The sequence below is a fragment of the Gillisia sp. JM1 genome, from assembly GCF_000424645.1.
In the GTDB taxonomy this organism is placed as follows: domain Bacteria; phylum Bacteroidota; class Bacteroidia; order Flavobacteriales; family Flavobacteriaceae; genus Gillisia.
This window is the reverse complement of the sequence record NZ_KE384218.1, coordinates 2,170,453-2,228,123: the sequence shown is the minus strand read 5'-3', so window position 1 is coordinate 2,228,123 and position 57,671 is coordinate 2,170,453. Positions and strand designations below refer to the sequence as shown.

Below are 57,671 nucleotides of genomic sequence, written 5' to 3'. Positions count from 1 at the left end.
GTCTCTAAAATGGGATGCTATTCCAGAAATAAAATGATGTCCATCAAATCCATTAGATAAAATAGTATTGAAATCTACCAGCAACTGTGGAATATCATTATCCAATATTAACTGAGTAATATTTAGATAGGTTTCATAATCCAGTACATTTAAATTCTCTGTAACTGCTTGTCTGGTTAATTTAGCGCCGCTATAACTAACTACTCTATCATAAATAGAAAGGGCATCTCGCATTGCGCCATCGGCTTTTTGAGCAATAATGTGCAAAGCTTCTTCTTCAGCTTCAATTCCTTGCTGCTCTGCAATATATCCCAAATATTTTCTTGCATCGGTAACCGTGATCCGTTTAAAGTCGAATATCTGGCAACGAGAAAGAATGGTTGGAATTATTTTATGTTTCTCTGTAGTAGCAAGAATGAAAATGGCATGTTTTGGTGGTTCTTCCAAAGTCTTCAAAAAAGCATTGAAAGCAGAGGTAGATAACATATGTACCTCATCTATAATATACACCTTGTATTTTCCAACCTGTGGTGGGATCCGAACCTGATCTATGAGATTCCGAATATCGTCTACAGAGTTATTGGAAGCTGCATCGAGTTCAAAAATATTGAAAGCAAAATCCTCATCTGGTTGTTGGGTGCCATCATGATTGATCATTTTGGCAAGTATACGCGCACAAGTAGTTTTTCCTACTCCTCGTGGCCCGGTAAAAAGTAATGCTTGTGCTAAGTGATTATGTTCTATAGCATTTAAAAGCGTGTTAGTAATGGCTTGCTGTCCCACAACGTCTTTAAAAGTTTGTGGGCGATATTTACGTGCCGATACAACAAAATGCTCCATAGATAAATTTTGAAAAACAAATATAGAAATACCATCCCGAAGATGTAAATCTATTTCTTGTTTTTTATCAAGAATATTAATCTAAAATTCTGTGGTGCTTAATAATGCTAGATTTAAAATGCTGCTGTATATTTGCGTGAAAGTAGGCCACCTTATCGCCACACCCCCGGTGTGGAGGAAAGTCCGGACACCATAGAGCAGCATAGTGGATAACACCCACCAGTTGTGAGATTAGGACAAGTGCAACAGAAAGTATGTACAGGTTAAGCTGTAGTGAAACCAGGTAAACTCTATGCGGTGCAATGCCATGTATACCGGCATTTAAGGGTTGCTCGCCCGTTGCTGGAGGGTAGGCAGCTAAAGATTCTTGGTAACAAGAATATGAGATAAATGATAAGGATCACTTTCTCTTTTGAGATTGGGAGACAGAATCCGGCTTATCGGCCTACTTTTTTAATCAAGAACCTCGAGGCAAATCCACGAGGGTTCGGCAATAAAATACTTTTAAAGATTCGAGGCAAGCCTAAGGGAATTAAACCCTCAATGAGGGAATAAATTTTCGGCCCATTCTGCGGCCTCATCTAATTCTAAAAAGATCTTGAAGTCTACTTTTGAAAAAGTTTTTTCGAACCCAGCCATGTTGATTGAAGAAACCTTATTGCTTACTATGGCAATGCCAATTAAATTTTTTCTAATCTCTTCGAGTTTTAAATAGACTGTTGGATCTACACTATAATTATTTATCCTCTTTGAGATATAAACAAACTTTTTTTCAACATAAAACTCCCTACATCTATTAACCACTTCCATAAATTGGGAATGACTAAAAACAGCCTCTTCATTTACCTCAGAAATCACATAATTTTTGTAGAAGTCTAAGGTTGTAAAACCTAATTTAACAGATTTGATTAAATCACTCATTCTTCTAGATTAATTTTGAAAAAGCTGAAAACTGAGTTTCCATATCTTCTACCCACATCAAAATGTTCTACCTTATCCATCTTGGTATGCTTGGAATGTTCAATTATAAGAACTCCATCCTCGTTAAGTAATTGTTTCTCGAAAACAAGAACTACAATTTTTTTAAATTGTGCATCATCAAAATCATAAGGAGGATCTGCAAAAATGATATCTGCTTTTATCGGGGCTCTTTCCAAATATTTAAAAACATCACTTTTAATTGGAGTAATATCCATCTCCAATTCTAGGCTTGTTTTTTTGATGAATTTAATACAGTCTATATTTTCATCTACAGAAGTTACGGAGACAGCGCCTCTAGATGCAAACTCGTAAGATATATTTCCAGAACCTGAAAATAATTCTAATACATGTAAGTTATTAAAATGAAAGCTATTGTTCAGAATATTAAACAAACCTTCTTTAGCCATATCGGTGGTTGGTCTTACGGGCAGTTTTTTAGGAGCCGTAATTCTTCTCCCTTTATGTTGGCCAGATATTATTCGCATTTAAGGGTTTTTAAAAGAGAAAAAGCTTCTCTATGAAATGTTTCAGATTGTTCCAATTTAGATGTAAAATTAAAAGCGGGGGTTAAGAAATCTATATATTTAACATAAGTATAAGCTATGTTGAAGTTATCTGAGTCTTTTGAAATATCTCCTAATAACCAAAGATTAAATTCTGAAGGATCTATTTGCAATTGTTCTGCAGTAAACAACAAATAGTAAATAAAATCTTCTTTAGTATCGTACTGAAAAGTATTGGCGAGTAGTAATTTATTTTGCTTAACGATGACAAGATCATAATAACTGGAATAGTCATTTAAATAAACTTGAGCATTTTTACTCTCAGTATTTTTTGCTAATACAGCTTCAATTAGAACAGAAATGTTGTTTCTAAATTCGAATTCCCCATATTTATCAAAAAAGTAATTATTGATATTGGTATATGGAATATAAACATTTACTAGCCCGTGAGCTAACATATCATGTGCTACAACATCTGTTTTTAAAATCTTGGTGTTGAATTTCAAATAAGTAGAGGCTTCTTCTTCAATAAAAAAGGATTCTGGAACTACGGTGTATAAATTGTTCGAGAAAAGAACAATTACCTCTTGAAACTCAGTTTGAAGATTAGTTTCTTCAGCATATAGCTTTTCAATTTCCTTTAAAATTTCGACAGGGCTTTGTTCTTTGCCTAGATCGATCTTTTTGTACCAAGTAATTTCGTTGTTGCTACAATTTAGGATACAAAAAGAAAATCCATTCAGGCGAACCTGAATGGACATCTTAAATATATCTTGTTTCTCGTTCTTAGTTATTATCATAAGCTGTTGGCCAGTTACCTTCAGTCTTAATCTCTGTCATAGAACCTAGACTGATGAATCGTCCATTTACACCTTCTACAGAAATCACTTGATTCTCTGCCATAAGAAGATCTTCATCTAGATCATGTAATACCACTTTTTTCGCAACCTTTGCTTCGAAAACAGGGATTTTATTGTCATTTTTAAGAACAGTACCAGCATCCATACTGAATTTGGCATCTACACCATCTACAGGTACATTCATCATTTCTTTATACCTTGTAGAATTCTTAAATAAAGAATCTTTTACTGAGGCTGTTCCCAAGGTATCTATGATTACAATATCCTTAAGTTTATCTACTCCGAAAGTTTTTCTGTACTCTTCATCCATAATGGTAGAATCTCTTCTTTGTGTAAGAGTAAATTCTGCAGTATCAATAAATCTTATCAATTTATCGAAATCTTTTTCGAAATTTCCAGTAATTTCCTGATGCGCTAATTGTGCAGCACGAATATCTTTAAGTCGATCAACTACTTTGGCGTAACGTTTCTCTTTAACTTTATTAAATTGAATTGGCTCATACACTGCGTTAAACACCATGTATCCCAAGAAGATGATCACAATCCAAAGGACTAATTGAATGACAAGTTTCATGCGGTTGACTTTTTTAGTTATTAGAGTTCCTCGCAAATCTACAATTTTTTTTTATTCGTAAAAGTTTCTGCCCTAAAAATCCATTGTTATCTTTGAGATTTGCAAGATAGCCTATGGAAACCATTACAGCCGATAAATTTTATAAACTGCTAATCAAGGAGTTAGGATTTCAGGCAAAAATAAAACAAGATATTGCATTACAACAATTAGCTTCTTATGTGGTGAATCCCAAGCCAAATTCGCTGTTTTTACTCAAAGGATTCGCCGGAACTGGTAAAACTACCATCATAAGTTCCCTTGTAAAGAACCTTTGGAAGATAAAAAGAGCGGGTATTTTATTAGCTCCAACCGGAAGAGCTGCAAAGGTGATCTCTTTATATTCAAACCAAGAAGCTCAGACTATTCACAAAAAGATATATTTTCCGAAGAAGACCGGTGGAGCAGGAGTCACATTCGTATTACAACCAAATAAGCATAAGAATGCAGTATTTATCGTAGATGAAGCTTCTATGATCCCAGATGAGGATCAGGATTCCAAGTTGTTCGAGAATAAAGGATTGCTCTCAGATCTTATTCAATATGTAGATTCAGGTCAAAATTGTCAGTTGATCTTTATTGGAGATACTGCGCAATTACCTCCAGTAAAGTTAGATCTAAGTCCTGCGCTTATGGAGCAATCTTTAGGTCGGGATTATGACAAGGAAGTGATACATATAGAACTGAATGAAGTGGTGAGGCAGAGCGAAGAAAGTGATATCCTTTTAAATGCTACTAGAATTAGGGAAGCTCTGGCTGAAGAGTTTTATGAATCCTTCAAATTTAAACTTACAGAAAAAGCAGATCTGGTTAGATTAATAGATGGAGATGAGATCTTGGATGCAATTCAGGATTCGTATGATAATTTAGGGCATGAAGATACCAGTATCATTGTTCGTTCTAATAAACGTGCTAATCAATACAACCAGCAAATTAGATCCAGAATTTTATTTCAGGAAGAAGAAATTTCCTCTGGAGATTATTTAATGGTGGTCAAGAATAACTATTTTTGGGTAAAACCCACTTCCGAAGCTGGTTTTATAGCCAATGGGGATATTGTGAAGGTGTTAGAGATATTTGCTATTAAAGAATTGTACGGATTTCGTTTTGCTGAAGTCAAAGTGCAAATGGTAGATTATCCAAAAATGGCCGCTTTTGAAACTGTTGTAATCTTGGATACTTTAGAAAGCAATACGCCTTCTTTAACCTATGACGACAGCAATAGATTATATCAAGAAGTGATGAAGGACTATGAAGAAGAAACGTCCAAATACAAGAAGTTTTTGAAGGTGAAGAATAATAAGTTCTTTAATGCGCTTCAAATTAAGTTCTCTTATGCGATGACCTGTCATAAATCTCAGGGTGGGCAATGGCATACCGTCTTTATAGAGCAACCATATTTGCCAAATGGAATAGATAAAGAGTATCTTAGATGGCTTTATACTGCGGTAACCCGAGCAACTGATAAACTCTACTTAATAGGGTTTAAGGATGATTTTTTTACTGATAATTAGAATTGAAACGAATTCATAAAAAGAATGGAAAATAAAGACTCACTACGAATAATAGCAATGATCCCAGCAAGATTTGAAGCCTCTCGGTTTCCGGGCAAGTTAATGGAAGATCTTAATGGAAAAACGGTCATTAGAAGAACCTATGAAGCAGCACTAAATACGAATTTGTTTGATGAAGTGTATGTGGTTACAGATAGCGATATTATTCACAATGAAATTGTAAGTAATCATGGCAAAAGTATAAAAAGCACTAAAGAACATGAATGTGGAAGTGATAGAATTGCCGAAGCTGTAATGAATATGGATGTGGATATTGTGGTTAATGTACAAGGAGATGAGCCGCTTATAGATGAAGAAAGTTTACGCAAATTATTAGAGGTTTTTAGGAACGATCCTGAAAAAACCATCGATCTGGCATCTCTAAAAACTCCGATGATGGATAGCGATGAGATCTCCAATCCTAATAATGTGAAGGTGATTACCAATAAAGATAATCTTGCACTTTACTTTTCAAGGTTCCCGCTCCCATATCCAAGAGAGACTACCTCTGGAGTCACCTATTTTAAACATATTGGAATATATGCCTTCAGGAAAGAGGCACTTATGGATTTTTATAGTTTTCCAATGCTTGAATTAGAAGCTACAGAAAAGATTGAATGTATCAGATATTTGGAATATGGGAAAAGCATAAAAATGGTGGAAACTAACTTTAAAGGGATTGGGATAGATACTCCTGAAGATCTTGAAAAAGCACGTAAATTATTTGATACCAATTAATTGCTTTCATATAAATATCAACCCTAAGTTGTTAATTGAAGTGTTTTATTGGGTTAAAATGAGATGCCTGTCTAGGTCTAAAGAAAAATGATAAAATGAGAAAAAAATCTGCGTAAATCTACGAAATCTTCGGGAAAAAAACAAAACCAGATTTCTTAAGAAGTCTCATTTAAAAAGCAGTACGAAAAGAATAATTCAATATAAAAGATCCTTCGACAGGCTCAGGATGACACTCACAAACTTGTCATACTGAGCAGTCAAAATTTGAGGATATACTAATTACTTCAATTATCCCATTTGTAATTTGTTTCAGGGTTAGATAATATCTTTTTTAAATATTTTTTAAAAAATCTAAGCCTTTAATTTTTAACTTATCGGGATAGTGTCTTTATAGTTAACTTAACTACTAACTATTAACTACTCACTACTCACTACTCCCTGCAAACTACGCTGAAACAGCCTTTTTATATACGCTAAGCGCTCTTTCCCTTGCTTCTTTATGATCTACCATTTTTTCTGGATAATCGAATGATTCATACTCTGGAATCCATTTTCTAATATATTCTAAATCTTTATCGTAATCCTTTATTTGTGTAGTAGGGTTGAAAATTCTAAAATAGGGAGTAGCATCTACACCACTCCCAGCAATCCATTGCCAATTTCCTACGTTAGAAGACATTTCATAATCCAGGAGTTTTTCAGCAAAATAAGCTTCTCCCCAGCGCCAATCTATTAAAAGGTGTTTACAAAGAAAACTGCCAACCAGCATTCTTACTCTATTATGCATAAAGCCAGATTTATTTAATTGTCTCATTCCTGCATCTACCATTGGATAGCCGGTGGTTCCGGTTTTCCATTTCTTAAACTCTTCTTTATTATTTCTCCACTCTATACGATCGTATTTTTTTTTGAAGGCGTCTGTTGGTGTATCTGGAAAGTGATATAATATCTGCATAAAAAATTCACGCCATATGAGTTCCTGCCAAAAGATCTCATTCTTTTCAGAAATCGCCTTCTTCATAATTTTCCGGATCCCGACAGTTCCAAATCGTAGATGTGGCCCAAGATGGGAGGTAGCATCTTTAGCAGGGTAATTTCTCTTTGCTTCATAGTCTTGAATCAGGCTAGGAGTGACCTCATAATCTGGCACTTTCTGGGTGGAGGCTTTAAAACCAATATCACCCAGACTTAAGTTTGGCAGCCTTGAATTTTGGATTAAATTATCTAAATATTGAGAGGTGTAATGAACTTCAAGCTCTATTTTTTTAAATTCGGCCTTCCATAATTTCATATAAGGAGTATAGACCACATATGGATCTCCGTTAGCTTTTACAACTTCATCTTTTTCGAAGATCACCTGATCCTTAAAAGTTAGAAATTCAACATTATTATCACTTGCTAATTTCTCGATCTTTTCATCGCGTTGTTTTGCATAGGGCTCATAGTCTCTATTGGTGTAGATCTTCTGAATGTCATACTGGTCAAATAATTCCTTGAAAATAGCCGCTGGCTTCCCAAAATACATAGCAAGAGAGCTTCCTTTTGTCTGAAGTTCTTTTCGCATTTTTTGCAGGGTATCGAATATAAAATTGAGTCGCGCATCATTTTTAGGAAGATCATCCAATATTTCGGAATCAAAAATAAATATGGGCAGCACAGGAAATTCTCCTTTTAAAGCTTGAAGAAATCCAACATTATCATCTAGCCTAAGATCTCTTCGAAACCAAAATACAGCTGTTTTTTTATTCATTAATTTACATTTATAGTAGAGAGACCACCGTCTATTCCTATGATTTGCCCTGTCATCCAGCTACTTTTTTCAGAAATCAAGAAATCAACTGCATTCGCAATGTCTTCTGGTGTCCCAACTCTTTTTAGAGGGTGACGATCTCCCATTTTCTCTCGTTTTGCATCGTTTGACAATAATTTTTCAGACAATTGTGTATCCGTCAAAGAAGGGGAAATTACATTCACTCTAAATGATGGAGCGTATTCTGCTGCCAGAGATTTTGCAAAGCCTTCAATAGCTCCTTTAGCTGCTGCGATGCTAGTATGAAATGGCATCCCCACTTTAACCGCTACAGTACTAAAAAATACCAGACTTGCTTGTTCAGATTTTTTCAGTTTAGGAAGTAAGCCTTGAACCACTTTTACCAAAGAGAAAAAATTAAGATTCATTTCCTCCTGAAAGCTTTCAGGAGATAACATTTTAAACGGCTTTAGGTTAATGCTTCCCGGGAAATAAACCAAAGCATCTAGAGTTTCCGGAAGTTCTAAATCTTTAATATCGTCTTTGGAAGCATCAAAGGTTAAATGTGTGGCATCTATATCTTTTAATTCCTCTGATGTTCTTGAGGCAATAATTAGGTTATTGTCTTTGGCCAATAATTTAGCCGCTTCAAGTCCAATTCCGTAAGAGCCGCCAATAAATAATATATTTTTCTTCATGATTTCTAATTTAGTATATCTTGTTTAAGAGTTCCTTTATTTTGAGATGGATTTTTATATTCACCATATAGCTCCGTTAACTTTTGTTTTCTATAATCGAATATTTCCTTCAATTTTGGTGCAACTAAAAAGGGCTGCACAAGTTGCCCAAGAAAACCAAAAGGTAATTTATAATCTATTATATCTTCCATTTCTACTCCACCTTCAATCTCTTTAATGAAGTGTTTATGATGCCATAAGGCATATGGCCCAAATCGCTGCTCATCTACAAAATAATTTAGCTCACTCACATGAGTAATTTCTGTTACCCATTTTGTTTTTATACCTGCAATAGGAGTAACTATGTATTGGATGATCTGACCTGCGAACATTGGTCTATCTGCGCCGGAAAGTATATTAAACCCCATATAATCTGGAGTAATGATCTTTAGATTCTTAGGATCTGACAGGAAATTCCAAGCTTCTTTTAATGTAATAGGCAATTTTTGCTTGGTATGCATTGTGTAAATTTTCATGGCTTATAATTTCAGGATAAAATTACGCTATTTATTGTTTAAGATAAAAGTTATACTGTTAAACAAAATTTAATTTATGGAATTCCTATTCAGCTTATCAAACAGGGAAGTTTGCGTATATTTGAGGAATCAACAAACTGAAAAATTATGAAAAAAGTATTTTTATTTATGTGTGCCGGATTATTCGCACTGAGCGCTTCTGCACAAATTGAAGCCCCACAACCTAGTCCATCTGCAAAAGTTGAACAAAAAGTAGGTCTTACAGATGTGACTTTAGAATATTCTCGTCCAGCAGTTCGAGGTCGTGAGATCTTTGGTGGACTAGTTCCTTTTGGGGAAGTTTGGCGTACGGGTGCAAATGCAAATACAAAGATCACTTTTAGCGATAGTGTTGAAATAGGTGGGAAGAAGTTAGCAAAAGGTACTTATGCTATTTATACTATTCCAAATAAAGATTCTTGGGAAGTAATGTTCTATAATGATGCAAGCAACTGGGGAAATCCACAAGAATGGGATGATTCTAAGGTAGCTTTAAAAGCAACTGCTAAAGTGAAAACCATGCCTTCCTCTATGGAATCTTTTGGGATCTTCGTAAATGAAATATCCAATAATGGTGCAGTCTTAGACTTTGTATGGTCTAACACAGCAGCAACATTAGCATTTAAAGTGCCAACAGATGTTAAAACTATGGCAAGCATTGAAAAGGTAATGAATGGTCCTGGTGCTGGCGATTATTATGCAGCTGCGAGTTTTTACATAGAGAGCGGTAAAGATTTAAAGAAAGCTCATGAATGGATCATGAAAGCAACTGCAATGCAAGAAGATGCATTTTGGATGTGGAGAAGAAGATCATTAATAGAAGCTGAATTAGGTATGAAAAAAGAAGCGATTGCTAGTGCTCAAAAATCTATGCAACTTGCCGAAAAAGCTAAAAATGCAGATTATGTTAAGATGAATAAAGATTCCTTAAAAGAATGGGGAGCGATGTAAATCACTTAAAATCTTATAATAAAAAACCCACTCTTCAGTGGTTTTTTTTTATTTGCCTAATATTCTAGGTTTATTTCCTTTCTAATGCGATCGAGCATTGAAATTAACTGTTTACTTTTTTCAAACGTCATTGAGTCACTTTCTGTTCTATTTTCTTCCAGCATTTTTTGAACATGAGCAGCTTCAAAATTATAACCATGAGTAGTTACCGGAAATTCTTTGGTTTCAAGCTCTCCATTAGTTTGAATACTCACAGAGGAGGGTTCATGGAACCTACCATTAATAATCACCGAAGCTTTTTCAAAACTTAAGGTTGCAGTTGTTGGTGTAGTTTCATTTATGGCGCTGTATAGTTTAGCTTTAACACCATTAGAATAGGAGAGCTGTATAGTACAATTTTCATCTACTCCAGTGCTGCCAATAGTTGCCTCGGCAACAATATTTTCAGGATTTCCTAATAAAGACAATGATAGAAAAACTGGATAAATACCCACATCCATCAAACTACCTCCACCAAGTTCTTTATTGTAGATACGCTTTTCTGGATCGAAGGGAGCATTAAACCCGAAATCTGCTTTGAGCTCAAGTAATTCTCCATATTTTTTTGACTCCGTTATATCCAACACAAACTGGAAATGTGGGAGGAATTGAGTCCATAAGGCTTCCATAAGAAAGACATTCTTCTGTTTGGCCAGAGAGATCATAGTTTCTACCTGCCCTAAATTTATACCGAAGGGTTTTTCACAGAGAACGGCTTTTTTATGTTCTAAACAAAGTATAGAATGTTCAAAATGAAATGTATGTGGAGTTGCAACATAGATGATATCTATGTTTTTATCTTCAACTAATTCTAAATAACTGCCGTAAGAAACCTTCATTTCGTGTTTTGCAGCAAATTCTTCGGCCTTATCAATAGATCTGCTAGCAACTGCATATAGAATTGCTCCGGGGACTGTCGAGAGGTCTTGAGCAAATTTTGCAGCTATTTTTCCTGCACCTAATATTCCCCAATTAAATGTTTTATATCTCATAATTACCTGGTTTTTCTGGAGAGTGAATTATACTTTGTAGGATAAGTGCTAATATCATAACTAAAGCACATCCTAATAGATTAAGCCATAGATAAGGAAGCACTTCCAGATGATAAATTAATAATATTACGGCTTGGGTTATAAGGGCAGCTATAAATACAGCGTTACTATTTACATGTTTTATAAAAAATGCCAGCAGAAATATCCCTAAAACATTTCCGTAGAAAATAGAACCGATGATATTTACCAATTGTATAAGATTATCGAATAAATTTGCGAAACTTGCAAAAAGGATTGCCAACAGCCCCCATCCTAAAGTGAACCATTTAGACATTTTCACATAGTGTTCATCAGATTTCTCTTCAGAAACATTTCTCTTATAAAGATCTATTGTGGTGGTAGAGGCCAGCGCGTTTAATTCTGAAGCAGTGGATGACATGGCTGCTGATAATATTACAGCCAGCAATAAGCCAATAAGACCTCTTGGAAGATTGTTAAGTATAAAATGGATAAAGACATAATCTTTATCATTTGTTTCCAGATCTTCACTTACAGAGCTTATAAGAGTCTTTGCTTCCTCTCTGTTGGCTTCTTCTAAAGAATTAAGACTTAGCAGTTCAGATTTGTAAAGATCTCGTTCTTGTTTAGAAGCACTCGTTAAACTGTTACCGTATCTAATACTAGTTTCTTGTCTTTTCTGCTGAATCTCTTCATTTTTGACCATCAACTGTTGATATTCTTCGGAATATTCAGATTCCAATACAGCTCGCTGAGCGGACGGATTAAAATTAAGGGGAGCTGTATTGAATTGATAGAAGACAAATACCATAACCCCTACAAGAAGAATAAAGAATTGCATAGGCACTTTTAAAATCCCGTTAAAGATGAGTCCCAGTTGCATCTCCCGTACCGAGCTCCCTGTTAAATAACGCTGCACCTGACTTTGATCTGTCCCGAAATAGGATAGTGCTAAAAAGCTTCCTCCAATAACTCCACTCCAAACTGTATATCTATTATCCAGATCAAAGGAGAAATCTAAAATATCCAGTTTTCCACTAGCACCTGCGATGTCCAAAGCATTAGAGAAACTGATATCTGCAGGGAGGTATTGAATAATAAGAAAAAATGCAGCGAACATTCCGGCAAAGATTACTGCCATTTGTTGCTTCTGAGTTACATTTACAGCCTTTGTACCGCCGGAAACAGTATAGATAATAACTAACACTCCAATAATTATATTAAGTGTAGTAAGGTTCCATCCTAATACTGCCGATAAAATAATAGCTGGTGCGAAAATGGTAATTCCGGCAGATAATCCTCGCTGAATTAAAAATAGTAATGCCGTTAATGTTCTGGTTTTAAGATCGAATCTGGACTCCAGAAATTCATAAGCGGTATAAACCTTTAACCTATGATATATTGGAATAAATACCATACAGATAACCACCATGGCAATTGGAAGACCAAAATAGAATTGCACAAAGCCCATTCCATCATGATATGCCTGTCCTGGAGTTGAAAGAAATGTAATTGCACTGGCCTGTGTAGCCATAACGGAAAGTCCAATAGTCCACCATTGGGAATCCTTACCACCCCCAATATAATCTTTTACACTTTGACTTCCTCTTGTTTTGTAAACTCCATAAATTACTATAAAAGCAAGTGTTCCTATTAAAATGATCCAATCTATTAATTGCATATCAGGAGAAGAGATTCATTAGATAATAGAATAAAATAATATAGCCCAGATTGGCTAGAAGCACTATAGAATAAGATTTTTTCCAGATATATTTTTTTGGAGTTTCCATTTATTTTCCAATTGAGATAAGATTAGCAAATAATCTGAAAGCACCAGGAACAGCATCGGGAAATTGTCTAAAAAAGCTTAAACCTGTGTAGATATAATGCCCTTTTCCATATTTGGCAATAAGCAAGCTTCCTTTGCTATTTGCCTCGTTTTTATCATGCATTGCGAAGATAGGAGTAAATTCGGGAGCCCATGAATCTGAAAAATATAGACCACGCTCCTGTACCCAATTTTCAAAATCTTTCTGGGTGATCTTATTTGGACTATTTAAAACAGGGTGCTGTGGATCTAAAAACTCCACTTTTGCATCTTCTTCCGTAACTCTATCTCTGGAAAGTTCTAACTTATATGGTGCTAAATTATCTAAAACCAGTCCGCGATTTGTGTTATATTGTGAGATCAACGTTCCGCCATTCTCAACATATTTCATTAGTTCTTTTTGTTTGAATTTTAAAAGCTCTACCATGTTATATGCACGAATCCCTAATACGATCGCATCAAATTTTGCAAGGGAGGCAGCATTTATTTCATTTGGGTTTATCCTAATTACTTTGTACCCAATTTGCTCTAAACTTTCGGGAATCACATCTCCTGCGCCATCTATATAGCCAACCAATTCTCCTTTTTTCTTGATATCTAATTTTACCAGTTTTGTTTTAGCGGGTAGGACTAAGGTTTGTAAAGGGATATGCTCGTAATCTAATTTGATAATTTCATTCGAGTAAACCTGACCTTCAAAAGTGATCTCAGGAATTAAATTGGTCTCGCTTTGTTCTTTTGGGGGAGTTACCATGAAGCTTAATATGGCAGTACCACCATTATTCTTTATATCGAAATTTGTTTCCTTTGGTTCAATTTTCCATGTTTCCGGAGCCTTTAAGGTCACTTTTCCCTTGGTATCCTTTTGGTTTGCAGTTACTGTTAATTCAATTTTCTTAGCCTCGCCATTGGTGTAAATCAGTACTTTATCACTAAAAGAGGCTACTACTGGAGGAACTATTTCAAAAGGCTGATATACTTCACCTTTTACTGGATCTGTAGTTTTGTAAACCAACTCCTTTTCAAAAGAGATTATTTCATCGTAAAATTTAAGATTGAAGATCGCTTTAGTCAACCGTGGAGTCTCAGGTAATCCAACTATTTTTGGATCTTCTACAACATAAGTTCCCAAATTTGCTGTTTTATTAAGCCAATAAGGGGAGGTGTATTTTGCATCTTTTGGGATGGTATATGTTAGTTTTTCATTCCAATTCTCATTGTCGCTAAGAACTTTGTTAGGCTCTAGAGAAGAACCTCCCGGTAAGACCGATACAGATGAAAGTTCTACAGGAATATTACTCCTGTTTATTGCTTCAAAATTAACTTCAATAGATTGTTTGGTAGCTGAATAAGGAGTATTACTTAAAGCTTCAATATATAATCCACTACAAGCTAAAATAATATTTTTTATCTCTGAAGTTTTAATGTTTTTCCAGTAGCTATCTTCAAGATCTTGCATCAATTTATAAGCTTCAATCAATTTAGGTAAACTCTCTGAAGGATCTCTGAAATTATAATTTTCTTCTACTTCTTTTAAAATTTCGCCAATAGCTGCTCCGCCTTTTAACCGATTCCAAGAAGTGTCAATTCCTGCGAAAATATCACCTTTTGTTTCCGGTACTTTTCCATCTATTAATTCTACATATTCTATCTGGCTACCTCTGCTTCCGCTGCTACCAAAACCTTGAGATCTATGCTGACTTCGGCTTAGTGCTGCAATTTCAGGATTAGACAAACCATTCCACGGGAAATAAACTCCTGTGTCAAACTGAATGAAATTGGATTTATCTGCTTTATCAAATTCATCCTGACTTCCGTAGAACCATGGAGAGGTATTAAAATAGAGTCGGGTAGGAGAAAAAGTTTCGGTGTAATCTAATTGTTCAGGATATGCGTTTTTATTATCCGCAAGCTTAAAAGCTTCCACACCTAGTAAGGCTGACGCTGTATGCTGCCCATGAGTTTCACCAGAAGTACGGTGATTGAATCTATTAATGATCACATCTGGTTTAAAAGTACGGATTGCCCATACCACATCTCCTAAAACCACTTCTTTATCCCAAATTTCCATGGATTCTTCTGGAGTCTTTGTATAACCAAAATCTATAGCCCGGGTAAATCTTTGTTCGCCTCCATCTGTTCTTCTGGCAGCCAAAAGTTCCTGAGTTCTAATAACTCCTAAAAGTTCTTTTAGTTCAGGACCAATCAGGTTTTGTCCTCCATCACCGCGAGTGATAGAAAGATATTCTGTACGGGCATTAACCTCATTAGATAAGTAGGAGATAAGTCTTGTATTCTCATCATCTGGATGAGCAGCAAGATAAAGAACAGAGCCCAAAAAGTTCAACTTTTTAAGAGCTTGATCTATTTCTGCTGAATTTAAATTTTTGGGAGCTTGTCCTTGTAAAGAAATAATTACAAGAAAGAAAATAAACGGGAGAAATTTACGCATGAGAAAATATTGATTTCAATAGTTTCAAATATATAAATTTCTAAGGTGTTCTTAGCCTTTAATCCATCGCAATCTAGAGGCTGTCTTTCCCTTCATCCAGATAAACATCTTTCTTTATAAGGGATACTGCCTTTTGTAAAATCAGGTTGTTTGGATAGGTCACCAATTCACCTTCATCATTTATAATATGTAAATGAAAGGCCTTGATGTCGTCTATCACACCAATAATAGGAGCGTCCTTATCATGTATTCTTATCTTATCTCCAATTTTATAAGGGAAGGAAAAGAAAAGAATTATTCCTGATGTGACATTGCTAAGTATTGACCAAATAGCAAACAATGCCACTCCAATAACAGCAAAAACAGAGGAGAATATTAGTGAAAGATCTTTGTATCCAATTCCCCATGCGAACGCAAGTGAAAATACAGCTATTAAGGAGACTAGAATATTAATGTATTTGAGCATTAAGCGGGTGCGGCTAATGTGTATCTCACTTTGTTTCCCAACTCTGTGAGCTGCTTTTTTCATTGTGAATTGAATAATTAGCAGCGATACCACAATGATGGTGGTGTATATTATTTCGTTCTTGTATATTAAGAAAAGTTCTTTCATTAATTTAAATTCAGTTGCTCCCGCAAATGTAAATCTTTATTGGAATTTTTATTCCAGTAATCAGATTTTATCTCATTCATTTTTGTAGCAGTAGTAGTATATAGTTTTCCATTTACTTCTATTTCTTCCTGCCATTTTTCAATTTTAAAGGGTGCTATATTTGAATAATAGATTTTCAAATTTCTTTTAAGCTCAGGATAACTTATTTTATAAACACTCCAATCTCCATCTTGATAGAATTCGGCTAGCGCATTGTATGCCTTTATTTCCTGATGGGCCAGTCTCAAATATTCAAAAGATGGAATCATGCTGATGTCTCCCGTAGGTAAGAGCTCTGGGTCTATTCTTAGTTGAGTCCATACCTCATTTTCCAAATGTGTTTTGGACAACTCAAGATCTTGATCTGCTTCTCCTTCAAAATAAGAGTGAGAATTAATCTTAAAAACATCTCTGTTATTGAGTTGCATATATACATGACCACACCATTCTTGGATAGATGCAGAAATCTTTAACGCATGCGATTTCCCTTCCAGAGGATAAAAAGTGCTCTGCATAATTGAATATGGGTAGATCCCTGTGTTGAACTTCTTTGTACTGTTCAATTTAAGTATTGGGATCGTCTTATCGCTCTTGGCATTGGCTTTAACTTGAGCTTCTCTTAGGAATTCTTCTGTAACATATATTAGCACCGCAGTTCCTTCCCTAGATTCTCCATATCTGGACTGATCTAATTTGTAGGAAGTGATCTCTGCCTCACCATTGAACCAATACGATTTAAACTCTTCTGAAAGGTTTCGTTGGGGAAGTACAACTTCATCAGAAGAAGTATCTCTGCATCCAGATAAAAGGACCAGAAGGATAATTCCAGAAAAAAGCAGGTGATAATTAGATCTCATTATATAACTATTTATAGGAAAATCGTCTATTGACTAAATTTTTATAAAGCTAACCAATTCTTTAATATCGTTATAGTCCTTTTGTCAATTCGCTCGCAGTCGGGAACTCCTTCAGCAAAATGATTAGATTTCGACTATAGTTTATTCTGAGCTTGACTAAGGTCTACCTGACATTCGTTTGGCTAACAATTTTTTAATATGAAACTAAATATTGAATTCAAACAAGTTTTATTTATTATAAGCTAGCTATTTCCAATAAGGTTTCATAAACTAAATGCGTAGGCAGTCCAACTACATTGAAGTAACTTCCTTCTACCTTTGTTATTCCAATTAAACCAATCCATTCCTGAATTCCATAAGAGCCAGCTTTGTCCAAGGGATGGTAATTCAAAATATAGAAATCGATCTCTTCTTTAGTTAATTCCTTAAATGTTACCATAGTAGAAGCGTTCACTGTTTTCTGAAACTCAGTTGTTGTAAAGCTTACAGAAGTAATTACCTCATGTTTTTTACCGGACATAGACTTTAACATTTCAAAGGCTTCCGTTGTGGTTTCGGCCTTTCCTAAAGCTTTGTTTTCATGCCAAACTATGGTGTCGCTTGTGATTAAGATGTCTTCTTTTTTTAATTCTCGCTTAAAAACCTCTGCTTTAAGTTCAGATAGGTAGTCGGTTATTTCTGAGCCTTTTAGGTTTTCAGGATATATCTCTTCTATATTTTTTACATCTATTATAAATGGGATCTTTAGATCTTTGAGGAACTGATGTCTTCTGGGAGATCCTGATGCTAATATGATGTGATGATTCTTTAGTTTTTCCTTCAGCATAATTTAAAGTAATATGAATTTATAAAGCCCAAGTGATACTATCCCAAGAAGCATGATTATTTTTAATAAGGAACTGAGTTTATAATAATCCTTTTTAGTTTCTGCAGTCCAGATATTTATCAAGAAGTAAAGTAAAGGAGCTACAATAAAGATTAAGGCATATAAAACCGCCCATAAATTCTCGAATAAATAATTATATAGGTAATAGATTACCGCAGATAAAGGTAATAATCCAACAAGGAAGATTGCCAAATTAGCTCGCTTTGATCCAATTGCTACGGGAAGTGTGTTTCTACCAGCCTTATAGTCCCCTTTAATATCTTCTTGGTCTTTCACCATTTCCCTAAGCCAATTCAGTAGAAAAGCAAATAGCGCATAATCTAAAATGATAGAGAAAATAGTGGATTGTGTTTGTTGATTTTCTGCAGTAATGGCTGGTAATAGGTCATAAAGTCCTACGATAATGATCGAAAAAGCTACCAAAGCGCTAATCACCAGATTCCCAACAACCATAATGTATTTTAAATAGGTAGCGTAGAGATAAAGTAGCGCAGAGATAATGATGAATATTGCGGAAAATTCCGGTTTGCCAATGACGTTGGAAAGATAAAAGCCTGAACCTACTCCTACAATGCTCAATACAATATACAGCGTATTAGCAGTATTGATTGAAATTTTTGTGCCTATAAGCACTTTCTCGGGTTTATTAATTCTATCTGTTTCCAGGTCGTAGATATCATTGATAATATTTCCTGCAGCAGCAATACAAATGCTTGCTAGAACTAATAAAGAAAAACCTAAGCCGCTAAGAGTAATGCTTATTCCAAAACTATTAAACAGACCATATTTAATTAGGACTTGTGTGAAAAGTATCATTAATAGATTTGGAGCTCTCACCAATTTCAAAAATGCTAATAGCATAGGATCATTTAAATTAAACCAATTTTAAATTGTAAAGTTTTATCTTCTAGCCTTTGGATGCGTCATGATTCTGAAGCCATTTTCCCTGCACTTTTAAAACTTGTTCTATTACATCACGAACACAACCTTTCCCACCTTTTTTGTGAGATATATAGCGACTAATATCTTTGATCTCTGCAGCAGCATCCTGAGGGCAGCAAGGCATTCCTACTAGTTTCATTACGTATAGATCTGGAATATCATCGCCCATATAAAGAACGTGCTCTGGGTTTACATCGTAGATATCCATAAATTCTTTTAACTGCTCCACCTTATCTGCTACTCCAAGAAAAATATTAGTGATACCAAGATCTCTCAGGCGTTTTCTAACTCCTTCATTTTTGCCTCCAGAGATTATACATACATTGTACCCAGCCATTTCAGCAGTTTTTAAAGCATAACCATCTTTAATGTTCATTGTCCGCAATAATTCGCCTGCAGTATTTACCTGAATGGTTCCGTCGGTGAGTACGCCATCTACGTCAAAAATGAACGTATTAACATGATTTAAATATTCTTTATAATTCTTTTCCATGGAGGTTTTGAATAGATTGGGTTAAAAGTGAGTATATTTTTTGTTGTTCCTCATTAAGTAATTCTAAATGAGAATTTATAACATCTTGATCTTTTCTTTTTGCGGGTCCTGTTTGCGATTCCATAGGACTCATTTTTGTTACCTTAGAAGCAGTTTCTAGAATTAATGGGTGCAATATTTCAAAAGGGATCAGATTATCTTGACATATTTTTTCTCCCTCTGTATAAAGGAAATTCACAAAATTGCTAACAAACACAGCAGCCACATGGAGGGATTTCCTTTGTTGAGAAGAGATCTCAAATATTTTTTCTGAAATTTCTGAACCTAATTCTTTGAGCGAATTTGTGTTTGCTTTAGTATTAGCTTCAATACAAATAGGGATGTTAGAAAAATCTACTTCCTTGTTTTTAGAAAATGTTTGAAGCGGATAAAACACCCCGTGATTCTTAAATTTATGGAATACTTCTTTAGAAACTGCACCAGAAGTGTGTAATACCAAAGCATCTGTCTCTTTTATTTTTTTACTTAGCTCAGCTAATACATCGTCCTTTAAAGCAAAAATATAAATATCTGCAGGAGCTAATTCATCAAGATTTGTAGTAATAGCTACCTGATCCTTGAAAGCTTGAAGTGTTTCTGAAGCATGATTATATACCTGAATGATCTTAAAATTATCGGAATTTTTATAGGCCTCAAATAAATGAGTTGCTACATTTCCAGTGCCAAAAAGTACAATTCGCTTCATTTTGCTAAAATACCAAAATTTCCGGGTTTAAAATTAACAATTGATCAGTGGAATTGCTTGTCTTTAAAGCTCGCAAACTCCTTAAAAATAGTTAAATTTGCATCGTTTTAAAGTAGTCCTAAATGCAAAATAAAATAGCCTCTGTTATATTCTCTACCCGAATTATGGCAGTCTTGTTCATTGTCTTCGCCATATCAATGGCTCTGGGAACATTCATAGAAAGTTGGTACACCATAGAGACCGCTCGAGTATTGATTTATAATACCTGGTGGTTTGAGGGAATCATGGTTTTCTTTGTTATCAATTTCTGCGGAAATATCATCCGATACGGGATGCATAAACGCGAAAAATGGTCTTCCCTTTTAATTCACCTGTCATTTATTTTAATTTTAGTTGGTGCTTTTGTTACCAGATATATCAGTTACGAAGGTATTATGCCAATTCGTGAAGGAGAAACCACCAGTTCATTTCTTTCAGAAAGAACCTATTTAACCGCTTATTTAGATGGAGAAATAGACGGAGAACCACGAAGAAGAGTAGTTGAAGAAGCAGTTCTATTAGCGCCGGAAACAGAAAATGATATAGCTATTAATACTGATTTCAACGGTCAGGAAGTAGATATCGAGGTGATCAACTATATCCATGGAGCAGAGGAAGGATTGGTTTTAGCCGAAAACGGGGATAATTATCTTAAGATTGTTGAAGCAGGAGATGGAGCTAGACACGATCATTATTTAAAAGAGGGTGAAATAGCTAATATTCATAATACACTATTTACGCTAAACAAACCTACTGAAGGTGCTATTAATATTGAAGTTGATGAAGAGGAGGGAACCTATCAATTAAGATCCCCATTTGAAGGAGATTTCATGAGAATGTCAGATCAATTTAAAGGAGAGGTAATAGCAGATAGTACACAAGCTTTAATGTTAAGGTCCTTGTACAATATTGGTGGGATGCAGTTTGTGATTCCAGAACCAATGGCAAGGGGGAATTATGATATTATTCCTACGGAAGTAAAAGCAAAAAATCAACTCAATGCAGTTAGCCTTAAAATCACCACTGGAGGTGAGTCTAAGAATATTAGCATGTTAGGAGGAAAAGGAGTTGTGAATCCTCCAAAGAATCTAAAAGTTGGTGGATTAGATATTTATCTAAATTATGGTTCTAAGGAAATGGAATTGCCATTTTCTATTAAGTTGAATGATTTTATAGCCGATAAATATCCCGGAACCGAGAATAATCCAACTCCAAGTTACGCAGCATTCAAGAGTAAGGTAGAAGTGATCGACGATAAAGGCACAGAACCCTACGAGATCTTTATGAACCATGTATTGGATAAAGAAGGCTATAGATTCTTTCAAGCCTCTTTTGATCCAGATGAAAAAGGGACCGTACTCTCTGTAAATCACGATTTTTGGGGAACATGGATTACTTACATTGGGTATTTTCTATTGTATCTAGGTCTTATGTTAATTCTATTTGATAAAGGAAGTAGATTCGGGAATTTGAAGGTCCTGTTAGATAAAGTGAAGGAAAAGAAGGCAGCACTAAGCTTAATAGCTGTATTGTTTTTGAGTTTTAGTTCTGGATTTGCTCAAAATACTCAAGAAGATGATCACGCCCATGTTACTTCTAATAAAGAAAGAGTAGACTCTATAATTCAGAGTACTGCTGTAGATGCAAAGCATGCGGCAAAGTTTGGGAAATTGGTAATTCAGGATGCAGGTGGAAGAATGAAGCCGGCTAATACTTTTTCTTCAGAATTATTAAGAAAACTTAGCAAGAAAGATTCTTACGAAGGGCTAAATGCAGATCAGATTTTGATCTCCATGACCGAGAATCCAGCGTTATGGTATAATGTTCCCTTAATTTACGTGAAACCTAATAATGATAGTATTAGACATATTGCAGGAGTAAATGTTGATGAGAAATATCTTGCGCTAACAAATTTCTTTGATGCTTCAGGAACCTATAAACTCTCTCCTTATTTAGAAGGTGCTTATAAGGCAAGTGTTCCTAATCAGTTTCAGAAAGATTTCATAGAAACAGACAGAAAAGTGAATCTACTTTACAATGCTTTACAAGGTAAAGTGTTGCGTATTTTCCCTATTCCAGAAGATGAGAATAACAAATGGATCTCTTTTCCAGAAGTATCAGAATCAAAATTAACCGGGATGGATTCTGTTTATGCAAGACAGATCTTACCAATCTATATGAATACCCTTCGGGAATCTAGAGTTTCAGGAGATTATACAAAGTCTGATGAGTTGCTTGGAAGTATAACAGGATATCAGAAAAAATTTGGAGCAGATGTTATGCCTTCAGAAGAAAAGATAAATGCAGAAGTGCTTTATAATAAATATGATATTTTTCGAAACCTCTATATGTGGTATATGTTCGCGGGTTTAATCATGCTAATTTTGGTGATTGCGCAGATCTTTAAAGATTCTAAGGTGATTAGAGTCTTGATTAAAACCAGTGCAATAGTGATTTTGGTATTATTTATTGTACATACCTTGGGACTTGCTGCAAGATGGTATATTTCTGGTCATGCACCATGGAGTGATGCTTATGAGTCTATGATCTACGTTGCCTGGGCCACGATGTTCTTTGGTTTGGCCTTCGGAAGAAAAAGCTTTTTGACAACCGCGTCCACTTCCTTTGTAACCGCTATGATCCTAATGATCGCTCACTGGAACTGGATGGATCCTGCAATTGCTAATTTACAACCTGTATTGGATTCATATTGGTTAATGATCCACGTATCTGTTATTGTGGGTAGTTATGGTCCTTTCACCTTAGGTATGATCTTAGGAGCAGTTTCTCTAATACTTATGATTCTTACAACCGATAAGAATAAGGCAAAAATGAATTTGAATATTAAAGAGATCACTATAATTACTGAAATGGCCTTAACCGTTGGATTGGTAATGCTAACCATTGGAAACTTTTTAGGTGGACAATGGGCCAATGAAAGTTGGGGGAGATATTGGGGCTGGGATCCAAAAGAGACTTGGGCGCTAGTGAGTATTATGGTATATGCCTTTGTGATACACATGCGTTTAGTACCGGGATTAAGAAGCAGATGGTTCTTTAATTTAATGGCTATTATTGCGTTCTCTAGTATTATGATGACCTATTTTGGAGTTAACTTTTATTTAGCAGGTTTGCATTCTTATGCGAGTGGAGATAAAGTGATCACCCCAACATTTATTTATTATGCAGTTGCCGGGGTAGCATTGTTAGGTGGTGTGTCTTATTGGAAATATAAAAAGTACTACGCTAAGTAGCATTTAGAATTTTTTATATTACTCATTGAGTTGAGAATTGAAAAGTATCGAAGAAATTCACTGAGATTCCTCCTCCGTCGGAATGACAAATCTCTCCTAGTGTCATTCTGAAAGGAGTGTAGCGGATTGAAGAATCTCAATGAAGTTCAAATTTTTTATTGAGATTCCTCCTCCGTCGGAATGACAAATCTCTTCTTGTGTCATTCTGAAAGGAGTGAAACGGATTGAAGAATCTCAATGAAGTTCAAATTTTTTATTGAGACTCCTACTCTCTTGAAATGAAAACAACTTAATACTTAACTGTCACACTGAGACCCGTGATAAAAAAAATTATCTAGCGTAGGTTTTTGACGTATAATTGTTTCTAGCTGATTTATCTTCTTAAGAACTTCTTTTTTGCAAGTGTAGTAGTTCCACGGCGTAAAATTTTCGAAGCCTTGGAGAAAATTTAGCCGTGGAAGTACGGTTCTAATTATGCGGTAGCATAATTGGAAACACCTACAAAAAAGTGTCCTTTTTTTGGTTCGTTTTTTTGGACACGCAAAAAAATGAACAATCTTAAAAATTAAACAGATCTTTACCGACCAGAGGGAGAGTATTCCAGATTCTTGAAATTACGTCAATGGTAGCCTATCGAAATGTGCTCAGCTCTAGAGCGGATTCGACAGGCTCAGCCTGACATATTGCTAAAAAATAAAAGCCACCTCTTTCAAGGCAGCTTTTTGTATTGTATCGAATTGAAAAATCAAATTACTTCAATCCTCCAACCATATCTTTTGGTTTAACCCATTCGTCAAACTCTTCTTCAGTAACATAACCTAAATTCACAGCTTCCTGTTTTAGTGTAGTTCCGTTAGCATGCGCTGTGTTTGCGATCTCTGCAGCTTTATAATATCCAATCTTAGTATTCAAAGCAGTTACTAACATTAGGGAATTATCCAAAAGTTCTTTGATCCTTTTCTTGTTAGGCTCAATACCTTGAGCACAATGCTCATCAAAAGAAGCACATGCGTCTCCAATTAATTGTGCACTTTGTAAAAAGTTAGCGGCCATAACTGGTTTAAAAACATTCAGCTCAAACTGACCTTGCATTCCACCCACGCTTATTGCAACATCGTTCCCCATAACTTGTGCACAAACCATAGTTAATGCCTCACATTGCGTTGGATTCACTTTTCCAGGCATAATAGAAGAGCCAGGTTCGTTTGCAGGGATACTTATTTCTCCAATTCCACTTCTAGGTCCGGAGGAAAGCATTCTAATATCATTTCCAATTTTATTCAAGGAAACTGCCAATTGTTTTAAAGCACCATGAGATTCTACGAAAGCGTCGTGTGCAGCTAAGGCTTCAAACTTATTCGGGGCAGAAACAAAAGGAAGTCCAGTAAATTTTGCTATAAATTCAGCAACTCTTTTAGAATATCCTTTTGGGGTATTCAATCCAGTTCCTACCGCAGTGCCACCTAGCGCAAGTTCGGCTAAATGAGGAAGTGTGTTTTCTAAAGCTTTAATTCCATGATCTAATTGCGCAACATACCCACTAAATTCCTGTCCCAGGGTTAGGGGAGTGGCATCCATAAAATGGGTACGTCCAATCTTAACTACATCCTTAAATTCTTCAGATTTCTTTTTTAAGGTATTTCTCAATTTCAGAATTCCTGGCAAAGTAACTTCACTCACTTTTTTATAGGCAGCAATGTGCATTCCGGTTGGAAAGGTATCGTTAGATGATTGTGATTTATTCACATCATCGTTTGGTTGAAGTGTTTTTTCACCTTCTCCAATAGTTTTCCCAGCAAGTTGATGCGCCCGATTAGCTATCACTTCATTTAAATTCATATTACTCTGAGTACCACTTCCAGTTTGCCAGATCACCAAAGGAAATTGATCGTCGTGTTTTCCGGCTAGGATCTCCTCACATACTTGTGCTATATAATCTCTTTTTTCTACAGGTAGAGCTCCAAGTTCGCAGTTAGTAAAGGCTGCTGCCTTTTTTAAATAGGCAAAACCATATACTATTTCTAAAGGCATACTGCCTGCTGCGCCAATTTTGAAATTATTTTTGGAACGTTCGGTTTGTGCTCCCCACAACTTATCTGAAGGGACTTTCACTTCCCCCATTGTATCTTTCTCTATTCTGTAGTCCATAATTTTTTTCGATTAGATTACAAATCTACAGTTTCAAGTTTTTTATTTCTTTAAATTTTATACAAAATTTTTAAGTTTTTATATAGAATCCTTTATTTAGGTTTGATTTATCAAAAAATTGATTTTTAATCTAAAAAATCAATTTTTATTTGGAAGACTGCAATAAGACTTACTATCTTTGCTTAGATTTAAAAATCTTTAGAAAATATGTTCGAATTTGATCAATACTTAGGCTTTATAGCATTTTTAACTATTTTAACCATGGGATTTTGGCTAATGATTTTTTTAGTAGCAATTGTTCCTTATTGGATAGGCGGATCTGTTATGGAAATGCTTAAGGAAATGAGAAACAAAAGAAAAAAGGAAAAAGAATTAAAGTCGTAAGATTTTTATTCTTTTCATTTTTACAGAGATAGTTATACTATAAATATATACCACAAAAAAGGTTGCCAATTTTGGCAACCTTTTTTTTTAATATGTTTTAGAGATTATCCTTCGAAGTCTCCTCCATCATCTTCTCCACCATTTTGTCTGTTTCTATTCTGATCTCTTTTCTTTTGATTGAACCTATAGATCAATGTAAGTGTAAATTGTCTTTCTCTCCATTGAAATTCGCTTTCCTGTATAAAACGATCTGTAGTAGTTAAAGAATTTCTCTTTCTCGAATTCAACAAATCTCTTACGTTAAAAGATAAAGTAGCACGTTCCTTGAATATTTCTTTACTTAACGCCAAGTCTAAAGAAAAGATACCATCAGATTGTGTTTGAGCGTTTTCTTGAGCGCCTCTATAAAAAGCATTTGTTTGAAAGTCTATATTTGCAGGCAAACTAACTTTAGAGCTAAATCTTCCAAACCAGCTGTTGTTTTTCGCACCATAATCTATTCCATTAAAATCTCCTTCAGTTTTAAATTGAAAGAAATTCACACTTCCATTAAGTCTTAGCCATTTTGCAGGATTGTATAATACTCCGGCTTCTGCTCCAATACGCTCATTGGTGGCAAGGTTAATTGGAATAGTTCTAATAATTTCTATTCCTTCAAAGAATTCTCCTGTTCCTTGTTGTACTCTTTCAAAGGCATCTGTTTCGTATTGATAGTATACAGAAGAAGTTAGAGTTATTTTGTCCCATCGTTTTAGATATCCAAGATCAAAAGCGCTTGCATAGGATGGATTTAGATTAGGATTTCCTTGAAAAACATTGGTTCTACTGGCACGTGATGGGAAAGGATTAATAAACCAACCTCTAGGTCTGTTTATCCTTCTGTTATAACCAAGCGTAACATTTTCGGTTTCAGCAAGTTCGTATATTAAATTTACTGTAGGAAAAAGCCCTAAGTAGTTATTATCAAAATCGGTATCTATTTCAAAACCAAATGTATTTACCAGATCTTCTTCAGAAAACTCGGTATCTATGGTTCCTTTTAGTTGTGTGTTTTCTAATCTTAATCCTAGTAAAAATGAAAAGTCACCAAATTTGGTTCCGTATTGGGTATAAAGGGCATTGACATTTTCTGTATAATCAAAAATATTTGAAACCGTATCATTTCTAACTAATCTACCAGTAGCTTCATCTTCAATATTTAAATTGTAATCTGTTTCTTCATTTTCAAAATTCCCACGGAAACCTGCTTCAAATTGTGAATCTTCACCAATTGGTAATACGTAATCTGCTTGAATTAAATATTCATTTTGCTTCTCCTTAGTGAAAACCTCTTCTGAAGCTAAAAAAGGGTTTTCCTCAGCAGTATTATTTATTCTAACATTTTCTGTAATAAAAGCAGGCTCCTCTTCTTCACCACGTTCGTATTGAAAATCCATAGTTAACTTATGCCCTTCCTCATTGAACCTATTTACATAATTCAATGAAAACTGAAAACTTTTATCTTCTTCCAATTCTACTTCACGTCTTAGTGTTTCTTGAGCTAAAGCGTTATTCTGAAATTTCTGTGTGAGGTTGGTGGTGATATCTTCTCCATCGCCGTATCTAAAAAAGGCACTCCCTGTAATAGAAGATTTATCGTTTAAATAATATTCCATTCCCAGATTGGTGTTGAAACCTTTGTTGGAACGATCATAATCTCTATTTTCTAAAACTCTACCGAAATCTCCTTGGAAATAACGAGTATCAAAATTTCCTCCTCCTGGGCCAGATCTATAATTATATCCGGTAGTATTAAAAAGATTGTATTTATCTGTTCTTAAATTAACATTGGCAGTAATTCCATAGCTTTCCGGGTAGCCAATATTAGTAGAAATAGAGCCATTAAAACCTAAAGTTTTGTCCTTTCTTAGGATGATGTTTATTATCCCCGCAGTTCCTTCAGCATCATATCTTGCCGATGGAGAAGTAATAACTTCCACACGGTCTATAGCCTCTGCTGGAAGTTGTCCTAATACATCTGTAGAGCCAAAACCAGCTAGGGCCGATGGTTTTCCATTAATCAAAACACGAACGTTTTCATTTCCTCGAAGACTAATTGATCCTTCCACATCTACCGCTACCGATGGTACATTGCTCAATGCATCGCTTACAGTCCCTCCTTTGGTAGTAAGATCTTTCCCTATGTTATAGATTTTTTTATCTAATCTAACCTCTACCTGAGTGGTTTCTGCACGAATAACCACTTCATCTAAACTAGAAGAACTTATCCCTAATTTGATATTTCCAAGATCTAGATCGGATTCTACAGTTTTATTTTTAAAACTTTTTGGAGTATAGGATATAAACTCAATTGTGATGTTATAAACTCCAGGTGGAACTTTTATTGAAAATTCTCCGTTTATATCTGTAACCCCACCATCTAAGAATTCGGGATCACTGGGACTGGTAATTGCAATTGTAGCATATTCTAAAGGAACATTTAAAGCATCATCCAACACTTTCCCTGAAATTGTATATTGTTTGGATTGAGAATAGCCCGAGTAAGGGCCGGAAATAAAAAAAATCAGCAAAAAGCTGAAAAGTATCATTCTTTTGAAGGTCATAACAATCTTTTCTTGTTAGACCTAATAAGAAAGAGAAGGTTTAAAAGACAATTGTTAAATAAGCCTTAAACTTTATAACGCATTTATGCATCCATTAATTCATTAGGAATTTTTTTGTTAACTCCTACATAAGCAGTGAATTGTGCACTGGTTAAGAATTTCCTTAATTTTTTATATTCTCTTTGCTGTATGTTTTTAAGATCTCTAATTATGAATTTTTGAGACCTATTTGAATTTATAATCCCATTTTTATGGATTGTATATTCAATAATAGTAGCCTCTAACTTTTTTGTTTGTTCTGGAGTAAGACCTAATTTTTCCTTCCATTCGGAAGCAATTTCAGATGCGATCTCCCTAATCTCCTTAGAATTTTTATCGTGGAAATACATTTGTGCAAAAACAAAGCCTCCGACCAAAATAGTAGAAACCCCTAATAGTTGTATTCTATTTTTTAATTTCATGTTCAGCATTTTAAATAATTATATAAAATCCCAATTAGGATAATAGTTCACTTATTTTTGAGGAAGGCCTTCCTACAACTGCTTTTTCTTTATCTTCAACAATAGGCCTTTCAATTAATTTAGGATATTTGATTAATGCCAGCATAATATCCTCACTACTTAATTCTTTATGTTTAAATTCTTTTTTCCAAATTTCTTCGTTAGCTCTTACCAATTCAAGGGGAGACATACCAAGTTTTGCAATTAATTTCTCCAACTCTTCTTCAGATAATGGAGTTTTTAAATATTCCCTTACATAGAAATCTTTTCCTGAACTTTGAACTAATGCTAATCCTTCTCTAGATTTACTGCATCGGGGGTTATGATAAACTGTGATCATACGTTGAGCTTAAAATACGCAATTAAAATTAATTTTTCAATAATAGGGAACAGAATATCAATCTTCATGCCGTTGTCCCATCATCATAAGATAGGCCTTTAAAAATGGGTCTATCGCACCATCCATGACTGCATCTACATTTCCTGTCTCTTCTGCCGTGCGAACATCTTTCACTAATTTATAGGGATGCATCACATAATTTCTTATTTGTGATCCCCATTCTATTTTCATTTTGGAGTCTTCTATTTCCCTACGTTGCGCCTGTTGCTTTTGAAGCTCGATCTCGTACAGCTGACTCTTTAAAAGTTGCATCGCTTTTGTTTTGTTCTCTAATTGAGAACGAGTTTCAGAATTTTCTATAACGATCCCGGTAGGAGCGTGGCGCAACCTAACTGCAGTTTCCACCTTATTTACGTTTTGTCCACCAGCACCAGAAGAGCGCATTGTTTCCCAAGAGATCTCCGAAGGATTTACATCTATTTCTATACTATCATCTACAAGAGGATACACATATACCGAAGCAAAAGAAGTGTGTCTTTTCGCATTACTATCAAATGGGGAGATTCTTACCAATCTATGCACGCCATTCTCACCTTTTAACCAACCAAAAGCATATTCACCTTCAATTTCTATTGTTACTGTTTTAATCCCGGCAGATTCACCACTTTGATAATTCAGCTCCTTAAGCTTAAAACCTTTAGATTCAGCCCAACGAAGGTACATTCTCATGAGCATTTCTGCCCAATCGCAACTTTCTGTTCCTCCTGCACCCGCAGTAATTTGTAGCACTGCGCTTAAGTTATCACCTTCCTCAGAAAGCATATTTTTAAACTCGAGATCTTCAATTAATCCCAGCGCTTTTTCATGTCGGTTTTCTACATCCTCTGCACTGGCTTCTTTCTCCTTATAGAACTCGTAGATAACCTCGAGATCTTCAACAAGCGTTTCACCAGCTAAATAATCGTCTACCCATTTTTTTTCAGCGTTAAGATCACGCATTAGGGTTTCTGCTTTTTTAGGATTGTCCCAAAAATCCGGGGCATATGTCTTCTCCTCTAAATTGGAGATTTCTATCTGTTTGGCATCAACGTCAAAGATACCTCCTTAACGCTACCAGGCGATCTTTAAGATCTTTTATATGTTCTGAAGTGATCATATCTGTTATTAATTTCAGTAAAAATAGAATTAAACATAGGTTCTTGAAACTATTTTACAATAATTTTATAGTTTTAGACAACTTTTAAAATCACTCTATGAAGCCATTTTTAGCTATTTTCCTGTTCCTCAGTATTACAAGCTCTTTTTACAGTCAAACATCATCAGATAAAGAAAATCTTCAGAAACATAAAGGTTTTTTCAACTTTGAATATTCTGAGAAAGAGGATAAGATCTTTTTAGAGGTAAAGGATCTGGATACTGAATTTTTATATGTCCATTCTTTAACCACAGGAATTGGATCTAATGATGTAGGATTGGATAGAGGGCAGTTAGGTAATGAAGCTGTTGTTAAATTTATTAAGGCAGGAAATAAATTGCTTTTAATACAGCCAAATCTAAAATATAGAGCGATCACAGAAAATGCTTTAGAGAAAAAGAGTGTAAAGGAAGCTTTCGCAACCTCTGTGTTATATGGATTCGAAATTAAGGAGATAAAAGGTGATAGTTACTTTATAGATCTTACTTCTTTCTTAATGGAGGATGCGCATGGTGTTACTAATAGTTTAAGAAGTGGGAACCATGGGAGTTTTAGTTTAAATAAATCTAAGAGTGCATTATCTCTAAACCGAACCAAGGCTTTTCCAGAAAATGTGGAATTTGAAGCATTATTAACTTTTGATGGAGAAGCAACAAGCCAGACCCTTAAAGAAGTGCTACCTAATAATAATTCTATAACTGTAACCCAACATCATTCCTTTGTAAAGTTACCTGATGATAAATATAAAAAACGTCCATTCGATCCCAGAAGCGGAGCAATCTATATTTCATATTTAGACTATTCTACACCTGTTTTTCAGCCTATAGAAAAGCGATATATTACAAGGCATCGTTTAGCAAAGAAAGATCCTAGCAAAGAAATTAGTGAAGCGGTGGAGCCCATTATATATTATCTGGATCCCGGAACTCCAGAGCCAGTAAAATCTGCACTTTTAGATGGTGCCAGATGGTGGAATGAAGCTTATGAAGCAATAGGTTACAAAAATGCTTTTCAGGTCAAGATGTTGCCAGAAGGAGCAGATCCGTTAGATGTGAGATATAATGTAATACAATGGGTACATAGATCTACCAGAGGATGGAGCTATGGGGCTAGTGTTATAGACCCAAGAACTGGAGAGATCATTAAAGGACATGTAAGTTTAGGGAGTTTGAGGATTCGTCAGGATTTTCTGATCGCCCAAGCATTGTTGAATAAACCTTTTGCTGAAAATGATGAAAATCATAATAAAATGATGGAAATGGCAATTGCCAGAATTCGTCAGTTGTCTGCTCATGAAGTTGGACATACCTTGGGGTTTGCTCATAATTTTGCAGCGAGTACCAATGAAAATTCTTCGGTTATGGATTACCCGCATCCTCAATTTAAACTTGAAAATGATGAGATCGTGGTTGATGATGCCTATAGTATTGGTGTTGGAGCATGGGATAAGATCACGGTAAAATATTCTTATGCAGATCTTCCTTCTGAAGTAAATGAAAGTGATTTTTTAAATGGAGTCTTAGCTGAAGCTGACGATCAAAAACTTCGTTTTATAACAGATAGTGATGCAAGAGCTTCTGGAGGAGCTAATGCTTTCGGCCATTTATGGGATAATGGAAGTTCTCCTACTGAAGGTTTAAAAGACTTGTTAGAAATAAGAAAGAAAGCCATTTCCAATTTTTCTGTAGATAATATAAGAACTGGAGAATCGTATTCAACTTTAGAAGATGTGTTTGTGCCCTTATATTTTCTGCATAGGTATCAAACCGAAGCGATTTCGAAAGTTATTGGAGGTCTGGATTATTCGTATGCTGTAAAAGGGGATACACAAAAACCAGTAAAAACAGTATCTGCTGAAGATCAAAGAGAGGCACTTTCTGTATATTTAAAAACATTAGATGCTGAAGTTTTAGCTATTCCGAAAGATAAGCTGGAACTATTTCCACCAAGGGCTTATGGCTTTGGAAGGAGTAGGGAATCTTTCAAAAGTAATACTGGTGTTGCTTTTGATGCCTTTGGAGCTGTAGGAACCGCAAGTGTGCTTAGTTTGCAATATTTGCTTCATCCAGAAAGAGCCGCCAGATTAATTCAGCAAAAAACCTTGGATAATTCTCAATTGGGTTTAGATGAAGTATTAGAAGAATTAATTAATAGCACCCTTAAAAAGACTTTTAAAGACTCATATTTGCAGCAAGTTCAAAACACGATAAATTACAATGTTTTACAGTATCTGTTTAATTTGGCTGTGAATAAGGGGTCTATTCCGCAAGTGAAGGCCGTTACTAATTCTGTTATTAACTCTTTACAATCTTGGTTAGAATCAAATTCAAACAACGAGGTGTTTAGATCGCAACTTTTAAGGGAAATTGAACAGTTTAAAAAAGACCCAGAATTATTTAAGCCAATGATTCAGGCACCAGAAATTCCTGATGGGTCACCAATTGGAAGTTATAATTAGAAAATTACAAGACTAATAATTTATTAAGAAAATAATATATGAAGGAAATAGATCTACGTAGCGATACAGTTACTCGTCCAACAAAAGAAATGTTGCAGGCTATTATGAGTGCAAAAGTTGGAGACGATGTTTATAAAGAAGATCCATCTGTAAATGAGTTAGAAAAGAAGTTAGCCACTATGTTTGGGAAAGATGAAGCTTTGTTTTTTCCAACAGGAAGTATGGCCAATCAGGCAGCAATTAAATTACATACACAACCAGCCGAGCAATTAATATGTGATAAATGGGCTCACGTTTATAATTATGAAGGAGGAGGAGTTTCTTTTAATAGTGGCGTTTCCTGTAAATTGGTAGACGGAGATCGTGGAATGATCACTGCTGCACAAGTAGAAGAGAATATCAATCCGCCAGATTTTTACCATAGTCCGTTAACGAGTTTGGTTTGTTTGGAAAATACCACTAATAAAGGTGGGGGCGCATGTTACGATCTGGAAGAGATCAAAAAGATTCGCAAGGTTTGTAATACACATGGCCTAGGTTTACATCTAGATGGGGCAAGACTATTTAATGCATTGGTTGCAAAGGGAGAATCTCCTAAAGAATACGGGAAGTTATTCGACACGATCTCTGTATGTCTTTCTAAAGGACTTGGAACTCCAATGGGATCTGTGTTAATTGGAAATTCAGATCTCATGAAAAATGCCATTAGAGTTAGAAAAGTGTTAGGTGGTGGGATGAGACAAGTTGGATTTATGGCAGCATCCGGTATCTACGCACTGGATAACCATGTGGAAAGATTAGCCGATGATAATAAGCGGGCAAAAGAAATAGGAAATACTTTAGCTGTTTTACCTTATATTCTAAAGGTGGAAACTGTAGAAACTAATATTGCGATCTTTTACTTAAAGGATGCTGCTAATGAGGAGAGTTTCATGAAGCAGCTTCAGAGGGAAAATATTAGAATTAGCAATATGGGCCACGGAAAGCTTAGAATTGTTACCCATTTAGATTATTCGGAAGAACAACATCAGAGATTTCTACAAGTGCTGAAGGAGATTCAATTTTAGAGTAGGGAAAAGCTTAACAGAAGATTATAAAAATCGAGTAGGTTTAAACCTTTTAATTTCTATATTTTTCAGTTCAAATAAAATTAGCGAGAAATATGAAGAATTTAATACCAAGGCAAGAAGTTCCAGAACTTATAGTAGATACGGTAAATGGAATGACATGGAATCTTCGTGATCAGCAACCTAAGAATTTTACCTTGGTTGTTTTTTATAGAGGCTTACATTGTCCGGTCTGTAAATCTTATTTAGAAGAATTGAATTCTAAAATAGATGAGTTTAGAGATAAAGGTGTAAACGTGATATGTATAAGTTCCAATAAGGGGTCACTGGCAGAAGAAACTACAACGAAATGGGATATTGAAAAATTAACTATTGGTTTTGATTTTTCTATTGAAAATGCAAGAAAATGGGATCTTTTTGTTTCTGAAGGTATCAGCGATAAAGAGCCAGAAGTGTTTTTTGAACCAGCTTTATTTTTAATTAAACCAGATAGAACACTTTATGCGGCTTCAATACAAAGTATGCCGTTTGCAAGACCAAAATTCGATGACCTCTTAAAATCTATTTCATTTATTTTGAATGAAGATTATCCAGCTAGAGGAGAAGTTTAGTATTATTACTAAAAAACATAAATTGAGCCAAATGAGATACAACATGATTTCGTTTGGCTCAATTTGATTTAATCCCTCATTGAGGGTTTAATTTCCCGTCCCGATGGCTATCTGCAATCCTCGAAATATTTAATAGAATTTTCCTCCCGAAGCGTCGAGAATTAACTCATAGGCTTTCCCCGAGCTTATTGATTGTGAAGGTTTCTTCTGAAGCCTTTAATTATTTAAGCATATCTAAACCAGGAATATCTGGCATTCCGTCTTTAGCAACAGCAGCAAGCTCAGCTTCATTGATATCTGAAGCTTTTTTAATTGCTTTGTTCAAAGTTAATACCAGGTAATCTTCTAATTGTTCTTTATCTTCTAATAGCTCATCTGCAATAGAAATATTTCTAATTTCTCTATTTGCAGTAATAGTTACTTTTAAGAGACCATCGCTAGATTGCTCATCTATCAATACAGTTTTAAGGCGCTCTTTTGTAGCTTCAACTTTCTCTTGGGTTTCTTTGATTTTATTCATCATCCCCATCATATCTCCAAACATAATTTTTTGTTTTATAAATTATTAAATACAAATTTATTAATTTACAAGACGATATAATACTAAAAATGAAAAGACTCATACTTTTTTTATTAGGAAGCCTTACCTTTGTGAATTCTAATATAATAGCACAAAATCACCCTGTATTGAAAACTGAAATTTATCCTCCAAAGGCTAAAAAGATTGCCAAAGAATTAAAAGCTCATAATACTATAAGAAACGACGATTACTACTGGATGAACGATAGAGAGAATCCAGAAGTTATTAGTTATCTCGAGCAGGAAAACGAATATAATGAGCAAATGACTGCACATACCAAGCAGTTTCAGGCGGATCTTTTTGATGAAATGAAAGCTAGGATCAAAGAAGATGACTCATCTGTTCCCTATAAGTTGAATGGATATTGGTATTTGACCCGATTTAAAAAAGGGAAAGATTACCCAATATATTCCAGAAAAAAAGAAAGTTTAGATGCACCTGAGGAAATTTTATTCGATGTGAATGAGATGGCTGAAGGTCATGAATATTACAGTCTGGGTGGATTAAATGTGAGTTCAGACAACAAATTGATAGCTTTTGGAGTAGATACGGTAAGTAGAAGAAATTATACTATTCAGGTTAAAAATCTTCAAACAGGAGAGATACTTAAAGAAAAAATAAAAACAACTACCGGAGGTTCTACTTGGGCTAACGATAATAAAACCCTTTTTTATACCAAAAAAGACAATAAAACTTTACGTTCCAATCAGATTTATAAGCATGTACTAGGTACAAAATCCAACGAAGATCAGTTGGTGTTTGAAGAACTAGATGAAACGTATAACACTTATATATACAAATCTAAATCTAAAAAATATTTAATAATTGGATGTCATAGCACATTAACTAGTGAATATAGAATATTAGAAGCAGACAATCCTCACGGTGAATTTAGAATAGTGCAACCTAGAGAAAGAAACTTAGAGTATGGTATCATGCATTTTGAAGATTCCTTTTATATTTTAACTAATAAAGATGGTGCAACTAATTTTAAATTAATGAAGACTCCGGAAGATAAAACCGGACAAGAAAATTGGGTTGAGGTAATCCCGCACAGGGAGGATTATTTATTAGAAGATATAGATATTTTTGAGCACTATCTCGTGATAAGTGAGAGAAATGATGGCTTAAATAAAATTAAGATCACCAAATGGCACTCAGATGAAAGTTACTATCTACCCTTCAATAATGAAACATATACTGCTTATACCAGTATAAATCCCGATTTCGACACAGATATACTAAGATATACTTACAATTCCTTAAACAATCCCACCTCTGTCATAGATTTCAACATGGCTACTAAAGAGAAAGTTGTACTTAAAGAACAAGAAGTAATAGGAGGAAAATTCAATAAAGAAAATTATAAATCACAACGTGTTTGGGCCACTGCAGAAGATGGAACAAAAATTCCTATTTCTCTTGTTTACAGGAAAGATCTAAAAATGGATGGTTCTAACCCTTTATTACAATATGCTTATGGATCTTATGGTTCTACAATAGACCCATATTTTTCTAGTGTGAGGCTGAGTTTATTGGACAGAGGCTTTGTTTATGCTATTGCTCATATTCGAGGGGGAGAGTATCTTGGAAGAGCTTGGTATGAAGATGGCAAGTTGCTTCAAAAGATGAATACTTTTACAGATTTTATAGATGTTTCAAAATATTTAATAGACCAAAAATATACTTCAGAAGAACATTTGTACGCAATGGGCGGTTCTGCCGGTGGTTTATTGATGGGAGCAGTTGTGAATATAGCTCCAGAACTTTATAACGGAATCATCGCTGCAGTACCATTTGTAGACGTGGTAACTACCATGCTAGATGATTCAATACCTTTAACTACTGGGGAGTATGATGAATGGGGAAATCCAAATGAGGAAACGTATTATAAGTATATGCTAACTTACTCGCCATATGATAATGTTAATAAACAGTCTTATCCTAATATGCTAATTACAACTGGTTTGCATGATTCTCAGGTTCAATATTGGGAGCCAGCGAAATGGGTTGCTAAATTAAGAGAATTAAAAACTGATACTAATAAATTGTTATTTCATATAAATATGGATGCAGGACATGGAGGTGCATCTGGTAGATTTGAAGCATTAAAAGAAGTAGCAGAAGAATATGCCTTTTTATTAGACTTGGAAGGAATTACCGAGTAATTGAAAAATTTGCCTTAAATTTGGGCGGTTTTTGAATTAAGATTGTTTTAACATTTAAGAATAAATTTTTAATCCCTAAATTGGTTAAAGAATTTCATTTTATGGTAGAAAAAAAAAAGGTATACGATAACATATTGCAATTAATAGGAGATACTCCTTTAGTTCGATTGAATTCTATTACCAAAAAATTTAGTGGAGATTTTTTCGCGAAAATTGAATCCTTTAATCCTGGACACTCTTCTAAGGATAGAATCGCTTTATTTATTATTGAAGAAGCAGAAAGAAAGGGAATATTAAAACCTGGTGATACTATTATTGAAACTACATCTGGAAATACTGGATTTAGTATTGCAATGGTTAGTATTATTAAGGGCTATAAGTGTATTCTTGCAGTAAGTTCTAAATCTTCTAATGATAAAATAGAAATGCTCAAAACAATGGGAGCCAAAGTGTATGTATGTCCAGCACATGTACCTGCAGATGATTCACGCTCTTATTATGAGGTTGCTAAAAGATTACATCAGGAAAACGAAGGTTCGGTGTATATCAACCAATATTTTAATGAACTTAATATTGAAGCACATTATAAAACTACAGGGCCTGAGATCTGGAATCAGACAGAGGGGCAGCTAACTCATTTAATTGCTTGCAGTGGAACAGGAGGAACAATTTCTGGAACAGCAAAATTTCTAAAAGAACAAAACCCTAATATTCGTGTTATTGGAATAGATGCATTTGGATCTGTATTGAAGAAATTTCATGAAACCAGAGTTTTTGATAAAGATGAAATATATCCTTACAGGATTGAAGGTTTGGGTAAAAATTTAATTCCATCTGCTACAGATTTCGATATTATAGACGAGTTTGTCAAGGTAACAGATGAAGATAGTGCGCATACTGCTAGAGAGCTTGCTAGAACCGAAGGATTGTTTCTTGGATATACCAGTGGAGCAGCAATGCAAGGAATAAAACAATTGCAGGAGCAAGGAGAATTTGACGAGAACAGTAAAGTAGTTGTTATTTTTCCAGATCACGGGTCTAGATATATGAGTAAAATTTATAGTGATGACTGGATGGAGGCACAAGGCTTTTTTGATTCTAAAAGAGAAGCAGAATCGCAGCCAATTGAATTTATAAAATAAGGATGCACCTTTTATAATATATTAAACCTAAAAGCATCTTTTTATAGGATGCTTTTAGGTTTAATAGTGGGAGCTAGTAGTTAAATATTATTATTGTAAAATTGAGTTGTATTTCAGTACTTTTGCAACTTGTAAATAAAAGAATCTATGAGAGATTTATTTGATAAAATATATAAGGATAAAGGTCCTTTAGGGAAATGGGCTCAACAAGCTGAAGGGTATTTTGTATTCCCAAAGCTGGAAGGACCAATTTCTAATAGAATGAAATTTCGTGGGAAAGAAGTAATTACCTGGAGTATCAATGATTATTTAGGTCTTGCAAACCACCCTGAAGTACGAAAAATAGATGCTGAAGCTGCAGCCGAATATGGTTCTGCTTATCCAATGGGTGCCAGAATGATGAGTGGACACACAGAACTTCATGAAAAGTTACAAGATGAACTTGCTTCATTTGTGAATAAAGAAGCTTCTTATCTTTTAAACTTTGGGTACCAAGGAATGGTATCTACGATTGATGCATTAGTATCTAAACAAGATGTTATTGTTTATGATGTAGATGCTCATGCTTGCATTATAGATGGAGTAAGATTGCATTTAGGCCAACGTTTTACCTATATGCATAACGATATGGATAGTATCGAAAAGAATTTGCAACGCGCTACTAAAATATGTGAACAAACTGGAGGGGGAATTCTTTTGATCTCTGAAGGCGTTTTTGGAATGCGTGGAGAGCAAGGAAGACTTAAAGAAATAGTTGAGCTTAAAAAGAAATATAATTTTAGACTTTTCGTAGATGATGCTCACGGATTTGGAACTTTAGGAGCTACTGGAGCAGGAGCAGGAGAAGAGCAAGGGGTTCAAGATGATATTGATGTATACTTTGCAACTTTTGCAAAATCTTTAGCAAGTACAGGTGCTTTTATCGCTGGAGATAAAGAGATCATGGATTATTTAAAATATAATCTACGTTCTCAGATGTTCGCAAAATCCTTACAAATGCAATTAGTTGTTGGGGCGTTAAAGCGTTTAGATATGCTTAGAACAATGCCTGAATTAAAGGCTAAATTGTGGGAAAATGTAAATGCATTACAAAGCGGGTTAAAAGAAAATGGGTTCGATATAGGAACCACTCAAAGTTGTGTAACTCCAGTTTATCTAAAAGGAAGTATTCCTGAAGCGATGGCTCTTGTTAGAGATCTTAGAGAAAATCATGGTATTTTCTGTTCTATTGTGGTTTATCCGGTTATTCCAAAAGGATTGATCTTATTGAGAATGATCCCTACCGCTACACATACATTGGAAGATATAGAGCTTACTTTAACTGCTTTCTCTGTTATTAGAGAAAGATTGGAAAACGGAACATACAAAAGATTATCTGCAGCAGTTACCGCTTCTTTAGAAGAGTAATTAGCTTTTAGGTTATGAAACAAAAAAATCCGCTATAAAAGCGGATTTTTTTGTTTGTTTAATCCCTCATTGAGGGTTTAACTCCCCGAGGCCTGCCCGAAACATTCAGGCGGGCTTGCCTCGAATTTTTAAAAGTATTTTCCTCCCGAACCATCGGAACATCTCGTGGTCTTGCCTGGAGGTTCTTGATTTTTATTTTTGATCATCAATTTCAGGTTCAATATTTTCCCGTTTCTCAGTTCGTTTTCTCCTTCTGTCCCCTTCATAAGAATCGTCTAAATATTCCTCTTTTTTATGTAGATCCAATCTATATGAAACCCCGGCAGCTAATTGCCATCTGTCTGGTGTATTCTTAAAGTTGATCAATCCAGAGATATCAAATTGAAGATCATCTGTTAACAAATAAGCCACTCCAGTTCTTGCAATATCATCTGCATAAAAATCACTTACAATTCCCTGGTACTCCAGAAACCCTGCAAATTTCGGGGTAAATGCATGCGTGAGGGTTACAATTCCAGTATAACTAGGGAATTCTTCAGTTATTTTATCTAAAATAAGGTTCATTACCAATACCCAACTTCCTGGCCAGTTATTTTGGGTTATTAACGCGATTTTAGGTGTTATAGACTTTTCTCCCTCATATAAAAATGGATTATCAGCCTCTGAAAAATTAGCTCCAGCATATAAAGATACTGCTGGGATCAAAGTTTTCCATTTAAATTTCTGATTAGCTTTCCAGCTATAAAGATTTGGTTTATCTGGTTTTATAGTTCTACTTGGGTCAAATATTAAGTATTTCACACCCAATGTATTGGTCTTAAAATTACGGGTTTTGAACTCTACATCACTTGCACCAATTCTAATGGATTTTGTATCATCTTCAAAAGAACCAATCAAACTAATTTCTAAGGCTTCAAAGAACAATCCATAACGCAGAGAATAATCGGCTCCTAAAATATCTGTACTCGTACGTAATAAGCTATGATCATCATTTCCATAGTATCCACCGGCCTCTATCTGTATAACTCCAGTTCCTACAGAAAATGCGCCTTGAGATGCTCCAGGTCTGTTGGAATTTATAGTTTCAGTATATTGCGCATAGGTTGAATAACCGGATGTGATAAATAAAATGATTGTAAATATTTTGATCTGAAAGTATTTCATACAAGTTGTTGTTAGTCCGGTCAAATATAGAAGATTTTATTATTTTTTTATGGATATAGATACCCAATTTGTCTCATCATAATAGTAATTTTGCATAAACTATATACAAATGCACGAAGCATCATTCGAAAGTATTTTGAAAACCGTATTAATAATTCTGTTGATATATTTCGGTTTTAAAATTTTTATAAAATGGTTTGGACCATTGATCTTAAAATGGTTCCTTAAAAGAATTGGACAAAAGTTCCAACAACAGTTCAATGGCCAAGCTGATCCCAAAGCTCAAAAGAAGGGAAAAGTTAATATAGATTCAGATAAACCAAAATCAAGTAATTCCAATAAAAAAGTAGGGGAGTACATCGATTTCGAAGAAATTGATTAATTTTCGTTCCTATTAAATTCTATCTATGATTAGATCCTTAAAAGGTTTTCTACCACATATTCTTGTGGTTTTTGGTTTTCTTATTATTTCTCTAGCCTATTTTAGTCCTGTTCTCCAAGGAAAAGAAATTTATCAAAGTGATATAGTTCAGTATACCGGAATGGCAAAGGAGCAAAATGACTTTAGAGCCGAAACCGGAGAAGAACCTTACTGGACAGATTCAGCTTTTGGGGGAATGCCAACCTATCAATTAGGTGCTTATTATCCTCATAATTATATTAAAAATTTAGATTCAGCTTTACGTTTTCTACCACGGCCTGCAGATTACCTGTTCTTATATTTTATAGGCTTTTATATACTTTTATTGGTTCTCAAACTAGATTATAAAATCGCTTTTCTCGGCGCCTTAGCTTTTGGATTTTCAACATATCTTATTATAATTCTTGGAGTAGGACATAATGCCAAAGCACATGCTATTGCCTATATGCCAATGGTTCTTGCTGGAATATTACTGTGCTTCAGAAATAAATATATAAGTGGATTTTTGCTCTTATCTTTTGCTATGGCATTGGAAATTGGCGCAAATCACTTCCAGATGACCTATTACTTACTACTGCTAGTTATAGTTTTGGGATTGGTTTATCTAATTGATGCCTTCAGAAAAAAACAATTACCACATTTCTTTAAAGCATTAGGAGTAATGGCGCTGGCTGTTTTATTAGCAATAGCAACCAATGCTACTAATTTATTAGCCACTCAAGAATACACTCAATATAGTACTAGGGGAGATACTGGATTAAGTATTACTGCGGAAGGAAACCAAAAAGAAACAGCGGGATTGAATTATGACTATATCACAGAATATAGCTACGGAATCACTGAAACATTAAATCTATTTATTCCTAGATTTATGGGTGGTTCCAGTTCTGAAAAATTAGGAGAAGATTCAGAAATGTATGCTCAATTATTACGAATGGGTGCATCTCCTGTGCAGGCAAAGGATTTTGCGGAGAATGCTCCTACGTATTGGGGAAATCAACCTTTTGTTGGGGCTCCTGCTTATATAGGGGCAAGCATTATCTTCTTATTTGTCTTTGCCTTATTCTTAATTAAAGGAAGATTAAAATGGTGGATCGTGGGAGGAACTATTTTGTCTCTCATCTTATCTTGGGGTAAGAATTTTGGATTTGTTACCGAGTTCTTTATCGATTATATACCGCTCTATAATAAGTTTCGCGCAGTTTCATCTATTCAAATTATTGCTGAACTGTGTATTCCTGTTCTTGCTGTTTTTGGGTTGCACAAGCTCTTCAATAATTTTGACGGTGACAAAGAGAAGTTTTATGCACTTAAATGGGCAACCATAATTACATCTGGTTTTGCTTTAATACTACTTGTTCTAAAATCTACTTTATTTAGTTTTAGTGGAGGAAGCGACTCGGTTTATATTGAGCAAATGGGAGTAGAGTTCGTTCGAGCCTTGAAAGAAGATAGAAAATCTATTTTTACAGCTGATGCTATACGTTCTCTTATTTTAGTGTTAGTCGCTGCTGGATTTATCTATGCTTATTTAAAAAAGCTTGCGAATAAGAATTTGATAATCGTAGGTTTTATCTTTTTGATCTTATTTGACTTAGTTGGAGTAGATAGAAGATATGTGAACAATGAAGATTTTGTTGCTGCAAGGGTCATGAACAAACCTTTTCAGAAGACACCTGCAGATGAAATGATCTTAGAAGATAAAGGGCATTATCGTGTCTTCGATCTTGCTGAAAGTCCATTTAATACTGGTAGAACTTCTTATTTTCATAATTCTATTGGAGGTTATCACGCTGCCAAACCTGGAAGAATCCAGGACCTCTACGATTTCTACATTTCAAAAAATAATATGTCGCTGCTTAATATGCTCAATGTAAAGTATATTATAGTTCCAACAGAGGAAGGACCAACTGCACAGCAAAACCCTAATGCAATGGGGAATGCATGGTTTGTTGAAAATATTAAATGGGTAAATTCTGCAAATGAAGAGATTTTGAGTCTGGCAGATACAAATCTAAACGCTACTGCGATCATTAATTCTGAATTCAAGGAATCTGAAATAGTAGTGAGCAAAGCACAAGATTCCACTGCAAGCATAAAGCTGATCTCTCAAGAACCAAATGAATTAGTTTATAAATCTAAATCCTCTAAAGTGGAATTCGCTGTCTTCTCTGAAATGTATTATGAAAATGGATGGAATGCCTATGTGGATGGAAATGAAACACCTCATTACAATGTGAACTATGTTTTGAGAGGAATGCAGATTCCGGCAGGAGAACACACAATTACCTTTAAATTTGAACCACAGGTTATTAAAACGGGAAGTAGTATTGCACTTGCCAGTTCAATTTTGCTTGGACTTCTAACGCTTGGAGGAATTTACTTTTCCTTTAGGAAAAAGGATTAGACAATATTGATTTGTAGGTTCTAAAGTGCCACTATGAAAAAAGTTTTAATTATAACTTATTATTGGCCACCAGCTGGAGGCCCTGGGGTGCAACGCTGGTTAAAATTTGTAAAATATTTACAGGATTTTGATATAGAGCCTATTGTTTATATTCCAGAAAATCCCGATTATCCAATTATAGATAAGAGCCTTTTAGAAGAGATTCCAAAAGGAATAATTATACTTAAAAAACGAATTTTTGAGCCTTATTTTTTAGCTAAGATCTTTTCCAAAAAAGAGACTTCTACTATAAGCAGCGGAATTATAAAAGAAGCGAAAAGTCAAAATTTTCTTCAAAAACTGTTCTTATATATCCGTGGAAATTTCTTTATTCCCGATGCTCGGAAATTTTGGATCAAGCCTTCGGTTAATTTTCTTTCTGAATATCTTTCAGAAAATAAAATTGACACAATTATAAGCACTGGGCCACCTCATAGTTTACATCTTATAGGTCTTGGTTTAAAGAAAAAGCTAGAATTAAAATGGATTGCAGATTTTCGGGATCCTTGGACAGAAATAGGATATCATAAAAAATTGAAATTAACTGCTTCAGCCGAAGCTAAGCATATAGCTTTAGAAAAGGAGGTTTTAACTTCAGCAGATCATATTATAACTACAAGTTTCGCAACCCAAAAAGAATTTCAATCCAAAACCTTAAAACCAGTAACTGTAATTACTAATGGATATGATTCTATTGAAGATAATTCTTCAGAATTAGATCAGAAATTCAGTTTGGCACATATTGGATCATTACTCTCAGGCAGAAACCCTAAGAATTTGTGGAAAGTCCTGCAAGAGCTGACTTCAGAAAACAAAGATTTTAAGGAAGATCTTGTTTTAAAATTAGTTGGAACTTTAAGTAATGATGTATTAGATTCTATTAAAGAACATGATCTAGAGGCTTATTTAGAATTACCAGGATATGTTTCTCATAACAAAGCGAACAAAATTCAGCAATCTTCTCAGGTATTGCTTTTAGTGGAAATTGATAGTATTGAAACCAAAGGAATTATCCCAGGGAAACTCTTTGAATATCTGGCGGCAAACCGCCCAATTTTAGCATTAGGTCCAAAAGATTGGGATGTGAAGAATATATTGGCAGAAACCAAATCGGGAACTTATTTCGGGTATCAGGAAGAAACCAGTTTAAAAGAGCATATTTTGAGTATGTATAAATCATACAAAAACCAGCAATTAAATGTAAACGCCAAAAATACTTCAAAATATAGCCGAAAGAATCTTACTGGAGAATTGGCTAAACTTTTAAAAGACTAGATTTAACTAATGGGAGTTATAATAAAGCAGTCTTTTAAAAACATGATAACTACCTACTTTGGGTTTGGGATCGGCGCAATTAACACGCTCTTTTTGTTTACCTACTTTCTGGAAAAGGAATATTACGGACTTGTTAGTTTTTTATTATCTGCAGCAAATCTTGTTTGGCCATTTATGGCCTTTGGAGTTCATAACACCCTTGTGAAATTTTACACCTCCTATAAAACCAAAGACGAAAAAGATAAATTGTTGAACTTGATCTTGCTTTTACCTATTGGAGTTTCTATTCTATTGGGTCTTGTTGGCGTCTTATGTTATAAATGGTTGTTGGCTTACTTTGAAGAGGGTAATGTGCTGGTACAGCCTTATATCTGGCTCATCTTTATCATTGCATTTGCTACGGCCTATTTTGAGGTTTTCTTTGCATGGTCTAAAATTAACTATCAGAGTGTATTTGGTAATTTTATGAAAGAAGTATTTCATAGACTTTGTATTACTGTTTTATTGTTCTTGGTATATTTCTCTATAATTAATGTGGAATATTTTATTTATGCCATGGTTATGGTTTTCGTATTGCGTGCTATCGCTATGCAAGTGTATGCTTTCTCATTATATAAGCCGAAATTTAATTTCTCACTTCCAAGTAATTATAATACAGTTTTAAAATATTCATCTCTAATTCTTATTGCGGGATCTGTAGCAACCATTTTACTAGATCTGGATAAAGTGATGATAGAGCATTATCTACCAATAGAAAATGTTGCTATCTACGGAATTGCGGTTTATATCGCTACAGTAATTTCTGTTCCTCAAAAAGCGATGCATCAAATTATTCATCCTCTTACCGCAAGTTTGCTAAATAGCAACGATAAGAAATCTTTAAAAGATCTATATAAGCGAAGTTCATTAACCTTGTTGGTGGTAAGTGCCATAATTTTTGTGTTGATACTTGTAAATATTAACCAGCTTTATTTATTGATCCCTCAGGAATACCAAATAAGCACATTGATTATTCTGCTATTGGCTATAGTGAAATTGTTTGATAATATGTTAGGTAATAATAATAGTATTCTTTTTAATTCCGATTACTATAGATTAGTGCTTGTATTTGGAGTTATACTCTCTATAATTGCATTCGTTTTTAATTTACTTCTAATTCCTGCTTATGGAATTCTTGGTGCTGCAATTGCAAGCTTTTTGGCATTTGCTGTGTACAATGTTTCAAAGTTATTGATCGTACTCAATAAATTTAAGATGCAGCCTTTCACATTAAAAACGGTATATATATTATTCTTTACGGCAAGCTTAACTGCTACTTTCTACTTTTGGGAGTTTCCATTTCACCCGATCTTAAATATTATTTTGAAATCTATAATAGTAACAGCAATCTATGGGTTTGTTGCGCTTAGATTTAGGTTTTCTGAAGATATTAATCTGTTGGTAAGAAAGTATATTAATATATAGATTGGCTTTAAATGGATGTAAGAAATTTGTCCAATAAGACACTAGACAAGTCGTCTCCCTATTTCTTTATAGCCAATAGGACTGTCATTCTGAACGAAGTGAAGAATCTCAAAGAAGCAGGATTGGAGTTCAATAGAGATCCCTCCTCACTTATCATTGACGTAATTAAGTAAATATTTGAATATCAAATAATTAACTTAGTCCTTTAACAGTATCTTTTTTCATTTTCTTTGTTCGCCCAAAGAAAACGAAACAAAAGAAAAGGCGCTTTTTCCAGAGGTATTTTTCAGCAAAGCTGAAAACCAGTTTTGTTTTGCTAAAATCTTTCCAAGGCTTCAAGATTTTTTAACGCAAAACAAAACTTATACTGCGGAAAAAGATTTCAAAGCGCTGCTTTGGAACGTCAACACCACCGTTTTTCAAAGTTTTTGAATAGGGTCTCGGGATGACAAATAGAAATATAAAACAGTACCGACAACTATTCCATTTGTTCATTCTGAGTATCACGAATAATCTCAAAGAAGTAGGATTGAAGCTAAATAGAGATCCCTCCTCACGTCGGGATGACAAATGGGGCTGTCATTCTGAACGAAGTGAAGAATCTCAAAGAAGTAGGATTGGAGTTAAATAGAGATCCCTCCTTTGTCGGGATGATAAAGGATCAAGGTAAATACTTGGGGAGAAATGTACCTTTGCAAGCAAAACACTTAGAACTTGGATATAGAATTAGCCCGTTATTTATTGCCAGAAGGCGTATTAGAATATTTTGAGATCATCAGTCATAAATCATCAACAGACAAGGTTCATTTCTATTTAGAAGAGAAGAACATTCTACCCAAAGAATATCAATCAGAAATAGCACAATCCAAAGGCTTCTTACCAGAGATAACGGTTGAAGATTTTCCGCTAAGGGGCAAATCCGTATTGCTCCATATAAAACGTAGGCGCTGGACCCTGGTCAATACAGGAGAGATAGTAAAAAGAGATTGGAACTTAATAGCTAAAGGCACTCGGATAACCAACGAGTTTGCCTCTTTTTTAAAAGGTATCGCTTGATACTCATGCGGTAAGTGCTAAACGGTTTGGTGACTATTATAAGACCAATGGCAAAGCGCTGCAGTACCACTACAAAAACCATCTCAGCGACTTCAAAGATTGGACGCAAAAAGAGCATTCACAGGATTGGCTGCTCTATGGAAAGAACTTGGGCAACTATTTAAGTTTAGATGAAACCTCTTTATCCAACGGTGAGCTTTACACGATTCTAACAAACAAAGCAGCTAACGGAAAGAAAGGCAGCATCGTAGCAATTGTTAAAGGAACCAAAGCAGTTGATGTCATTGAGGTACTAAATGAAATCCCAGTAGAAAGGCGCAATATGGTAAAAGAAGTCACTGTGGATATGGCCGGGAGCATGAATTTGATCGCTAAAAAATGTTTCCCCAAAACCGAAATAGTTACAGATAGGTTTCATGTTCAAAAATTAGCCTCAGAAGCAGTGCAAGAAGAACGTATCCGATTAAGGTGGGAAATTATAGAAGTAGAAAACAAAGCTATTGAAGAAGCCAGGAAAAATGAAAAAACATACAAACCAGAGCTTCTCGGTAATGGGGACACGCACAGGCAGCTGCTCGCTAGAGGCCGATATCTATTGTTCAAATCAAAAGCCAAATGGACGGCAAGACAAATAGAAAGGGCTGAAATATTATTTGATCTATACCCAACTATTGAAAAAGCATACAACTTCTCTCAAGGGCTAAGCCATATTTTTAGAAACAACACAAATAAAGATGTAGCTAGGCTAAAATTGGCACACTGGTACAACAAAGTCGACAATTCCGAATTTAAGTCTTTCAATACCATTGCAAGATCCGTAAAACTGCACTACGAGACCATCCTAAACTATTTTAACAACAGAAGCACCAACGCTTCAGCGGAATCCTTTAATGCCAAAATAAAAGAATTCAGAGCTTCATTTAGAGGTGTCAGAGATGTGAAATTCTTCCTCTATAGACTAACTAAATTATATGCATAATTTTTGAGCTCCCCAATAATATGGTTTGATCCATAAAGGATCAAGGTAAATACTTGGGGAGAAATGTACCTTTGCAAGCAAAACACTTAGAACTTGGATATAGAATTAGCCCGTTATTTATTGCCAGAAGGCGTATTAGAATATTTTGAGATCATCAGTCATAAATCATCAACAGACAAGGTTCATTTCTATTTAGAAGAGAAGAACATTCTACCCAAAGAATATCAATCAGAAATAGCACAATCCAAAGGCTTCTTACCAGAGATAACGGTTGAAGATTTTCCGCTAAGGGGTAAATCCGTATTGCTCCATATAAAACGGAGGCGCTGGACCCTGGTCAATACAGGAGAGATAGTAAAAAGAGATTGGAACTTAATAGCTAAAGGCACTCGGATAACTAACGAGTTTGCCTCTTTTTTAAAAGGTATCGCTTGATACTCATGCGGTAAGTGCCAAACGGTTTGGTGACTATTATAAGACCAATGGTAAAACACTGCAGTACCACTACAAAAATCATCTTAGCGACTTCAAGGATTGGACGCAAAAAGAGCATTCACAGGATTGGCTGCTCTATGGAAAGAACTTGGGCAACTATTTAAGTTTAGATGAAACCTCTTTATCCAACGGTGAGCTTTACACGATTCTAACAAACAAAGCAGCTAACGGAAAGAAAGGCAGCATCGTAGCAATTGTTAAAGGAACCAAAGCAGTTGATGTCATTGAGGTACTAAATGAAATCCCAGTAGAAAGGCGCAATATGGTAAAAGAAGTCACTGTGGATATGGCCGGGAGCATGAATTTGATCGCTAAAAAATGTTTCCCCAAAACCGAAATAGTTACAGATAGGTTTCATGTTCAAAAATTAGCCTCAGAAGCAGTGCAAGAAGAACGTATCCGATTAAGGTGGGAAATTATAGAAGTAGAAAACAAAGCTATTGAAGAAGCCAGGGAAAATGAAAAAACATACAAACCAGAGCTTCTCGGTAATGGGGACACGCACAGGCAGCTGCTCGCTAGAGGCCGATATCTATTGTTCAAATCAAAAGCCAAATGGACGGCAAGACAAATAGAAAGGGCTGAAATATTATTTGATCTATACCCAACTATTGAAAAAGCATACAACTTCTCTCAAGGGCTAAGCCATATTTTTAGAAACAACACAAATAAAGATGTAGCTAGGCTAAAATTGGCACACTGGTACAACAAAGTCGACAATTCCGAATTTAAGTCTTTCAATACCATTGCAAGATCCGTAAAACTGCACTACGAGACCATCCTAAACTATTTTAACAACAGAAGCACCAACGCTTCCGCGGAATCCTTTAATGCCAAAATAAAAGAATTCAGAGCTTCATTTAGAGGTGTCAGAGATGTGAAATTCTTCCTCTATAGACTAACTAAATTATATGCATAATTTTTGAGCTCCCCAATAATATGGTTTGATCCATGATAAATGGGATTGTCATTCTGAACGAAGTGAAGAATCTCAAAGGAGCAGAATTTCTTCGATGAGAGATCCCTCCTAACGTCGGGATGACAAGAGTGAAATGTATAGCTATGGATAGCTATTGGGACGTGGAATTAAACCTTTAATGTGGCTTAAACCAAGGCCAAATGGAGATAGGGCTAAAACGAAAATCCCCACGACATTTTTCAATATCTATGGAGATTTTCTAACTAACCAACCAAAAACTTAACCTTATCTTTTCTTAACATAACCTCTAGCATCATCTCTGGAAGAGGATGATCTTCCTGATCTTGTATTTTCTGTATTCTTAGTTTCTCTAACGCTATCTTTTCTGTTTTTATTTTGTGACTCTTGTGCTGTGGCAGTTCTTGAAGAACTATTTGTTGATCGTCCTCTTTGGGATGTCACTGTTCTAGTAGGAGAACTTGTTCTTCTTGCTTCAGTATTACTTGTTCCATTTTGAGGAGCTCTGTTTACAGTTCTAGATTCCTGCTGTCTACTTGTAGCAGTGTTGGTACGAGCATTGGAACTTCTAGTGTCTCTAGAAATAGTTCTTCCCTCATTGCTGGATCTTTGCGTTGTTATTGCCACATCCGAAGAGTTTCTATTAGATCTTACTGCAGCTTCATGTCTTTCATTATTGGAAATTTCTTTTCTGGAGCTACCTCTGGAGTTTGAACTTCTTTCCATCAACCTGTTTCCGCTCACATCTCTACTAGTTCTTGCGGAAACATCATTACTTCTTCTTCCTTCGTTAGCTGAAGACCTACCTATTGTATATTGTAAATTTCTCATTTCTGAAGTCCTTCTTCCATTGTTGTAAGCTACATTACTTCGACCTGGTCTATAATAATCATTCTTGTTTTTAGGATGATATGTATTGCTATTATAGTAGGTATTATACTGTACATAATCTAAACGTATTGGTTCATAATAAGCTCTATAAGGCTCGTAATAAACTACTCTGTAAGAATTGTGAGGACGCGCATAATATTTATGCCAAGGCTGATATACATATCTAGAATTATAAGCATTTATATATCCTGAATAATGAACGGGTCTTTGGAAGCTATTATACTGAATGCGCAGACCTCCTAATCTAGAAATATTTCCTTGTCTATTATAATCTATAAATATGTTCCCAGCTTGGATGATTCTTCCGTAATAGTCATAATATACCGGTACATTCTCTATTTGAATTACAGCGCCATAATCATCATATTGTACATAAGGATCATAATTATAACCTGAATTATAACTGATATTACCTGTTGGGGCAGATATATGAGCTGAATTTCTTGAAAATTGTGGATCGTAATAAAAATCGAATTCTCCATTTGGATAAACTGCGAATTCAACACCGCCTTCCACAAATATGAAAGACTCTCCATAATTATTAAATGGAAAAGAACTAGAATTATCAGTAGAACCGGCAGAAGCCGACCATCCAACGAACAGCAGTGTAAATAAAAGTGCTGAATTTTTCATAGGGGGCAATTTTAGTTTAATACAGATTAATTTTAGTTTGTCGTTATTAATATAACTAGTACAAACTACGTGCCAAAATCTGGGTTCTCTCCCCTATAATATTGATAAAACCGAAATATTAAGCGATTTAAATATTTTTAATAAATTGATTACCACTTAGATTTAAAAGCATTTTATCTCTATAATTTTTCTTTAAGAAAAGGAGCTGTATAAGATTTCTTATTCTTGGAAACCTCTTCAGGTGTTCCTTCAGCAATTAGATATCCTCCATTTTCACCCCCGTCCAATCCAAGATCTATAATATGATCTGCACATTTTACTAGATCCATATTGTGTTCTACCACAATTACTGAATGCCCTTTTTCTATTAAGGCATTAAAGGATTTCAATAATTTCTGAATATCATGAAAATGTAGCCCAGTAGTAGGTTCATCAAAAATAAAGAGCGCCTTGTCTTTGGTCGTTCCTTTTACAAGAAATGAAGCTAATTTAATTCGCTGTGCTTCTCCTCCAGAGAGAGTAGAACTGCTCTGCCCCAGTTGTACATATCCTAAACCAACATCTTGTAAGGGCTGAAGCTTTTTAGTGATTTTTGGAATATCGTTATCAGAAAAGAAATCGATAGCCTCATTGATAGTCATTTTAAGAACGTCATCTATATTCTTATCTGCAAACTGAACTTCTAAAACTTCTTTTTTAAATCGTTTTCCTTTACAAGTTTCACATTCTAAATGAACATCGGCCATAAATTGCATTTCTATGGTAACTTCTCCTTCTCCTTTGCAGGTTTCGCATCTTCCGCCATCTACATTAAAAGAAAAATGCTTCGCTTTAAATCCGCGAATAACAGATAATTTCTGATTAGCAAAAAGATTTCTAATATCATCGTAAGCCTTGATATAAGTAACAGGATTGGATCTTGAAGATCTTCCAATAGGATTTTGATCTACAAATTCTATAGATTTAGTGTTTTTATATTCCCCTTCAATATCTGTAAACTGACCTGCTTTTTCTCCATACCCACCTATACTTTTTTGTAATGCAGGATATAGTATTTGCTTGACCAAGGTGCTTTTACCACTTCCTGAGACTCCAGTAACGGCAGTAAATACTCCTAAAGGAAATGTTACATCTATATTTTTTAGATTATTTTCTCTGGCTCCAATAATTTTAACGAATTGCTTAGAGGTTCTTCTTTTCTTCGGAACTTCAATTCGCATAGTATCATTTAAATATTGGGAGGTTAATGAATTGGCTTTCAAAATATCTTTAAATGAGCCCGTCGCGACTACTTCGCCACCATGTGTTCCGGCTTCTGGTCCTATATCTATTATTTCATCGGCTTCGCGCATAATATCTTCATCATGCTCCACCACAATTACCGTATTCCCAAGATCTCTTAGATTTTTGAGTACTTCAATCAATTTTTTAGTATCTCTGGGATGTAAGCCAATAGATGGTTCATCTAAAATATACATGGACCCCACTAAGCTACTTCCTAGAGAGGTTGCTAAGTTTATTCGTTGGGATTCTCCTCCGGATAAGCTATTAGATTTTCTGTTTAATGTGAGATAATCCAGTCCAACATTAGACAGAAATAGCAAACGATTATTAATTTCGACTAATAGACGCTTCGCTATTTGGGTATCATATTCATTAAGTTGAAGTGTACTGAAAAACTCCCGTACCTTATCTATAGGTTTTTCTACAAGATCTGTTATGGTAGCTCCACCAACTTTCACGTAATTAACCTCTGGCCTTAGTCTCTTTCCTTTACAAACAGTACATCTAGTTTTTCCTCTATATCTTGAAAGCATTACCCTATTCTGAATCTTATAAGCTTTAGATTCTAAATATTCGAAAAAAGTATTTAGTCCTTCAAAATGGGAATTTCCATTCCAGATAAGATCTTTTTGATCTTGAGTTAGTTCAAAATATGGCTTATGGATTGGGAAATTAAATTTATGCGAATTGTTAACCAATTGATCCCTGTACCAACTCATACTTTCACCTCTCCAAGGAAATATAGCATTTTCGTATACAGATAAAGCTGTGTTAGGAATAACAAGATCTTCATCTATTCCAATTACATCTCCATAACCTTCACATTTAGGACAAGCGCCATACGGGTTATTAAAGCTGAAAAGATGGACATTAGGTTCTAAAAACAGGATCCCGTCGAGTTCAAATTTATTACTGAAATGGCGAAGTTTATTATCAGATAAACTTTGAAGATAGATCTCACCTTTTCCTTCAAAAAATGCAGCCTGGGTTGCATCGGCTAATCTATTCTGAAAATCTTCATCATCCTTTGTTACAATTCTGTCTACCACCAAGGAAACATCTTCAGCATTTAATTTATCTAAGTCGGTTTCATCTATTCGTACAACATCTTCCTTAACTTTTATTCGGCTATAGCCTTGTTGTAAAAGAACATTCAGTTTTTCCTTAAGTATTCTTCCATTTTCTAGATGAATAGGGGAGAGCAGTAACATTTTTTCGCCTTCAGGAAAGGACTTCACATAATTTATAACATCTGTAACCGTGTCTTTTTTAACTTCATCTCCAGAAACAGGCGAATACGTTCTGCCTATTCGGGCAAATAATAATTTTAAATAATCATAGATCTCTGTAGAAGTCCCCACAGTAGAGCGAGGGTTGGTAGAATTCACCTTTTGTTCTATTGCGATGGCTGGAGCAATTCCTTTTATATAATCTACTTTTGGTTTATTTAGCCTTCCAAGAAATTGTCTTGCATAAGAGGATAAACTTTCTACATACCTGCGTTGCCCTTCAGCATAAAGCGTATCAAATGCTAAACTTGATTTCCCAGAACCAGAAAGTCCAGTAATTACAACTAATTTATTTCTAGGGATTACAACATCAATATTCTTTAAATTATGGAGTTTTGCTCCTTTAATTATTATGTTTTCTTTGGGGTTAAGCTTTGAAATATCTACTGCCATGGATTTGTCTTATCGAAATAAAAAGCAAAGGTACTCAATAAGAAGCAGTGTAAAAAGTGAACATATTCTATATACTTTGTTAAAAAATAAGCTTTAAGTTTGCTTATGTAAAATATATGTTGCTATATTTGGAGCATCAACGAACATTCTAAAAATCTATTGCCTATTGCATAAAGTTACTTTTTAAGTTAAAAAATCTAACCTGACGGTATTCTTATATACCCGAAAATAAAGTAACTACTATGGATTATATTAAGGCAACTGATGCAGCGCTAGTGCAAGATTATATTCAAGGGAATGAAAAAGCACTTTCCACTTTAATAAATAGACATCAACAACGTATATATAGTTTCATATATTCGAAGGTATTTGATAAAGATGTTTCTGACGATGTTTTTCAGGATACTTTTATAAAAGTCATCAATACCCTTAAAAGAGGGAAATATAATGAAGAAGGTAAATTTTTACCTTGGGTGATGCGGATTGCGCATAATTTGGTGATAGATCACTTCAGAAGGAATAAAAGAATGCCTATGTTCCAGAACAATGGGGATTTTAATATTTTCTCTGTGTTGAGTGACGGGGATTTAAATATTGAAAAGCAAATAATTAAAGATCAAATTGAATCTGATGTTCAGGAATTGATCAAAGAACTACCAGAAGATCAGTTGGAAGTATTAACTATGCGTATCTATAAGGACATGAGTTTTAAAGAGATCTCCGAAAGCACGGGGGTTAGTATCAACACTGCTTTAGGAAGAATGCGCTATGCGTTGATTAATTTGAGAAAATTAATTGAAAAACATAACTTGATTTTAACAAATTAATTTACAATAAGAGTGCTTTAAATACGTTCTTCATTTAAACTAACTAAAAGTTAAGCAAATGAAGCACCTTTACACTAAACCTTCGAAAGGAGAACAATTGAACACATTAAACCCTAAAAAGGAAACCCTGCAGTTCCTTTTAAATTATTCTAAAGCCCTGCGTATTACTAAGTATAAGCAGTTGAGCTTCGAGACAATTTTAAATTAGATAAAAAAAGACCTGCTTTATAGCGGGTCTTTTTTTTTAAAAAAAGTCGAAGTGCTTTTGGGAATTCCAAATTCTCACTTTAATTTCCTCTTGTAATACTCATCAAGAACTTGCTTTCTTCCTATGGTTTTTGTGATAATATCCTTTTCTAAATTCCATGCTCTAGCAGGGGAATATTGCCTTCCATAATAAATAATTTGAAGATGTAGTTTATTCCAATGTTCTCTAGGGAATAGTCTTTTAGCATCCTTTTCGGTTTGAACCACATTTTTACCGTTGGTTAAATTCCACCTATACATTAGCCTATGGATATGAGTATCTACAGGAAAGGCGGGTATCCCGAAGGCTTGAGACATCACTACACTTGCGGTCTTATGGCCTACTGCTGGTAATGACTCTAAAGCTTCAAAACTTTTTGGAACTTCTCCGTTGTATTTATCTATTAGAATATGGGAAAGTCCATAAATTCCTTTTGCCTTCATAGGGGATAATCCAACAGGTTTTATAATCTCCCGAATCTCCTCTGCAGATAATTTTATCATAGCATAAGGATTGTCTGCTCTTTCGAATAACAAAGGAGTGATTTGGTTCACTTTTACATCTGTAGATTGTGCAGACATAAGTACAGCGATCAATAAAGTATAAGGATCTTTATGATCCAATGGGATAGGAACTTCTGTATAAATTTCATTTAACGTATCTATAACGAACTGAACCTTTTCCTTCTTATTCATAATGCTTAAATTTATGGCTAAAATAAGAATAATGATAAAATTAAAAGTAGGAGATTCCGCTCCGCAGTTTTCAGTAAAAGATCAGGATGGGAATGTTATAAGTCTGAAGGACTTTAAAGGAAAAAAAGTTGTTTTGTTTTTCTATCCAAAAGCAAGCACTCCAGGTTGCACGGCAGAAGCCTGTAATTTGAGAGATAATTGGGAGCAGTTTCAGGAAAAGGGATATCAGATATTAGGCGTGAGTGCGGATACTGAAAAGAAACAGTCTAATTTTAAAAATAAATATGAATTGCCGTTTCCATTATTAGCAGATGAAGAAAAGGAGGTGATAGAAGCTTATGGAGTATGGGGACCAAAGAAATTTATGGGAAAAGAATATGATGGTATTCATAGAACCACGTTTGTGATAGATGAAAATGGACTAATAGAAGAAATTATTACCAAAGTAAAAACCAAAGATCACGCAGCGCAGATTCTTTAAGTCTCATTGTCATTCCGACGATAGGAGGAATCTCATATTGAGTTGGATTTTGCTTCATTGAGATTCTTCACTTCGTTCTGAATGACAAAGTATTGTCATCCCGACGATAGGAGGAATCTCTTATTGAGTTGGATTTTGCTTCATTGAGATTCTTCACTTCGTTCTGAATGACAAAGTATTGTCATCCCGACGTTAGGAGGGATCTCTTATTGAGTTGAATTTTGCTTCGTTGAGATTCTTCACTCCACTGCGTTGCGCTCTGAATGACAAAGTATGTCATCCCGACGTTAGGAGGGATCTCATATTGAGTTGAATTTTGCTTCATTGAGATTCTTCGCTTTACTGCGTTGCGCTCTGAATGACAAAGTATTGTCATCCCGACGACAGGAGGGATCTTATCGAGTTGGATTTTGCTTCATTGAAATTCTTCGCTCCACTGCGTTGCGCTCTGAATGACAAAGTATTGTCATACCGACCTATGGAGGGATCTCTAATTAAGTAGAGTTGAGTTAGTTGAGATTCTTCACTTCGTTCAGAATGACAACTTGTTTTGGTCATCCCGACGACAGGAGGGATCTCTTATTGAGTTGGATTTTGTTTCATTGAGATTCTTCGCTCCACTGCGTTGAGCTCTGAATGACAAAGTACGTCATCCCGACCTGAGGAGGGATTTCTTGTAAAGTTGGATTTTGCTTCATTGAGATTCTTCGCTCAACTGCGTTGCGCTCTGAATGACAAAGTATGTCATCCCGACGTGAGGAGGGATCTCTAATTTAGGAGAGTTGAGTTAGTTGAGATTCTTCGCTCCACTGCGTTGCGGTCTGAATGACAGGTTGTTATTGTCATTACTACGACA

Annotated in this window: 48 protein-coding genes and 1 other RNA gene (1 of these 49 running past the window's edge); 22 read left to right on the top strand and 27 right to left on the bottom strand. The window is 35.0% G+C overall.

Annotation, left to right across the window (positions count from 1 at the left end; translation table 11 throughout):
• On the bottom strand, positions 1-840 hold the beginning of the coding sequence (locus H033_RS0113425; protein WP_026838774.1) for a DNA polymerase III subunit gamma/tau. Its footprint begins 1,020 nt before the window's first position; only the first 840 of its 1,860 coding nucleotides appear in the window; it begins with the start codon at positions 838-840; the stop codon falls past the left edge of the window.
• A 139-nt stretch (positions 841-979) separates the two neighbouring features.
• Here H033_RS0113425 and rnpB point away from each other — a divergent pair.
• Positions 980-1,296: RNase P RNA component class A (rnpB, locus tag H033_RS21055), an RNA gene on the top strand.
• Between the two features lie 84 nt (positions 1,297-1,380).
• On the opposite strand, the gene H033_RS0113420 is transcribed toward rnpB, so the two are convergent.
• From H033_RS0113420 to H033_RS0113405, 4 genes are read right to left on the bottom strand one after another with little or no spacing between them, the layout of a single operon-like run.
• Positions 1,381-1,761 (bottom strand): hypothetical protein, encoded by a 381-nt coding sequence (locus tag H033_RS0113420; protein WP_026838773.1) that lies wholly within the window; start codon positions 1,759-1,761, stop codon positions 1,381-1,383.
• Positions 1,758-2,306, bottom strand: coding sequence for a 16S rRNA (guanine(966)-N(2))-methyltransferase RsmD (gene rsmD / locus H033_RS0113415; protein ID WP_026838772.1), 549 nt, complete (start codon positions 2,304-2,306; stop codon positions 1,758-1,760). Before rsmD ends, H033_RS0113420 begins: the two co-directional genes overlap by 4 nt.
• Complete coding sequence (locus tag H033_RS0113410; protein WP_034886221.1) at positions 2,297-3,124, bottom strand: DUF3822 family protein; 828 nt, start codon at positions 3,122-3,124, stop codon at positions 2,297-2,299. Before H033_RS0113410 ends, rsmD begins: the two co-directional genes overlap by 10 nt.
• A complete protein-coding gene (locus H033_RS0113405) occupies positions 3,111-3,758 on the bottom strand; it encodes a hypothetical protein (RefSeq protein WP_026838770.1) in 648 nt (215 codons plus the stop codon). The genes H033_RS0113410 and H033_RS0113405 overlap by 14 nt, the downstream gene beginning before the upstream one ends.
• 113 nt (positions 3,759-3,871) lie before the next feature.
• Here H033_RS0113405 and H033_RS0113400 point away from each other — a divergent pair, with 113 nt between their 5' ends.
• Positions 3,872-5,308 (top strand): ATP-dependent RecD-like DNA helicase, encoded by a 1,437-nt coding sequence (locus H033_RS0113400; protein WP_026838769.1) that lies wholly within the window; start codon positions 3,872-3,874, stop codon positions 5,306-5,308.
• Positions 5,309-5,332: 24 nt separating this feature from the next.
• Positions 5,333-6,085, top strand: a complete 753-nt coding sequence (kdsB, locus tag H033_RS0113395; protein WP_026838768.1) for a 3-deoxy-manno-octulosonate cytidylyltransferase — start codon at positions 5,333-5,335, stop codon at positions 6,083-6,085.
• 445 nt (positions 6,086-6,530) lie between these two features.
• Here the strand turns inward: kdsB and H033_RS0113390 are convergent, their stop codons facing one another.
• The 3 genes from H033_RS0113390 to H033_RS0113380 are packed head-to-tail and all read right to left on the bottom strand — an operon-like array spanning position 6,531 to position 9,048.
• Entirely contained in the window at positions 6,531-7,835 is a 1,305-nt protein-coding gene (locus H033_RS0113390; protein ID WP_026838767.1) for a cryptochrome/photolyase family protein, read from the bottom strand.
• Positions 7,835-8,533, bottom strand: a complete 699-nt coding sequence (locus tag H033_RS0113385) for an SDR family NAD(P)-dependent oxidoreductase (RefSeq protein ID WP_026838766.1) — start codon at positions 8,531-8,533, stop codon at positions 7,835-7,837. Before H033_RS0113385 ends, H033_RS0113390 begins: the two co-directional genes overlap by 1 nt.
• A gap of 5 nt (positions 8,534-8,538) precedes the next feature.
• Positions 8,539-9,048, bottom strand: a complete 510-nt coding sequence (locus H033_RS0113380; RefSeq protein WP_026838765.1) for an SRPBCC family protein — start codon at positions 9,046-9,048, stop codon at positions 8,539-8,541.
• 147 nt (positions 9,049-9,195) lie between these two features.
• Between H033_RS0113380 and H033_RS0113375 the strand changes: the two genes are divergently transcribed.
• A complete protein-coding gene (locus H033_RS0113375) occupies positions 9,196-10,038 on the top strand; it encodes a DUF2911 domain-containing protein (protein ID WP_026838764.1) in 843 nt (280 codons plus the stop codon).
• Between the two features lie 56 nt (positions 10,039-10,094).
• On the opposite strand, the gene H033_RS0113370 is transcribed toward H033_RS0113375, so the two are convergent.
• From H033_RS0113370 to H033_RS0113325, 9 genes are all read right to left on the bottom strand, one after another.
• Complete coding sequence (locus H033_RS0113370) at positions 10,095-11,069, bottom strand: Gfo/Idh/MocA family protein (protein WP_026838763.1); 975 nt, start codon at positions 11,067-11,069, stop codon at positions 10,095-10,097.
• Positions 11,059-12,768 (bottom strand): sodium:solute symporter, encoded by a 1,710-nt coding sequence (locus H033_RS0113365; protein ID WP_026838762.1) that lies wholly within the window; start codon positions 12,766-12,768, stop codon positions 11,059-11,061. The genes H033_RS0113370 and H033_RS0113365 overlap by 11 nt, the downstream gene beginning before the upstream one ends.
• 109 nt (positions 12,769-12,877) lie before the next feature.
• Positions 12,878-15,367: a PIG-L family deacetylase gene (locus H033_RS0113355; RefSeq protein ID WP_026838761.1), complete on the bottom strand. Its 2,490-nt coding sequence runs from the start codon at positions 15,365-15,367 to the stop codon at positions 12,878-12,880.
• 73 nt (positions 15,368-15,440) lie between these two features.
• Positions 15,441-15,980, bottom strand: a complete 540-nt coding sequence (locus tag H033_RS0113350) for a mechanosensitive ion channel domain-containing protein (RefSeq protein ID WP_026838760.1) — start codon at positions 15,978-15,980, stop codon at positions 15,441-15,443.
• Positions 15,980-16,876 carry a hypothetical protein gene (locus H033_RS0113345; RefSeq protein WP_026838759.1) on the bottom strand — a complete coding sequence of 299 codons (897 nt, stop codon included), beginning with the start codon at positions 16,874-16,876 and terminating at the stop codon, positions 15,980-15,982. The genes H033_RS0113350 and H033_RS0113345 overlap by 1 nt, the downstream gene beginning before the upstream one ends.
• Before the next feature lie 235 nt (positions 16,877-17,111).
• Positions 17,112-17,702 carry a Maf family nucleotide pyrophosphatase gene (locus H033_RS0113340; RefSeq protein ID WP_026838758.1) on the bottom strand — a complete coding sequence of 197 codons (591 nt, stop codon included), beginning with the start codon at positions 17,700-17,702 and terminating at the stop codon, positions 17,112-17,114.
• A gap of 3 nt (positions 17,703-17,705) precedes the next feature.
• The gene (locus tag H033_RS0113335) at positions 17,706-18,623 is read right to left on the bottom strand and encodes a geranylgeranylglycerol-phosphate geranylgeranyltransferase (protein WP_026838757.1); all 918 of its coding nucleotides are present in this window, start codon (positions 18,621-18,623) and stop codon (positions 17,706-17,708) included.
• Between the two features lie 46 nt (positions 18,624-18,669).
• The gene (locus H033_RS0113330; protein ID WP_026838756.1) at positions 18,670-19,197 is read right to left on the bottom strand and encodes a KdsC family phosphatase; all 528 of its coding nucleotides are present in this window, start codon (positions 19,195-19,197) and stop codon (positions 18,670-18,672) included.
• On the bottom strand, positions 19,181-19,942 hold the full coding sequence (locus tag H033_RS0113325; RefSeq protein ID WP_026838755.1) for a Rossmann-like and DUF2520 domain-containing protein: 762 nt from the start codon (positions 19,940-19,942) through the stop codon (positions 19,181-19,183). The genes H033_RS0113330 and H033_RS0113325 overlap by 17 nt, the downstream gene beginning before the upstream one ends.
• Positions 19,943-20,064: 122 nt before the next feature.
• Here H033_RS0113325 and ccsA point away from each other — a divergent pair, with 122 nt between their 5' ends.
• Positions 20,065-23,235: a cytochrome c biogenesis protein gene (gene ccsA / locus H033_RS0113320; RefSeq protein ID WP_026838754.1), complete on the top strand. Its 3,171-nt coding sequence runs from the start codon at positions 20,065-20,067 to the stop codon at positions 23,233-23,235.
• A 750-nt stretch (positions 23,236-23,985) separates the two neighbouring features.
• Here the strand turns inward: ccsA and fumC are convergent.
• Entirely contained in the window at positions 23,986-25,383 is a 1,398-nt protein-coding gene (fumC, locus tag H033_RS0113315) for a class II fumarate hydratase (RefSeq protein ID WP_026838753.1), read from the bottom strand.
• Positions 25,384-25,590: 207 nt separating this feature from the next.
• Between fumC and H033_RS21845 the strand changes: the two genes are divergently transcribed.
• Positions 25,591-25,767: a hypothetical protein gene (locus H033_RS21845; protein WP_026838752.1), complete on the top strand. Its 177-nt coding sequence runs from the start codon at positions 25,591-25,593 to the stop codon at positions 25,765-25,767.
• A gap of 104 nt (positions 25,768-25,871) precedes the next feature.
• Here the strand turns inward: H033_RS21845 and H033_RS0113305 are convergent, their stop codons facing one another.
• The 4 genes from H033_RS0113305 to prfB form a co-directional block, all read right to left on the bottom strand.
• Positions 25,872-28,370 carry an outer membrane beta-barrel family protein gene (locus tag H033_RS0113305; RefSeq protein ID WP_026838751.1) on the bottom strand — a complete coding sequence of 833 codons (2,499 nt, stop codon included), beginning with the start codon at positions 28,368-28,370 and terminating at the stop codon, positions 25,872-25,874.
• 83 nt (positions 28,371-28,453) lie between these two features.
• Positions 28,454-28,831 carry a hypothetical protein gene (locus tag H033_RS0113300; RefSeq protein WP_026838750.1) on the bottom strand — a complete coding sequence of 126 codons (378 nt, stop codon included), beginning with the start codon at positions 28,829-28,831 and terminating at the stop codon, positions 28,454-28,456.
• A 34-nt stretch (positions 28,832-28,865) separates the two neighbouring features.
• Complete coding sequence (gene arsC / locus H033_RS0113295; RefSeq protein WP_026838749.1) at positions 28,866-29,210, bottom strand: arsenate reductase (glutaredoxin); 345 nt, start codon at positions 29,208-29,210, stop codon at positions 28,866-28,868.
• A 57-nt stretch (positions 29,211-29,267) separates the two neighbouring features.
• Positions 29,268-30,366 (bottom strand): peptide chain release factor 2 gene (gene prfB / locus H033_RS0113290; protein WP_155827818.1). Its coding sequence is split into 2 segments (ribosomal slippage): positions 29,268-30,302 and positions 30,304-30,366, totalling 1,098 coding nucleotides; the frame shifts between segments, so codons are not numbered across the junction.
• 97 nt (positions 30,367-30,463) lie between these two features.
• Between prfB and H033_RS0113285 the strand changes: the two genes are divergently transcribed.
• From H033_RS0113285 to H033_RS0113275, 3 genes are all read left to right on the top strand, one after another.
• A complete protein-coding gene (locus tag H033_RS0113285; RefSeq protein WP_026838747.1) occupies positions 30,464-32,863 on the top strand; it encodes a zinc-dependent metalloprotease in 2,400 nt (799 codons plus the stop codon).
• A gap of 38 nt (positions 32,864-32,901) precedes the next feature.
• Positions 32,902-33,930 (top strand): threonine aldolase family protein, encoded by a 1,029-nt coding sequence (locus tag H033_RS0113280; protein ID WP_026838746.1) that lies wholly within the window; start codon positions 32,902-32,904, stop codon positions 33,928-33,930.
• Positions 33,931-34,025: 95 nt separating this feature from the next.
• Positions 34,026-34,541: a redoxin domain-containing protein gene (locus H033_RS0113275; protein ID WP_026838745.1), complete on the top strand. Its 516-nt coding sequence runs from the start codon at positions 34,026-34,028 to the stop codon at positions 34,539-34,541.
• Between the two features lie 220 nt (positions 34,542-34,761).
• Here the strand turns inward: H033_RS0113275 and H033_RS0113270 are convergent, their stop codons facing one another.
• Entirely contained in the window at positions 34,762-35,085 is a 324-nt protein-coding gene (locus tag H033_RS0113270) for a YbaB/EbfC family nucleoid-associated protein (RefSeq protein ID WP_026838744.1), read from the bottom strand.
• A 65-nt stretch (positions 35,086-35,150) separates the two neighbouring features.
• Here H033_RS0113270 and H033_RS0113265 point away from each other — a divergent pair, with 65 nt between their 5' ends.
• The 3 genes from H033_RS0113265 (at position 35,151) to H033_RS0113255 (ending at position 39,838) form a co-directional block, all read left to right on the top strand.
• Positions 35,151-37,289, top strand: a complete 2,139-nt coding sequence (locus H033_RS0113265; RefSeq protein ID WP_026838743.1) for a S9 family peptidase — start codon at positions 35,151-35,153, stop codon at positions 37,287-37,289.
• A 101-nt stretch (positions 37,290-37,390) separates the two neighbouring features.
• Positions 37,391-38,431 (top strand): PLP-dependent cysteine synthase family protein, encoded by a 1,041-nt coding sequence (locus H033_RS0113260; RefSeq protein WP_026838742.1) that lies wholly within the window; start codon positions 37,391-37,393, stop codon positions 38,429-38,431.
• 147 nt (positions 38,432-38,578) lie between these two features.
• Positions 38,579-39,838: an aminotransferase class I/II-fold pyridoxal phosphate-dependent enzyme gene (locus H033_RS0113255; RefSeq protein ID WP_026838741.1), complete on the top strand. Its 1,260-nt coding sequence runs from the start codon at positions 38,579-38,581 to the stop codon at positions 39,836-39,838.
• A gap of 192 nt (positions 39,839-40,030) precedes the next feature.
• Here the strand turns inward: H033_RS0113255 and H033_RS0113250 are convergent, their stop codons facing one another.
• Positions 40,031-41,002, bottom strand: coding sequence for a transporter (locus tag H033_RS0113250; protein ID WP_026838740.1), 972 nt, complete (start codon positions 41,000-41,002; stop codon positions 40,031-40,033).
• Positions 41,003-41,111: 109 nt separating this feature from the next.
• On the opposite strand from H033_RS0113250, the gene H033_RS0113245 reads away from it, so the two are divergent.
• The 8 genes from H033_RS0113245 (at position 41,112) to H033_RS0113205 (ending at position 50,057) form a co-directional block, all read left to right on the top strand.
• A complete protein-coding gene (locus H033_RS0113245; protein WP_026838739.1) occupies positions 41,112-41,384 on the top strand; it encodes a DUF4834 family protein in 273 nt (90 codons plus the stop codon).
• 25 nt (positions 41,385-41,409) lie between these two features.
• The gene (locus tag H033_RS0113240; RefSeq protein WP_026838738.1) at positions 41,410-43,830 is read left to right on the top strand and encodes a YfhO family protein; all 2,421 of its coding nucleotides are present in this window, start codon (positions 41,410-41,412) and stop codon (positions 43,828-43,830) included.
• A gap of 33 nt (positions 43,831-43,863) precedes the next feature.
• Positions 43,864-45,144, top strand: coding sequence for a glycosyl transferase family 1 (locus H033_RS0113235; protein ID WP_026838737.1), 1,281 nt, complete (start codon positions 43,864-43,866; stop codon positions 45,142-45,144).
• A gap of 9 nt (positions 45,145-45,153) precedes the next feature.
• The gene (locus H033_RS0113230) at positions 45,154-46,608 is read left to right on the top strand and encodes a lipopolysaccharide biosynthesis protein (RefSeq protein ID WP_026838736.1); all 1,455 of its coding nucleotides are present in this window, start codon (positions 45,154-45,156) and stop codon (positions 46,606-46,608) included.
• Between the two features lie 714 nt (positions 46,609-47,322).
• On the top strand, positions 47,323-47,664 hold the full coding sequence (locus H033_RS0113220) for a hypothetical protein (protein ID WP_026836815.1): 342 nt from the start codon (positions 47,323-47,325) through the stop codon (positions 47,662-47,664).
• Positions 47,665-47,722: 58 nt separating this feature from the next.
• On the top strand, positions 47,723-48,643 hold the full coding sequence (locus tag H033_RS0113215; protein ID WP_026838735.1) for a transposase: 921 nt from the start codon (positions 47,723-47,725) through the stop codon (positions 48,641-48,643).
• Positions 48,644-48,736: 93 nt separating this feature from the next.
• Positions 48,737-49,078, top strand: a complete 342-nt coding sequence (locus H033_RS0113210) for a hypothetical protein (RefSeq protein WP_026836815.1) — start codon at positions 48,737-48,739, stop codon at positions 49,076-49,078.
• A gap of 58 nt (positions 49,079-49,136) precedes the next feature.
• On the top strand, positions 49,137-50,057 hold the full coding sequence (locus H033_RS0113205) for a transposase (RefSeq protein WP_026836816.1): 921 nt from the start codon (positions 49,137-49,139) through the stop codon (positions 50,055-50,057).
• A gap of 285 nt (positions 50,058-50,342) precedes the next feature.
• Here the strand turns inward: H033_RS0113205 and H033_RS0113200 are convergent, their stop codons facing one another.
• On the bottom strand, positions 50,343-51,599 hold the full coding sequence (locus tag H033_RS0113200; RefSeq protein WP_026838734.1) for a hypothetical protein: 1,257 nt from the start codon (positions 51,597-51,599) through the stop codon (positions 50,343-50,345).
• Positions 51,600-51,778: 179 nt separating this feature from the next.
• Positions 51,779-54,565, bottom strand: a complete 2,787-nt coding sequence (uvrA, locus tag H033_RS0113195; protein ID WP_026838733.1) for an excinuclease ABC subunit UvrA — start codon at positions 54,563-54,565, stop codon at positions 51,779-51,781.
• Between the two features lie 242 nt (positions 54,566-54,807).
• Here uvrA and H033_RS0113190 point away from each other — a divergent pair, with 242 nt between their 5' ends.
• Positions 54,808-55,392 (top strand): RNA polymerase sigma factor, encoded by a 585-nt coding sequence (locus tag H033_RS0113190; RefSeq protein ID WP_026838732.1) that lies wholly within the window; start codon positions 54,808-54,810, stop codon positions 55,390-55,392.
• A gap of 282 nt (positions 55,393-55,674) precedes the next feature.
• Here the strand turns inward: H033_RS0113190 and H033_RS0113185 are convergent, their stop codons facing one another.
• Positions 55,675-56,334, bottom strand: coding sequence for an endonuclease III domain-containing protein (locus H033_RS0113185; protein ID WP_026838731.1), 660 nt, complete (start codon positions 56,332-56,334; stop codon positions 55,675-55,677).
• A gap of 31 nt (positions 56,335-56,365) precedes the next feature.
• Here H033_RS0113185 and bcp point away from each other — a divergent pair, with 31 nt between their 5' ends.
• Positions 56,366-56,815 (top strand): thioredoxin-dependent thiol peroxidase, encoded by a 450-nt coding sequence (gene bcp, locus H033_RS0113180; protein WP_026838730.1) that lies wholly within the window; start codon positions 56,366-56,368, stop codon positions 56,813-56,815.
• The last annotated feature ends 856 nt before the right edge of the window (positions 56,816-57,671 follow it).

What these genes read in the sequence shown, in the direction of transcription:
- H033_RS0113420 (WP_026838773.1), bottom strand. Translation starts at nt 1,761, where the DNA reads ATGAGTGATTTAATCAAATCTGTTAAATTAGGTTTTACAACCTTAGAC.
- rsmD (WP_026838772.1), bottom strand. Translation starts at nt 2,306, where the DNA reads ATGCGAATAATATCTGGCCAACATAAAGGGAGAAGAATTACGGCTCCT.
- H033_RS0113410 (WP_034886221.1), bottom strand. Translation starts at nt 3,124, where the DNA reads ATGATAATAACTAAGAACGAGAAACAAGATATATTTAAGATGTCCATT.
- H033_RS0113405 (WP_026838770.1), bottom strand. Translation starts at nt 3,758, where the DNA reads ATGAAACTTGTCATTCAATTAGTCCTTTGGATTGTGATCATCTTCTTG.
- H033_RS0113400 (WP_026838769.1), top strand. Translation starts at nt 3,872, where the DNA reads ATGGAAACCATTACAGCCGATAAATTTTATAAACTGCTAATCAAGGAG.
- kdsB (WP_026838768.1), top strand. Translation starts at nt 5,333, where the DNA reads ATGGAAAATAAAGACTCACTACGAATAATAGCAATGATCCCAGCAAGA.
- H033_RS0113390 (WP_026838767.1), bottom strand. Translation starts at nt 7,835, where the DNA reads ATGAATAAAAAAACAGCTGTATTTTGGTTTCGAAGAGATCTTAGGCTA.
- H033_RS0113385 (WP_026838766.1), bottom strand. Translation starts at nt 8,533, where the DNA reads ATGAAGAAAAATATATTATTTATTGGCGGCTCTTACGGAATTGGACTT.
- H033_RS0113380 (WP_026838765.1), bottom strand. Translation starts at nt 9,048, where the DNA reads ATGAAAATTTACACAATGCATACCAAGCAAAAATTGCCTATTACATTA.
- H033_RS0113375 (WP_026838764.1), top strand. Translation starts at nt 9,196, where the DNA reads ATGAAAAAAGTATTTTTATTTATGTGTGCCGGATTATTCGCACTGAGC.
- H033_RS0113370 (WP_026838763.1), bottom strand. Translation starts at nt 11,069, where the DNA reads ATGAGATATAAAACATTTAATTGGGGAATATTAGGTGCAGGAAAAATA.
- H033_RS0113365 (WP_026838762.1), bottom strand. Translation starts at nt 12,768, where the DNA reads ATGCAATTAATAGATTGGATCATTTTAATAGGAACACTTGCTTTTATA.
- H033_RS0113355 (WP_026838761.1), bottom strand. Translation starts at nt 15,367, where the DNA reads ATGCGTAAATTTCTCCCGTTTATTTTCTTTCTTGTAATTATTTCTTTA.
- H033_RS0113350 (WP_026838760.1), bottom strand. Translation starts at nt 15,980, where the DNA reads ATGAAAGAACTTTTCTTAATATACAAGAACGAAATAATATACACCACC.
- H033_RS0113345 (WP_026838759.1), bottom strand. Translation starts at nt 16,876, where the DNA reads ATGAGATCTAATTATCACCTGCTTTTTTCTGGAATTATCCTTCTGGTC.
- H033_RS0113340 (WP_026838758.1), bottom strand. Translation starts at nt 17,702, where the DNA reads ATGCTGAAGGAAAAACTAAAGAATCATCACATCATATTAGCATCAGGA.
- H033_RS0113335 (WP_026838757.1), bottom strand. Translation starts at nt 18,623, where the DNA reads ATGCTATTAGCATTTTTGAAATTGGTGAGAGCTCCAAATCTATTAATG.
- H033_RS0113330 (WP_026838756.1), bottom strand. Translation starts at nt 19,197, where the DNA reads ATGGAAAAGAATTATAAAGAATATTTAAATCATGTTAATACGTTCATT.
- H033_RS0113325 (WP_026838755.1), bottom strand. Translation starts at nt 19,942, where the DNA reads ATGAAGCGAATTGTACTTTTTGGCACTGGAAATGTAGCAACTCATTTA.
- ccsA (WP_026838754.1), top strand. Translation starts at nt 20,065, where the DNA reads ATGCAAAATAAAATAGCCTCTGTTATATTCTCTACCCGAATTATGGCA.
- fumC (WP_026838753.1), bottom strand. Translation starts at nt 25,383, where the DNA reads ATGGACTACAGAATAGAGAAAGATACAATGGGGGAAGTGAAAGTCCCT.
- H033_RS21845 (WP_026838752.1), top strand. Translation starts at nt 25,591, where the DNA reads ATGTTCGAATTTGATCAATACTTAGGCTTTATAGCATTTTTAACTATT.
- H033_RS0113305 (WP_026838751.1), bottom strand. Translation starts at nt 28,370, where the DNA reads ATGACCTTCAAAAGAATGATACTTTTCAGCTTTTTGCTGATTTTTTTT.
- H033_RS0113300 (WP_026838750.1), bottom strand. Translation starts at nt 28,831, where the DNA reads ATGAAATTAAAAAATAGAATACAACTATTAGGGGTTTCTACTATTTTG.
- arsC (WP_026838749.1), bottom strand. Translation starts at nt 29,210, where the DNA reads ATGATCACAGTTTATCATAACCCCCGATGCAGTAAATCTAGAGAAGGA.
- H033_RS0113285 (WP_026838747.1), top strand. Translation starts at nt 30,464, where the DNA reads ATGAAGCCATTTTTAGCTATTTTCCTGTTCCTCAGTATTACAAGCTCT.
- H033_RS0113280 (WP_026838746.1), top strand. Translation starts at nt 32,902, where the DNA reads ATGAAGGAAATAGATCTACGTAGCGATACAGTTACTCGTCCAACAAAA.
- H033_RS0113275 (WP_026838745.1), top strand. Translation starts at nt 34,026, where the DNA reads ATGAAGAATTTAATACCAAGGCAAGAAGTTCCAGAACTTATAGTAGAT.
- H033_RS0113270 (WP_026838744.1), bottom strand. Translation starts at nt 35,085, where the DNA reads ATGTTTGGAGATATGATGGGGATGATGAATAAAATCAAAGAAACCCAA.
- H033_RS0113265 (WP_026838743.1), top strand. Translation starts at nt 35,151, where the DNA reads ATGAAAAGACTCATACTTTTTTTATTAGGAAGCCTTACCTTTGTGAAT.
- H033_RS0113260 (WP_026838742.1), top strand. Translation starts at nt 37,391, where the DNA reads ATGGTAGAAAAAAAAAAGGTATACGATAACATATTGCAATTAATAGGA.
- H033_RS0113255 (WP_026838741.1), top strand. Translation starts at nt 38,579, where the DNA reads ATGAGAGATTTATTTGATAAAATATATAAGGATAAAGGTCCTTTAGGG.
- H033_RS0113250 (WP_026838740.1), bottom strand. Translation starts at nt 41,002, where the DNA reads ATGAAATACTTTCAGATCAAAATATTTACAATCATTTTATTTATCACA.
- H033_RS0113245 (WP_026838739.1), top strand. Translation starts at nt 41,112, where the DNA reads ATGCACGAAGCATCATTCGAAAGTATTTTGAAAACCGTATTAATAATT.
- H033_RS0113240 (WP_026838738.1), top strand. Translation starts at nt 41,410, where the DNA reads ATGATTAGATCCTTAAAAGGTTTTCTACCACATATTCTTGTGGTTTTT.
- H033_RS0113235 (WP_026838737.1), top strand. Translation starts at nt 43,864, where the DNA reads ATGAAAAAAGTTTTAATTATAACTTATTATTGGCCACCAGCTGGAGGC.
- H033_RS0113230 (WP_026838736.1), top strand. Translation starts at nt 45,154, where the DNA reads ATGGGAGTTATAATAAAGCAGTCTTTTAAAAACATGATAACTACCTAC.
- H033_RS0113200 (WP_026838734.1), bottom strand. Translation starts at nt 51,599, where the DNA reads ATGAAAAATTCAGCACTTTTATTTACACTGCTGTTCGTTGGATGGTCG.
- uvrA (WP_026838733.1), bottom strand. Translation starts at nt 54,565, where the DNA reads ATGGCAGTAGATATTTCAAAGCTTAACCCCAAAGAAAACATAATAATT.
- H033_RS0113190 (WP_026838732.1), top strand. Translation starts at nt 54,808, where the DNA reads ATGGATTATATTAAGGCAACTGATGCAGCGCTAGTGCAAGATTATATT.
- H033_RS0113185 (WP_026838731.1), bottom strand. Translation starts at nt 56,334, where the DNA reads ATGAATAAGAAGGAAAAGGTTCAGTTCGTTATAGATACGTTAAATGAA.
- bcp (WP_026838730.1), top strand. Translation starts at nt 56,366, where the DNA reads ATGATAAAATTAAAAGTAGGAGATTCCGCTCCGCAGTTTTCAGTAAAA.